General features: G+C 62.7%; 62 protein-coding genes, 2 tRNA genes and 1 pseudogene (2 of these 65 running past the window's edge). 39 read left to right on the forward strand and 26 right to left on the reverse strand.

The window, feature by feature from the left end; all coding sequences use genetic code 11:
- The 16 genes and pseudogenes from ACE3PR_RS17295 to ACE3PR_RS17370 form a co-directional block, all read left to right on the forward strand.
- Positions 1-145: the final stretch of a hypothetical protein gene (locus tag ACE3PR_RS17295; RefSeq protein WP_374374509.1), read on the forward strand. It extends 320 nt beyond the left edge of the window; only the last 145 of its 465 coding nucleotides appear in the window; its start codon lies beyond the left edge, outside the window; the stop codon is at positions 143-145.
- A gap of 9 nt (positions 146-154) precedes the next feature.
- Entirely contained in the window at positions 155-514 is a 360-nt protein-coding gene (locus ACE3PR_RS17300) for a hypothetical protein (protein WP_374374512.1), read from the forward strand.
- An 11-nt stretch (positions 515-525) separates the two neighbouring features.
- Positions 526-870 carry a hypothetical protein gene (locus ACE3PR_RS17305; protein WP_374374515.1) on the forward strand — a complete coding sequence of 115 codons (345 nt, stop codon included), beginning with the start codon at positions 526-528 and terminating at the stop codon, positions 868-870.
- On the forward strand, positions 867-2987 hold the full coding sequence (locus tag ACE3PR_RS17310; protein ID WP_374374517.1) for a tape measure protein: 2121 nt from the start codon (positions 867-869) through the stop codon (positions 2985-2987). Before ACE3PR_RS17305 ends, ACE3PR_RS17310 begins: the two co-directional genes overlap by 4 nt.
- A 4-nt stretch (positions 2988-2991) precedes the next feature.
- Entirely contained in the window at positions 2992-3363 is a 372-nt protein-coding gene (locus ACE3PR_RS17315; RefSeq protein WP_374374519.1) for a hypothetical protein, read from the forward strand.
- Between the two features lie 3 nt (positions 3364-3366).
- The gene (locus ACE3PR_RS17320; RefSeq protein ID WP_374374522.1) at positions 3367-4086 is read left to right on the forward strand and encodes a phage minor tail protein L; all 720 of its coding nucleotides are present in this window, start codon (positions 3367-3369) and stop codon (positions 4084-4086) included.
- A pseudogene (locus tag ACE3PR_RS17325) lies at positions 4086-4352 on the forward strand (Mov34/MPN/PAD-1 family protein); the annotation flags it as partial. The gene ACE3PR_RS17320 and the pseudogene ACE3PR_RS17325, both read left to right, overlap by 1 nt.
- A gap of 596 nt (positions 4353-4948) precedes the next feature.
- Positions 4949-5635 (forward strand): hypothetical protein, encoded by a 687-nt coding sequence (locus tag ACE3PR_RS17330; RefSeq protein ID WP_374374525.1) that lies wholly within the window; start codon positions 4949-4951, stop codon positions 5633-5635.
- The gene (locus ACE3PR_RS17335) at positions 5635-8898 is read left to right on the forward strand and encodes a host specificity protein J (protein ID WP_374374528.1); all 3264 of its coding nucleotides are present in this window, start codon (positions 5635-5637) and stop codon (positions 8896-8898) included. Before ACE3PR_RS17330 ends, ACE3PR_RS17335 begins: the two co-directional genes overlap by 1 nt.
- Positions 8899-8910: 12 nt before the next feature.
- A complete protein-coding gene (locus ACE3PR_RS17340; protein ID WP_374374530.1) occupies positions 8911-9888 on the forward strand; it encodes a phage tail protein in 978 nt (325 codons plus the stop codon).
- An 11-nt stretch (positions 9889-9899) separates the two neighbouring features.
- Positions 9900-10523: a hypothetical protein gene (locus ACE3PR_RS17345; protein WP_374374533.1), complete on the forward strand. Its 624-nt coding sequence runs from the start codon at positions 9900-9902 to the stop codon at positions 10521-10523.
- A gap of 27 nt (positions 10524-10550) precedes the next feature.
- Complete coding sequence (locus tag ACE3PR_RS17350) at positions 10551-10781, forward strand: hypothetical protein (protein ID WP_374374534.1); 231 nt, start codon at positions 10551-10553, stop codon at positions 10779-10781.
- On the forward strand, positions 10778-11296 hold the full coding sequence (locus ACE3PR_RS17355) for a lysozyme (RefSeq protein WP_374374536.1): 519 nt from the start codon (positions 10778-10780) through the stop codon (positions 11294-11296). The genes ACE3PR_RS17350 and ACE3PR_RS17355 overlap by 4 nt, the downstream gene beginning before the upstream one ends.
- 8 nt (positions 11297-11304) lie before the next feature.
- A complete protein-coding gene (locus tag ACE3PR_RS17360; RefSeq protein ID WP_374374537.1) occupies positions 11305-11712 on the forward strand; it encodes a hypothetical protein in 408 nt (135 codons plus the stop codon).
- Between the two features lie 16 nt (positions 11713-11728).
- On the forward strand, positions 11729-11977 hold the full coding sequence (locus ACE3PR_RS17365; protein ID WP_374374539.1) for a hypothetical protein: 249 nt from the start codon (positions 11729-11731) through the stop codon (positions 11975-11977).
- A 157-nt stretch (positions 11978-12134) separates the two neighbouring features.
- On the forward strand, positions 12135-12971 hold the full coding sequence (locus tag ACE3PR_RS17370; RefSeq protein WP_374374540.1) for a DNA adenine methylase: 837 nt from the start codon (positions 12135-12137) through the stop codon (positions 12969-12971).
- A 164-nt stretch (positions 12972-13135) separates the two neighbouring features.
- Here ACE3PR_RS17370 and ACE3PR_RS17375 read toward each other — a convergent pair whose 3' ends face one another.
- From ACE3PR_RS17375 to ACE3PR_RS17385, 3 genes are all read right to left on the reverse strand, one after another.
- Positions 13136-13261, reverse strand: coding sequence for a hypothetical protein (locus tag ACE3PR_RS17375; RefSeq protein ID WP_374374543.1), 126 nt, complete (start codon positions 13259-13261; stop codon positions 13136-13138).
- Between the two features lie 237 nt (positions 13262-13498).
- The gene (locus ACE3PR_RS17380) at positions 13499-13819 is read right to left on the reverse strand and encodes a hypothetical protein (RefSeq protein WP_374374544.1); all 321 of its coding nucleotides are present in this window, start codon (positions 13817-13819) and stop codon (positions 13499-13501) included.
- A 168-nt stretch (positions 13820-13987) separates the two neighbouring features.
- Positions 13988-14062, reverse strand: a tRNA-Thr gene (locus ACE3PR_RS17385).
- A gap of 212 nt (positions 14063-14274) precedes the next feature.
- Here ACE3PR_RS17385 and ACE3PR_RS17390 point away from each other — a divergent pair.
- From ACE3PR_RS17390 to ACE3PR_RS17445, 12 genes are all read left to right on the forward strand, one after another.
- Complete coding sequence (locus tag ACE3PR_RS17390) at positions 14275-14463, forward strand: hypothetical protein (protein WP_374374546.1); 189 nt, start codon at positions 14275-14277, stop codon at positions 14461-14463.
- 141 nt (positions 14464-14604) lie between these two features.
- Positions 14605-15159: a dCTP deaminase gene (dcd, locus tag ACE3PR_RS17395; RefSeq protein WP_320501796.1), complete on the forward strand. Its 555-nt coding sequence runs from the start codon at positions 14605-14607 to the stop codon at positions 15157-15159.
- 19 nt (positions 15160-15178) lie between these two features.
- Positions 15179-16462: a UDP-N-acetylglucosamine 1-carboxyvinyltransferase gene (gene murA / locus ACE3PR_RS17400; protein WP_374374548.1), complete on the forward strand. Its 1284-nt coding sequence runs from the start codon at positions 15179-15181 to the stop codon at positions 16460-16462.
- Positions 16463-16466: 4 nt separating this feature from the next.
- Entirely contained in the window at positions 16467-16979 is a 513-nt protein-coding gene (locus ACE3PR_RS17405; protein WP_374374549.1) for a DUF2948 family protein, read from the forward strand.
- Positions 16976-17626, forward strand: coding sequence for an ATP phosphoribosyltransferase (gene hisG, locus ACE3PR_RS17410; protein WP_374374552.1), 651 nt, complete (start codon positions 16976-16978; stop codon positions 17624-17626). Before ACE3PR_RS17405 ends, hisG begins: the two co-directional genes overlap by 4 nt.
- A gap of 14 nt (positions 17627-17640) precedes the next feature.
- Positions 17641-18141, forward strand: a complete 501-nt coding sequence (locus tag ACE3PR_RS17415; protein WP_374374555.1) for a UPF0262 family protein — start codon at positions 17641-17643, stop codon at positions 18139-18141.
- 6 nt (positions 18142-18147) lie between these two features.
- A complete protein-coding gene (locus ACE3PR_RS17420) occupies positions 18148-18594 on the forward strand; it encodes an arsenate reductase ArsC (RefSeq protein ID WP_374374557.1) in 447 nt (148 codons plus the stop codon).
- A gap of 136 nt (positions 18595-18730) precedes the next feature.
- The gene (gene infA, locus ACE3PR_RS17425) at positions 18731-18949 is read left to right on the forward strand and encodes a translation initiation factor IF-1 (RefSeq protein WP_374374559.1); all 219 of its coding nucleotides are present in this window, start codon (positions 18731-18733) and stop codon (positions 18947-18949) included.
- 60 nt (positions 18950-19009) lie between these two features.
- Entirely contained in the window at positions 19010-19585 is a 576-nt protein-coding gene (locus ACE3PR_RS17430; RefSeq protein WP_374374562.1) for a nucleoside triphosphate pyrophosphatase, read from the forward strand.
- Positions 19582-20544 (forward strand): ribonuclease E/G, encoded by a 963-nt coding sequence (locus ACE3PR_RS17435; protein ID WP_374374563.1) that lies wholly within the window; start codon positions 19582-19584, stop codon positions 20542-20544. Before ACE3PR_RS17430 ends, ACE3PR_RS17435 begins: the two co-directional genes overlap by 4 nt.
- Complete coding sequence (locus tag ACE3PR_RS17440) at positions 20537-20698, forward strand: DNA gyrase inhibitor YacG (protein WP_374374565.1); 162 nt, start codon at positions 20537-20539, stop codon at positions 20696-20698. Before ACE3PR_RS17435 ends, ACE3PR_RS17440 begins: the two co-directional genes overlap by 8 nt.
- Positions 20699-20787: 89 nt before the next feature.
- Positions 20788-20863, forward strand: a tRNA-Phe gene (locus ACE3PR_RS17445).
- Between the two features lie 27 nt (positions 20864-20890).
- Here ACE3PR_RS17445 and rpiB read toward each other — a convergent pair.
- From rpiB to ACE3PR_RS17470, 5 genes are all read right to left on the reverse strand, one after another.
- Positions 20891-21337, reverse strand: a complete 447-nt coding sequence (gene rpiB / locus ACE3PR_RS17450) for a ribose 5-phosphate isomerase B (RefSeq protein WP_374374568.1) — start codon at positions 21335-21337, stop codon at positions 20891-20893.
- A gap of 33 nt (positions 21338-21370) precedes the next feature.
- Positions 21371-22645 carry a TRAP transporter large permease gene (locus ACE3PR_RS17455; protein WP_374374569.1) on the reverse strand — a complete coding sequence of 425 codons (1275 nt, stop codon included), beginning with the start codon at positions 22643-22645 and terminating at the stop codon, positions 21371-21373.
- A 9-nt stretch (positions 22646-22654) separates the two neighbouring features.
- On the reverse strand, positions 22655-23119 hold the full coding sequence (locus ACE3PR_RS17460) for a TRAP transporter small permease (RefSeq protein ID WP_374374571.1): 465 nt from the start codon (positions 23117-23119) through the stop codon (positions 22655-22657).
- Between the two features lie 66 nt (positions 23120-23185).
- The gene (locus ACE3PR_RS17465; RefSeq protein ID WP_374374572.1) at positions 23186-24181 is read right to left on the reverse strand and encodes a TRAP transporter substrate-binding protein; all 996 of its coding nucleotides are present in this window, start codon (positions 24179-24181) and stop codon (positions 23186-23188) included.
- A gap of 16 nt (positions 24182-24197) precedes the next feature.
- Positions 24198-24959, reverse strand: a complete 762-nt coding sequence (locus ACE3PR_RS17470; protein WP_374374574.1) for a FadR/GntR family transcriptional regulator — start codon at positions 24957-24959, stop codon at positions 24198-24200.
- Positions 24960-25195: 236 nt separating this feature from the next.
- On the opposite strand from ACE3PR_RS17470, the gene ACE3PR_RS17475 reads away from it, so the two are divergent.
- Positions 25196-26326 (forward strand): acyltransferase family protein, encoded by a 1131-nt coding sequence (locus ACE3PR_RS17475; RefSeq protein WP_374374576.1) that lies wholly within the window; start codon positions 25196-25198, stop codon positions 26324-26326.
- Positions 26327-26329: 3 nt separating this feature from the next.
- Here ACE3PR_RS17475 and ACE3PR_RS17480 read toward each other — a convergent pair whose 3' ends face one another.
- Both ACE3PR_RS17480 and ACE3PR_RS17485 read right to left on the reverse strand, forming a co-directional pair.
- Positions 26330-26998 carry a ChrR family anti-sigma-E factor gene (locus tag ACE3PR_RS17480; protein ID WP_374374578.1) on the reverse strand — a complete coding sequence of 223 codons (669 nt, stop codon included), beginning with the start codon at positions 26996-26998 and terminating at the stop codon, positions 26330-26332.
- Complete coding sequence (locus tag ACE3PR_RS17485; protein ID WP_374374580.1) at positions 26995-27531, reverse strand: sigma-70 family RNA polymerase sigma factor; 537 nt, start codon at positions 27529-27531, stop codon at positions 26995-26997. The genes ACE3PR_RS17480 and ACE3PR_RS17485 overlap by 4 nt, the downstream gene beginning before the upstream one ends.
- 353 nt (positions 27532-27884) lie before the next feature.
- Between ACE3PR_RS17485 and ACE3PR_RS17490 the strand changes: the two genes are divergently transcribed.
- Genes ACE3PR_RS17490 through ACE3PR_RS17510 form a run of 5 tightly spaced genes read left to right on the forward strand, consistent with a single transcriptional unit; the run spans position 27885 to position 33324 of the window.
- The gene (locus tag ACE3PR_RS17490; RefSeq protein ID WP_374374582.1) at positions 27885-29315 is read left to right on the forward strand and encodes an NAD(P)/FAD-dependent oxidoreductase; all 1431 of its coding nucleotides are present in this window, start codon (positions 27885-27887) and stop codon (positions 29313-29315) included.
- A complete protein-coding gene (locus ACE3PR_RS17495; protein WP_374374584.1) occupies positions 29312-30166 on the forward strand; it encodes a DUF1365 domain-containing protein in 855 nt (284 codons plus the stop codon). Before ACE3PR_RS17490 ends, ACE3PR_RS17495 begins: the two co-directional genes overlap by 4 nt.
- Before the next feature lie 16 nt (positions 30167-30182).
- A complete protein-coding gene (locus tag ACE3PR_RS17500) occupies positions 30183-31370 on the forward strand; it encodes a class I SAM-dependent methyltransferase (RefSeq protein ID WP_374374586.1) in 1188 nt (395 codons plus the stop codon).
- A complete protein-coding gene (locus ACE3PR_RS17505; protein ID WP_374374588.1) occupies positions 31367-32695 on the forward strand; it encodes an MFS transporter in 1329 nt (442 codons plus the stop codon). Before ACE3PR_RS17500 ends, ACE3PR_RS17505 begins: the two co-directional genes overlap by 4 nt.
- 47 nt (positions 32696-32742) lie before the next feature.
- On the forward strand, positions 32743-33324 hold the full coding sequence (locus tag ACE3PR_RS17510) for a DUF3833 domain-containing protein (protein ID WP_374374667.1): 582 nt from the start codon (positions 32743-32745) through the stop codon (positions 33322-33324).
- Here the strand turns inward: ACE3PR_RS17510 and ACE3PR_RS17515 are convergent.
- From ACE3PR_RS17515 to ACE3PR_RS17575, 13 genes are read right to left on the reverse strand one after another with little or no spacing between them, the layout of a single operon-like run.
- Entirely contained in the window at positions 33283-33732 is a 450-nt protein-coding gene (locus ACE3PR_RS17515; RefSeq protein ID WP_374374590.1) for a nuclear transport factor 2 family protein, read from the reverse strand. The genes ACE3PR_RS17510 and ACE3PR_RS17515 overlap by 42 nt on opposite strands.
- Before the next feature lie 2 nt (positions 33733-33734).
- Positions 33735-34475, reverse strand: coding sequence for an SDR family NAD(P)-dependent oxidoreductase (locus ACE3PR_RS17520; protein WP_374374592.1), 741 nt, complete (start codon positions 34473-34475; stop codon positions 33735-33737).
- A 15-nt stretch (positions 34476-34490) separates the two neighbouring features.
- Entirely contained in the window at positions 34491-35177 is a 687-nt protein-coding gene (locus tag ACE3PR_RS17525) for a DUF6134 family protein (protein ID WP_374374594.1), read from the reverse strand.
- Between the two features lie 53 nt (positions 35178-35230).
- Positions 35231-35380 carry a cbb3-type cytochrome oxidase assembly protein CcoS gene (gene ccoS / locus ACE3PR_RS17530; protein WP_374374596.1) on the reverse strand — a complete coding sequence of 50 codons (150 nt, stop codon included), beginning with the start codon at positions 35378-35380 and terminating at the stop codon, positions 35231-35233.
- Positions 35377-37779: a heavy metal translocating P-type ATPase gene (locus ACE3PR_RS17535; protein WP_374374598.1), complete on the reverse strand. Its 2403-nt coding sequence runs from the start codon at positions 37777-37779 to the stop codon at positions 35377-35379. Before ACE3PR_RS17535 ends, ccoS begins: the two co-directional genes overlap by 4 nt.
- Positions 37752-38252: a FixH family protein gene (locus ACE3PR_RS17540; protein WP_374374600.1), complete on the reverse strand. Its 501-nt coding sequence runs from the start codon at positions 38250-38252 to the stop codon at positions 37752-37754. Before ACE3PR_RS17540 ends, ACE3PR_RS17535 begins: the two co-directional genes overlap by 28 nt.
- Positions 38253-38269: 17 nt before the next feature.
- Positions 38270-39691, reverse strand: a complete 1422-nt coding sequence (ccoG, locus tag ACE3PR_RS17545; RefSeq protein ID WP_374374602.1) for a cytochrome c oxidase accessory protein CcoG — start codon at positions 39689-39691, stop codon at positions 38270-38272.
- A 23-nt stretch (positions 39692-39714) separates the two neighbouring features.
- Positions 39715-40584: a cytochrome-c oxidase, cbb3-type subunit III gene (gene ccoP, locus ACE3PR_RS17550; RefSeq protein ID WP_374374603.1), complete on the reverse strand. Its 870-nt coding sequence runs from the start codon at positions 40582-40584 to the stop codon at positions 39715-39717.
- A complete protein-coding gene (locus tag ACE3PR_RS17555) occupies positions 40577-40762 on the reverse strand; it encodes a cbb3-type cytochrome oxidase subunit 3 (protein ID WP_374374605.1) in 186 nt (61 codons plus the stop codon). The genes ccoP and ACE3PR_RS17555 overlap by 8 nt, the downstream gene beginning before the upstream one ends.
- A complete protein-coding gene (gene ccoO, locus ACE3PR_RS17560; RefSeq protein WP_374374607.1) occupies positions 40759-41499 on the reverse strand; it encodes a cytochrome-c oxidase, cbb3-type subunit II in 741 nt (246 codons plus the stop codon). Before ccoO ends, ACE3PR_RS17555 begins: the two co-directional genes overlap by 4 nt.
- A 12-nt stretch (positions 41500-41511) precedes the next feature.
- On the reverse strand, positions 41512-42987 hold the full coding sequence (ccoN, locus tag ACE3PR_RS17565) for a cytochrome-c oxidase, cbb3-type subunit I (protein ID WP_374374609.1): 1476 nt from the start codon (positions 42985-42987) through the stop codon (positions 41512-41514).
- Positions 42984-43172: a hypothetical protein gene (locus ACE3PR_RS17570; protein WP_374374611.1), complete on the reverse strand. Its 189-nt coding sequence runs from the start codon at positions 43170-43172 to the stop codon at positions 42984-42986. The genes ccoN and ACE3PR_RS17570 overlap by 4 nt, the downstream gene beginning before the upstream one ends.
- 33 nt (positions 43173-43205) lie before the next feature.
- Positions 43206-44021 carry a DUF2189 domain-containing protein gene (locus ACE3PR_RS17575; RefSeq protein ID WP_374374614.1) on the reverse strand — a complete coding sequence of 272 codons (816 nt, stop codon included), beginning with the start codon at positions 44019-44021 and terminating at the stop codon, positions 43206-43208.
- 193 nt (positions 44022-44214) lie between these two features.
- Between ACE3PR_RS17575 and ACE3PR_RS17580 the strand changes: the two genes are divergently transcribed.
- Positions 44215-44970: a sulfite exporter TauE/SafE family protein gene (locus ACE3PR_RS17580; protein ID WP_374374616.1), complete on the forward strand. Its 756-nt coding sequence runs from the start codon at positions 44215-44217 to the stop codon at positions 44968-44970.
- 13 nt (positions 44971-44983) lie between these two features.
- Here the strand turns inward: ACE3PR_RS17580 and ACE3PR_RS17585 are convergent, their stop codons facing one another.
- Positions 44984-47104: an ATP-binding protein gene (locus tag ACE3PR_RS17585; protein ID WP_374374618.1), complete on the reverse strand. Its 2121-nt coding sequence runs from the start codon at positions 47102-47104 to the stop codon at positions 44984-44986.
- Between the two features lie 178 nt (positions 47105-47282).
- On the opposite strand from ACE3PR_RS17585, the gene shc reads away from it, so the two are divergent.
- Positions 47283-49262: a squalene--hopene cyclase gene (shc, locus tag ACE3PR_RS17590; RefSeq protein ID WP_374374621.1), complete on the forward strand. Its 1980-nt coding sequence runs from the start codon at positions 47283-47285 to the stop codon at positions 49260-49262.
- A 133-nt stretch (positions 49263-49395) separates the two neighbouring features.
- Entirely contained in the window at positions 49396-50040 is a 645-nt protein-coding gene (locus tag ACE3PR_RS17595) for a hypothetical protein (RefSeq protein WP_374374624.1), read from the forward strand.
- Here the strand turns inward: ACE3PR_RS17595 and hpnH are convergent.
- Positions 50011-51165, reverse strand: a complete 1155-nt coding sequence (gene hpnH / locus ACE3PR_RS17600) for an adenosyl-hopene transferase HpnH (RefSeq protein ID WP_374374626.1) — start codon at positions 51163-51165, stop codon at positions 50011-50013. The two genes, ACE3PR_RS17595 and hpnH, sit on opposite strands and share 30 nt — an antisense overlap.
- Before the next feature lie 68 nt (positions 51166-51233).
- Positions 51234-52175: a 4-hydroxy-3-methylbut-2-enyl diphosphate reductase gene (gene ispH, locus ACE3PR_RS17605; RefSeq protein ID WP_374374628.1), complete on the reverse strand. Its 942-nt coding sequence runs from the start codon at positions 52173-52175 to the stop codon at positions 51234-51236.
- A gap of 414 nt (positions 52176-52589) precedes the next feature.
- Here ispH and dxs point away from each other — a divergent pair, with 414 nt between their 5' ends.
- Entirely contained in the window at positions 52590-54503 is a 1914-nt protein-coding gene (gene dxs, locus ACE3PR_RS17610; protein WP_374374630.1) for a 1-deoxy-D-xylulose-5-phosphate synthase, read from the forward strand.
- A protein-coding gene (locus ACE3PR_RS17615; RefSeq protein WP_374374631.1) for an ABC transporter substrate-binding protein crosses the window boundary here: on the forward strand, positions 54500-54854 show its 5' portion. The gene runs 272 nt beyond the window's last position; the window shows 355 of its 627 coding nt (coding positions 1-355); it begins with the start codon at positions 54500-54502; its stop codon lies off the right edge, out of view. Before dxs ends, ACE3PR_RS17615 begins: the two co-directional genes overlap by 4 nt.

Raw genomic sequence — 54854 nt, forward strand, 5'->3', positions numbered from 1 at the left:
CGTGCTGGCTTTCACCAATTCCGGCGGCGTCGATGCAAAGGTCGATATGTCGCTGACCCTGGCGATCAATGGCGATTTCGAGGGACCATTCGCCAAGACGCCGGAGATCCAGGCGTTGCTCGACATCGTCGATGCCGGGAGCTGATAGCGGCACATGAAAAACGCGCATCTCGGGGTGGCGCCGCTGACGATCGGCGGCGAAACCTATCGTCTTTGCTTCGATTGGGAAGCATTGGCGGCCGTCAAAACCGAACTCGGCAAGAGTATGTCGGAGATCAATGTCGGCACGCTGTCAACGCCGGACATCGCGGTCCTGGTCGAGATCGGTACCCGTCGCTATCACGGCAAGAGCCTGGCGGCAGCGGATGTCATGGAATGGTCGCCGCCGCTGCGGGAGACCACGCAAGCCATCAGCCTAGCCCTGCAATATTCATATTTCGGGCCGGATGGTCCGCCAAGCCTTGCCAAGGAGTTGGCGGATGAGCAGCGCGAGGAAGCCGGCGAGCGCCCTTAGATGCCGATGCGGTGCGTGACGCTTTCGGTCTCGCGCACCGCATCGGCATCGCCTCATCCGATTTCTGGCGCATGACGCCCTGGCAATTGTCGGTCGCCGCCGAGGCGCAAGGCAGTGTGATCAGCGACCGGATGCAGATTCATCTGTTTGCCAGCTGGCATGCCGGTGCCTTTGCTCGTGCCAAGAAGTTGCCGCCACTCGACAAGCTTCTGAAGGACTTTGTCCGGAACGAAAAGCCGGTCGATCCGCAGAACGCGGAAGAGCAGGGGGATGAATTGCTGCTCGCTGCGTTCATGCAAAGCGCCACCCAGACCACAAATCCGCCCAAGGTCAAATTTCGGAGACCGAAGAAATGAGCCGTCCGGTTGCGCGCCTCAGGGCCAATATCCAGGCCGACATCGCGCAGTTCCAGACGAACCTGAATCGCGCCCGTGCGGACCTTGCGCGGACCGTGCGGAGCATGAAGGCAATGCTCGGCAAGATGGATCGGGACTTTACCGGACTGGGCCGGTCGATGCAGCGGGTGGCGGATATCAGCGGTCAATTGCGCGGCGCGCTGGCCACGATCGGAATCGGTCTCGGCCTCAGGGAAGTAGTTGGGGCCCTGGTCGATGCTGGGCTCAAATTCGACCGCCTCAACACGCAGCTTGAGTTTGTCACTGGGAGTGTGACCGCCGCGTCGCAGGAATATGACTACCTGCGCAAGGTGACCAATGAACTCGGCCTGGAGTTCGACAGCACCGCGACGGCCTATGCCAAGTTCGCCGCGGCGGCCAAGGGGACGGCGATTGAGGGCCAGGGCACGCGGGACGTGTTCGAAGCGGTTGCCAAGGCGGCGACGGTTATGCAGCTGTCGGCGGACGACACCAGCGCCATCTTCCTGGCGCTGAGCCAGGCGCTGGCGAAGGGCAAGCTCTCGTCCGAGGAATTCCGGCAGCAGATGGGCGAGCGGCTGCCGATCGCGCTCGGTGTCGCGTCCCGGGCGCTCGGTGTTACCGAAGCTGAATTCACCAAGCTGCTGGAGAGCGGCGGAATTATCACCAGCGAGTTCCTGCCGAAATTCGCGGCACAGATGGAGAAGGAAGTCGGCGATGCCGCGGTGAAAGCCGCGGCGTCTGCCAGCGCAGAAATCAACCGTTTGAAAAATGCCTGGAGCGAGTTGCTGGCGACCGTGTCGTCAAGCGAGGTCACGGGTATCATGGCGCGGGGCCTGTCGCGCTTTACCGAGGATGCCACGGCGGCGTGGCGGGCGCTGGAGAGGCTGACGCTGGGCGTCGATACCGGCAATGTCACGGCCGTGACGGCGGAGATCGGACGGCTCTATGAAGAGCTAGACGGCCTCAACAGCAAGGTCGGCGACCCGTGGCATAACCAGTCGCAGGTGCTGCAGAACATTGAGCTGACGAAACAGAAGCTGGTCGAGCTGATCGAGGTCCGGGCTCGCCTGCAAAGCGATGCTTACAAACCGGAAGGCAATAATGGCCCGCCGCCATCAGGCGGCACCGACAAGGAAGCGGAGAAGGCGGCGGAGCGGGTCGCTGACCGCATCCAGAACCTGCAATTCCAGCTGGCGCAGTTGAGCCGCACCGAGATCGACCAACAAATTGCGAGCAATCTGCAGGGGATCAAGCCGACGCCGGAACAGGCGACGATGATCGCGCAACTGACGCGCGAGATCGAGGCCTTCAAGGCGGTGGCGGCGGCCGACGATGCTGCTCTCGACCGGGCGGTCGCGCTGATGAATGACGGCATCAAGGCCAGTGAAGAGCAGGCAAAGGCCATCGCCGGGATCTATGAAGCGACGCGCACGCCGGCCGAGGCCTACGCGCTGGAGGTCGAGCGGCTCAAGGATCTGCTGGGTGGATCGGCTGAGAATCAGGATCTACTCAACCGGGCACTGGCGCAGGCGAAGACCGAATTCGACAAGGCGAGCGAGGGCAGTACCGAGTTTCGCGATATAGCGCGCGACGCCGCGGGGACGCTGTTCACCGGATTCGGCGAGGCGGTGGTGGAAGCCGAGAACCTCAACGAGGCGTTGGGCGATATCGTCAAGACGCTGGCCAAGATGGTGGTCAACCGCACAGCCGGCTTGGCACTCGACAGCCTCTTCAACTGGATCATGCCGACGAAGGCGACCGGCGGTCCCGGCAGCGGCATGACGCTTGTCGGCGAGCGGGGGCCGGAGTTGGTGAACTTGCCGATGGGCTCCTATGTCAATCCGGCATCGCGGACCAGCGGCATGATGCGGCAGATGGTGGGTGGCGACCAGATCGGCGCGCCGGGGTCGATCGTGATGAACAACACCATCAACATCAACGGTGCCGGCACGAAGCAACAGAACCAAGACATGGCCGAGCAGATGTCGGGCGAGCTCCAACGCCTGGCCAAGCGGGTGATGCGCGAAGAGATCGGCAATCAACAGCGGGTCGGCGGGCTGTCCAATCCGGTGGCCGCCGGTTTCGGTAGGGTGTAGGGCGATGCCATTTCCCGTCTGGACGCCTCTGGCGGTGCCGCAGCTTGGCAGCGATTTTCAACTGGACGAAAAGGTGCTGGAAAATTCCTATGGCGACGGCATCAGCCAGGCGGCGGCGGATGGCCTCAATGCGCAGTTCTGGTCCGGTACGTTGATCTGGCGGCTGATTCAGCCGGTGGCCTATCAAGCGCTGCTCGCCCATTTCGCGACCGTGGGCCGGCATGAGCCGTTCCTTTGGCTGAAGCCGGGCGAGATTGCCCTGCGGCAATGGCGCTTTTCCTCGGCGCTCAGCGAGGCGCAGGTCAAGAAACTGCCCAACGGTCTGCGCTTCTATTCGACCAGCATCGGTATCAAGGAAAGCTTCGAGGTCGGTTGAGACATGCCCCTTGCCGCCGATCTTCAGAGCACGTCGCCGGGGGCGTTCGTGTCGCTCTATCAGCTTGACCTCACCGATCTCGGCGGCACCGTCGTCTATTTCACGCCGATGACGCGGGCGCTGGGCAATGGCGAATATGGACTGGTGGCCTATGGCGGCATTGAATACGTCCCGCTGGCAATCCGCATCAGCGGCATCGAGAAGTCGGCAGACGGGGCGATGGCAAGGCCGCGCATCGAGATTTCGAACATCACCAAGCAGGCCTCGGTGCTGATCCGGGACTATCAGAATTTGAAGCGGGCCAAGGTGACCCGCATCCGCACCATGGCGCAATATCTGGATCACGGCGAAAGCCCCGATCCGGACGATCACTTTCCCGCCGAGCAATGGGTGGTGGCACGCAAGGTCGAGCACAACCGCATTCGGGCTGTCTTTGAGTTGCGGGCGCCGATCGACCTCGAGGGCCAGTTCATCCCCAAGCGCACGGTCTTGCGCATGTGCACGGCGCGCTATCGGCGGCGTGTGGGCCCCAGCTGGGTCTATGACGACAGCGAAATGGCCTGTCCCTATAGCGGCAGCGCGATGTTCAACGAGCGCAACGAGCCGGTGACCAATCCGGCGCTGGATAAGTGCAGCTTCAACCAGGTGGGTTGCGAGCGCCGTTTCGGCGAGAACGCACCGCTGCCGATCTTTGCATTGCTGATGGCCGGTAGGGTGAGGTGATGTTCGATCGCAGCGTGACCGCCGCCGCCCAAGCGCATGGACTTGCCGAATATCCGCGCGAGGCCTGCGGCCTAGTGGTAGACGGCGAGTATCGCCCTTGCGTCAACGCGGCGGCCGATCCTGAAAAGGGCTTCGAGATTGCCGCTGCGGTGATCTCGGCCTATGGCGACAACATCATGGGCGTGATCCACAGCCACCCGCATGACTGGCCGGTGCCGACGGCCAAGGATATGCGGCAGCAGCAGGCAATGGATGTTCCCTGGGGCATCTATGCCATCGATCTGCCGCGCGATGAAGCACGCCAGATCCGGAAGGATGTGAAGGCACCCGATCACCTGTTCGCCACGCCCGTGATTTGGTTCGGGCGGCAGGTGCCAAAAGGCCCGCTCTATACATCGCCGGGGAGGCCCGCGCGCGGGTTCTGTCATGGCCAGACCGATTGCGTGTCGTCGGTTCTGGACTGGCATGCGCTGCAGGGTATCGAAATGCCGGAACCACCGCGCGACTGGGAATGGTGGCTGCCGGATGAGGACGGGAAACGCGCCGATCTCTATCGCGACAATTTCGCGGCATATGGCTTTGAACGCGTCGGCGGGCCGATGATCGGCGGCGTTGCCCTGATGGCGCTGGGTGTCGAGAAGGGTCCCGACGGGCGACGCCGCAAGGTGACGGTGCCGAACCATGCCGGCGTTCTGATCGAGGATGATCTGTTCCTGCACCATCTCACCGGCCGCGATCCGGTTGATCCCGGCCGGCTTTCCGCGCGTGAGCCGTTCGGGTTGTGGCGCGACGCCAGCAATGTGCCGGTGATCTGGGTCCGGCATCGCGATCTGCCCCTGAAGGGCCTGAAGAGGCTGATCTGATGACCAGCATTGCCATCCATCTGCACGGGGCCGCCAGGCGCAAGTTCGGCGGCCCTTTTTCATTGTCAATCCGGACGCCTGAAGAGGCGCTGCGGGCGCTGATGAAGCTGGTGCCGGGTTTCCGCGATTTCATCGGTGGCAGCGACTGGAAGGTCATCAAGGGGCCGATCGGTCATGCGGTCAAACAAGGCCGCGACCTTGACGCAGAGATGCTCGGCATGCTGATGGGCTCCAAGCGCGAGCTGCATCTGGTGCCGGTCGTCGCCGGTGCCAAGCGCGGCGGCATGGGAAAGATTATCGCCGGCGTGGCGATCCTGGCACTGTCCGTGGTGACGGCGGGTGCCGCGGGCGCCTTCGCGGCAGGTGCCGCCGGCATGGCCGCCACAGTCGGCGGTGCCACGGCAGCTGCTGCCGGAAGTTTCGCCATTACCTATGCCAACATCGCGATGATCGGTGTGAGCCTGATCCTGGGTGGCCTCAGCCAACGCTTTGCACCGAGCCCGCGTATCTCCGATCCCAAGCAACGCGAGGATTCCAGCCAGAAGACCCAGAATGGTCATTTTAATGGCCCGGTCAATCTGGGTGAACTCGGGCAGGCGATCCCCATCACGATCAGTGGCCCGATTCATGGCGTGCTGGTTGGAAGTGTCGTCGGCTCCGCCGGCCTTAGCACGGAGCAGCTTTGATGGGCCTCCTTAGGCTATGGGGCGGCCCTGGCGGGTACATCCCCAAATATAACATCGGAGGTGCCAAGGGCGGCGGCAAGTCCGGCGGCAAAAAGGCGAAGGCACCAGTCACCGCGCCGGACACGCTGCGCTCGAACACGATTGCCCGTATCTTCGATATCTATTCGGAAGGCCCCTGCGGCGGGTTGGTCGACGGGTTGAAGTCGGTCTATTTCAAGATCGGCACGACGTTGACCCCAGTGATGAACGAAGATGGCTCGCTCAACATCGAGGGAGTCAGCATCGCCGAACTGTATGGTACTGCCGACCAGGCCTTCATCGCCGGCAGCCCGGCAGTGGAGGGCGAGGAAGTCGTCAGCCTGCAGTTCACGACCGAGTCGCCGGCCGTGGTCGAGATCAGCGACCCCACGCTCGATGCCATCAAGGTCAAGCTGATGTGGCCGCGCATCACCTTTGTCGACAGCAAGGGCAATGTGGTCGGCGCATCGATGGATATCGCGATCGATGTGCAATCCTTCGGTGGCAGCTATATCGAAGTGCGTCGCGACCAGTTCAGCGGCAAAACCGAAACCGCCTATGAGCGGGAATATCTGATCCATCTGCCACCTGGCGGCGCGCCCTGGACCGTGCGCTGCCGTCGCAACGAACCGGATTCGAGCGGCCTTCGCAACTACGATTCCTTCTGGTCGAGCTATACGGCGATCATCTGGGCGAAGCAGACCTATCCCTGGCTGGCAGGCATCCATACCACGGTCGACGCCAAGCAGTTCGGGGAGGATATCGCGGGCCGCGCCTTCCGCGTCTTTGGACGGGAATGGCAGGTGCCAACCAATTACGACCCGGTCACGCGGGAGTACGCAACCGAGGGGCCTGGCACCACAGGCGGCATCTGGGATGGTACCTTCAAGAACGAGGTCTGCGGCAATCCGGCCTGGGTGTTCTACGGCCTTGCGACCAATAAGCGGTTTGGTGCCGGTGATCTCATCGATCCATCAATGGTCGACAAATGGGAGCTCTATCGGGTCGCACAGTATTGCGATGAAATGCTGGACGATGGCAGAGGCGGGTTGGAACCGCGCTTCGAGATCAATACCCAGATCAACAGCCAGGAATCGGCAGCGCGTGTGCTGCAGATGGTGGCGGCCGCGTTCCGAGGCTTTGCCTATTGGGGGGGCGGTGACGCCCCGTTGAAGGTATGCCAGGATAGGCCACGCGATCCCAGCCGGCTGTTCTCTCGGTCGAACATCATCGGCGGTACCGTCAATGGAGAGACCGCCGACGATCTCATCCAGCATTCGGCGGCGGAGGTCAGCTATAACGACCCCGAGAACGGCATGTCGACCGAAATCGCGGTGGTGCAGGGCGATGCCGAGCTGGTGCAGAAACTGGGCTACCGGCCCTTGCAGATCGGTCCGTTCGGTAATACCAGCCACGCGCGCGCGATCCGCTTCGGCCGTTGGGCGCTGAAGGTCGAGGAATTCGACGAAACGAAAAGCTTCGCGGTCGGTATCCGGGATGCTGATACCGAGCCAGGCGAGATCGCGCTGCTGGCGGATCCGCTCGAAATGGATGTGCCCTATGGCGGCGTTGTGACGGCCGCCACTACCACCAGCATCGATCTGCATACCGCCGTCGACCTGCTGTTCGGCGAGGACTATGTGCTGACGGTGGAGATGCCGGACGGCTCGCTGCAGGAACGCGACGTCAACAATTCTTCCGGCATCACCGGCACCATCACCTGGTCCGATCCTTTGCCGGATGTGCCATTGGCCGGCGCGCAATACACCCTCAGCTGCGGCGCGGTACAGCCGCGCACGATCAACATCATGAATGTGGCGGAAGCGGAGGGGAACCGGTTCGAGATCACGGCGCAGATCTATGACCCCGCCATCCATGCCTATGTCGATAGCGGGGTGGATCTGCCACCGCGTACCTACAGCCTGATGCCGACCGGGCCACTGGGCGTGCCGCAGAACCTCAACGTGACCGGCTGGCTGTCGCGCAACGGACCCAGCCCTGTGGTGGGTGCTATCTTCAGCTGGACGCCGGCCCCAGATGCGCGCGTGACCGAATTCGAGATCGAGATCCAGCCGCCAGGCCATCCGGGCTTCACGATCGCCGACCGCATCGATGGGGTAAGCTATAGCCTCACCGACATCGATACAGGGGTGGTCAGTTTCCGCGTGCGCGGCATCGACGGGATCGGCCGCCGGAGCGCCTGGGCATTGTTTAGCGGGGCGGTGGCGCCGTTGGGCGATCGGCCGGCGGATGTTGAGAACTTCACCATCTCGGCACTGGGTAACACAGCAACCGGGCGGTGGGATAAGGGGCTCGATTATGACATCGATCACTGGTGGATCAAATTCCAGCCGGTGACCTCCGGTGCCTCATGGGAATCGGCGATTGACCTTGAACTCGACGCCAGGGTGAGCCCGTTCCAGATGCCGGCCATGGTCGGTACCTATCTCATCAAGGCGGTGGACATTCTGGGGCAGGAAAGCCTCAACGCCACCAGCGTCGTCAATCTTTCCGGCGGCCTCACCTATTTCAACGTCGAAGAACTGCTGGTCGAGGATCCGCTGTTCGATGGCGTCATGGTGGGTATGGAATATGACTACGATCTCGATGCGGTGGCCCTTTCACCCGGCGAGAGCGAAGGCATCTATTACTTCGCCAACCGGGTCGTCCTGGACGGCATCTATACCAGCCGCATTCTGGCGCGGATCGATGCCGGCGCGGTCAACGAAAATCAGAACATCCTCGCGGTCGCGGACATCCTTGGCTTGGAGGACTGGTTCGGCGCAGCGGCCGGGTCGTGGTCGGCGGAGATGCAGTACCGCATCACCATGTCGGACCCCAATGACAGCCCGGCCGATTGGTCCAACTGGCTGCCGGTCTTTGTCGGCGATGTGACCTTCTATGCGATCGAGTTCCGCGTCATCGTCCGGCGCCATGCGGAGGGCATCAAGCCCTATGTCATCGTCCTGCGCGTAAATATCGACATGCCGGATATCGACTATGGCGGGTTGGATGTCGAGGTGCCGGATACCGGGCTGACGGTCGCCTTCCCCTTTGCCTATCGATCGCTGAAGGCCCTCAGCGTGACGCCGCGCGATCTAGCGACCGGTGAGAAGATCGACCTAGTCAGCCAGACAAATACCGATTTCACGCTCTATGTGCGCGATGCCGGCGGCACGCCTGTCGCCGGCCGTCATATCAACTGGGACTCGGCCGGCTGGGGCCGCCTGGTCGTCATCACCTGACAAGAGAGAATCATGAGCCAGGATTACGATATTCCGCTGGTCGGCACGTTCGACGGTGCCGAGTACGCCGCGAAGATCAAAAACACGGTCGACGCTATCCTGTCGTCGCATATCGGCGCCGCCCGGCCGACCTATGCCGAGCAAGGCACTTTCTGGGCGAAGTATGTCAACAGCACGACGATCGAGTTCTATTTCTTCGATGGTACCAGCGACATCCTGGTCGCGATCTTCAATCCGACATCGCATGCGCTCACCACCCTTGCCATCCCGAACAATGGCGTGCCGTTGGGCAAGATCGCCCAGATCAACACGGCACGGCTTCTTGGCCGGGCCACGGCCGGGAGCGGCGACGTTGAAGCACTGACGATGGCGCAGGTGGCGGCACTCCTGCCGGCCTTCGGGGGAGATAGCGGCGCCGGCGGTGTGCAGGGCCTGGTGCCGGCGCCCGGTGCCGGTGATGCGGCGGCGGGATATATCCTGCATGCCGATGGCAGTTGGGGACCGCCGGGGAGCGGCGTGCCCGCGGGTATCGTTGCGTGGACAGGTGCAGCTTCAGCCCCGCTCGGTTGGATTTTTGGTTACGGGCAAGAAATCAGCCGATCCGGCTATGCCGCCCTCTTCGCGGAATACGGTACGACCCACGGCGCCGGCAATGGCACCACGACCTTCCGCGTGCCCGATCTGCGCGGCGTGACCATCGCGGGCAAGGATGACATGGGCGGCGTTGCCGCCGGTCGCCTCACCAATCCTTCAACGACAATTGGCGGGATCGACGGCAGCGTATTGGGCGCCATTGGCGGTGCGGAAACGCATAGCCTGACCGCCAATCAGAACGGTCCACATACCCACCCTGCAGGTGTTGCGACAAGCAACGGTTCGGCTGGCGCCGGACCTGGCGCCACCAATAGCACGACCGGTGTTTCAGGTGCTGGCCACGGCCACAACAACGTGCAGCCGACCATCATCCTCAACGGCATCATCAAAACCTGAAGGGCCTCCGCATGCGCGTCACCATCATTCCGGGCGAGAATTCCGTCGAGATCGACGGCCGCCGGGTTTTCGTCGATCTCAGCCAGCTGCTGGCCAGCACAATGCAGGTGCAGTGGTTCGGCCAGAACGGCATTCACCAGGCGCCGCCGGTGGACGGCGAGGAAGGTCCGGTCGAGCGCCTGACCAGCCTTGCCCCGTATCAACCCTATATCGATGCGGCGCTGACCGAGATCGCACGTCTCGACACGCCGCCCCCGGTAACAATCGAGGCGCTGCGGCATTCGTCGTCGGCGCTGGTCGATGCCGAGGCAGGCAAGGCGCGGTCGCGTTTCATCACGGTCACCGCAGGGCAGGAGATGACCTATCTTGAGAAGGTCACCCAAGCCCGGGCCTTCGGCGCGGATGAGGATCCGGATGTGGAGGATTATCCGCTGCTCGCGGGTGAGGTCGGCATCACCGGCGATAGCCTGACCGAAGTAGCTGGTGTGATCCTCGGCCGATACGCGCAGTGGCAGCAGATCGGTGCCGTCATCGAACAACGTCGCCTTGCGGCCAAGCGCGATATCGCTCTGGCGGAAACGCCGGAAGCAATCGCGGCAATTCTCGCGGCCCTGGCCTGGCCGATGCCTGACTGAGTCGCGGTGCAACTGAAGGGGGCGGGAATGAACAGTCACGAAGAGAATGTGGCGATCGGCAAGATGGCGGTTGCCGCTGGCGGCGCCACGCTCTACGGCCTGACGCTTAATGAATGGGTGGCGATTGTCACCATCATCTACATCGTGGCGCAGGCCATACTGCTCATCCCGAAATACGTGGCAATGTTCCGCGCCTGGCGCAATCGCCGCGCCGGAAAGGTGGTTCTGCCGCTGGCGGACGAAGACCCGCGGCCGTGAATCGCTTCAAGCGCGCTGGCGCGGCATTCGCCTTCCTCATCGCCATCCTGGGCGGGTATGAGGGCCTGCGCCTTACTGGCTATCTCGATATTGCAGGGATCCCAACCTATTGCTATGGCAAGACCGGGCCAGAAGCCGTGGTCGGCAAGATCTATCCGCAGGATCTCTGCGAGAAGCTGCTGACCGATGAGGGCTACAAGGTCTGGGAAGCCGTCGACCGCCGCGTCAAATCGAAGATGACGCCGTGGCAATGGGTCGCTCTCGCTAGTCTGGTCTACAACATCGGCGACGGCGCCTTCGCGAAATCAACCGTGTTGCGCTTGGCCAATGCCGGCGACTGGGTCGGCGCCTGCAATGCCATCCTGGCGTGGAACAAGATCACCGATCCGAGAACAGGCAAAAAGGTGGTGAGCAAGGGTCTCGCCAACCGTCGCGCATCCGAGCGCCTGATCTGCCTCGGCTATGCCTGGGATGCCGATTTCTCGCCAAACCACCGCCCCATCATGAGCCGATAGGAGATTTCATGCTGAAAGCAATCGGCATCGCCATGCTGGCGGGCCTTGTCATCGGTGGCAGCGTCATCTGGTTCGTGCGCGGGCGCGAGATCACCGGCCTCGAGGACAGCCTAACGGCCGCGCATGAGCGCCTCGCCGGTTGGGTGAAGGGAAATGAAGATCTGAGCCGTGCCAATGCGCGCATGAATACCCAGATCGACGCCTTCAGGACCGATTGGCAGAACAGCCGCCAGGAGGCGGAGCAGATTCGCGCGACGCTGGACGGCCTCGCGCGGCAACATCAGCGCGAGATCGCGCGCATTCTGGAAAGGGGCCGAGATGCGAACCTTGATCCTGCTGCCATTGCTCTTGACGGGCTTGGCGAGCTTGAGCGCCTGCGCTGCCAACGAACTTCCGCCACCGCCGCCGCCTGTTGAAACCCGCCTTGTCGAGGTGCCGCTCGACCCCGCCCTCACGGCGGAAGCAGCGCGGCCGGCGACCGAGGAAGCAAAGGCCGCATTGGTGGGCACACTGCCGCAAATGGTCGTCGCGATCCTGCTGAGCTACATCTTCCGGCAGGACATGGTGATCGCCGACTACGAGGCCCGCATGGCCTGCATTCGTGCGCGCCAGGCGGGGAAGGCGTGCAGCGCCCCGGCCATTCCGCCAGCGCAGGAACCGGAACCTGCCTCGCCGCCATAATCGCCTGCACGGCAATGCCCCCGCGCCGGCGGGGGCGAGAGGTGCTTCCAACACCCCTCGCTGCGTGAGCTAACACGCTAAGCCACAGATCGGCCGCCCTGCGGCCTACCCCGCACCCCCGAGGGGCGGGATTGTCTTAGCGTGGAGCGCGACAAAAATGGACTCAAATTCCCATCGTCCGGTTTCGCCGGTCGATCCCATCGCCCCCTGGCTGGGCGGCAAGCGCCACCTGGCGCAGCATATCGCCGGCCTTATCGGCGGCATCCCCCACGTTACTTATGTCGAGCCGTTCATAGGCATGGCCGGCGTGTTCCTACGCCGGCCACATGCTGCTCCGGCCGAGGTCATCAACGACATCAACCGTGATCTGGTGACGCTTTACCGGGTGGCGCAGCGGCATCCTGCGGCACTTGCCGAATGCTTCAATCAATGGATTCTCGCCAGCCGCCTTGCCTTCGATCAGGCGAAGGTAACGCCGCCCGAGATCCTGACCGATGTCGAGCGCGCGGCGCGCTTCCTCTATCTGCAGCGCCTGGGATTCGGCGGGAAGCCACGCAGCCCGACGTTCGGCGTCGATCCTAAGAACGGCAGCCGCCTTCGCCTGCGCCAACTCATCCGGCAGATCGATGTGCTGCATCGCCGCCTCGAGGACGTGACGATCGAATGCCTGCCCTGGTTCGAGGTGATCGCGCGCTATGACCAGCCGGGGACGCTATTCTATCTCGATCCGCCTTATTGGGGCGGCGAGAGCGATTACGGCAAGGACATCTTCGCGCGCCGTGATTTCACGCGTCTGGCGGAGGTTCTGCGCGGCATCGAAGGCCGTTTCATTCTCAGCATCAACGATGTGCCGGAAGTCCGCACGCTCTTCGCCGGGTTTGCGATCGCCGAGCATAGGGTGACATATACGATCGGCCGTCACGCGGCCACGGAATCACCCGAGCTCATCGTAACTGACGGGAAGGGTGCGAGCGCCGGGCCGCTGTTTGGGTAACGCCGCGTGATTCGCCTGCACGCTACGGCGCAGTGGTTGACGTCAAGCAATCTTTAACCTTGATGGAACAGGATGCGCGTGAGAGCGTTGTCCAAAGGAAAACGGCGCCCGGAATCACTTCCGAGCGCCGCTCCACCTACCTACCAAGAAGTGTCGTTGGGGAACTACTTCTTCTTGGTCGGCACCTTGATGGTCTCAACAACCGCACCTTCGCGGTCACGCTGAGCTTCCTTGACCGGGATGAACTGGCCAGTGCCAGCATCGCGACCAATCTTCCGGGTAGAAGCCATGGTATGGCCCTTTCCTTGGAAGAGCGGTAGAAGCCGCTCGCTCCGGTTGCGCCCTTTGCGCCCCGCCGGTTTCAGGGCCTCAAGGGTCTACCGGTCGACTCGGCACCGCAAGGTCAAGTGTGGGGATTTGCATGAATCGAGTCTAGGGGTATTGCGACCCCCGACTTGGGGAGCGACTCACACATCTAGAGCCCCGCTCTGGCCTCGGCCATGGCGGGGCTCTTTTTGCGTTTTTCGCTACCGCTCACGGGCCCGCATCCGCTCGTAGGCGTCATGATGGTGCCTGGCATCGCGCGGTCGCGGCCTCGCACCTTTGAAAAGCCACCCCGGATGCTCGGCATCGACGGCGTTGATGATGGCGATGGTCACGGCGAGAACTTCACCGTCTTTGGCCCCCGGATGCAGCGCACGGTAGGCGATTTTGGCCGCGTCGGAGGCTGCGGAATAGGGCAGTCCATTCTCGGCATGCTCATGGAAAGCCCGTTTGAAGGCCCGCGCCACGGCACGGGCTGTCGGCCGATCGAAGTGGGAAAGAGGCAGGTTGGCACGGTCGGTCATGGCGCCGGATATGGCTGATTTTGATCAGCCCAGCGTAGCGCCGTCGCGGTGAAACATCACCGGAACATTTTCCCCACACGTTCCCCACAAACTCGGCGGTGTTCTGCGTTTGTTGGCGGACATCTTCCGCAATTGCGAAGAGTCGAAGTGCTGATTTTAAAGGGAAAATGGTGCCGCCGAGAGGAATCGAACCTCCGACCCCGTCCTTACCAAGGACGTGCTCTACCCCTGAGCTACGACGGCGCCGTTTAGAGCTTCTGGTGAGGGGGCTTGGGTGAGGCCCGGTGAAGCGGCGCGGAACATGCCAGATGGGACCTGGGATGGCAAGACCCGAATGCCTGCCCTGAGAGGGGGCGGATATGGCCTTGGCCGGGCCCCATTTTGGCCGTAATTAAATGATGTAAATTCAGCGCGTTGCCGCGCTGGATCAGGGTTGGAAACAAGGGCTTCGGGGGATGGACGACAAGGACCGAAAGAGCAGCGGTGAACTGGGTAAAACCGGGCCAAACCCGGTCGAATCCGGCCGCCCGGCCGCGACGGAACGGCAGCAGCGCCAGGCCGCCGCCTTGCGTGCCAATCTCCGGCGCCGCAAGGAGCAGCAGCGGGGACGGCGGGCAGCCGAAGAAGCCGGGGAAGAATCCTGAGCGCCATGCTAGTTCTTGAGGCTCACGAGCCCATCCGATACAAACGGCGCGATTGCCGGGCTGTGGGGGATTCTGCCATCAGCCGGCCAAGCCGGATTTCACCAACCTTGCTTTTCTAGGGTCGAGAGGACCAGCCGCCAAATGTCGATCATGCCAGATACCTGGATCCGCGAAATGTCGCAAAAGCACGGCATGATTGAGCCCTTCGTCGAGAGCCAGAAGCGGGACGGCGTCATCTCCTACGGCGTTTCTTCCTACGGCTATGATGCGCGCGTCTCGCCCGAGTTCAAGATCTTCACCAACGTCGATTCCGCGGTGGTCGATCCGAAGGAGTTCAACCCGAAGAGCTTCGTCGACCGCGAGGCGGATGTCTGCATCATCCCGCCCAATTCCTTCGCGCTGGCGCGCACCGTCGAGTATTTCCGCGTGCCGCGCGACGTGCTGGTGATCTGCCTCGGCAAGTCGACCTATGCGCGCTGCGGCATCATCGTCAACGTGACACCGTTGGAGCCGGAATGGGAAGGCCATGTGACGCTGGAATTCTCGAACACGACGCCGCTGCCGGCCAAGATCTATGCCAATGAAGGCGCCTGCCAGTTCCTGTTCCTGAAGGGGGCCACGCCGTGCGAGACCTCGTACAAGGACCGCGCCGGCAAATATATGGGCCAGCGCGGCGTCACGCTGCCGCGCCTCTGACCGATCGGAAAGCAAGAAGATGGATCGTATCCGCATTCGTGGCGGCCGCCAGCTCAAGGGCGAAATCAGAATCAGCGGCGCCAAGAACGCGGCCCTGCCGCTGATGGCGACCTGCCTGCTGACCGATGACGAGGTGCGCCTCGACAACGTGCCGGATCTCGCCGACATCACGACGATGACCAATCTGCTGGCGCATCTGGGCGTCGAAGTGACCACCAAGCAATCCCTGAAGGAACGCTCGGTGATCCTCTCCGCCAAGGGCCTCAGCGAGACGACGGCGCCCTATGATCTGGTGCGCCGGATGCGGGCGAGCGTGCTGGTCCTGGGTCCCCTGGTGGCGCGCCATGGCGCGGCCAAGGTCTCGCTGCCCGGCGGTTGCGCCATCGGCACGCGGCCGGTCGATCTCCACATCAAGGGCCTGCAGCAATTGGGCGCCGAGATCGAACTCGATTCCGGCTATATCCTGGCCAAGGCGCCGGGTGGCCTCAGGGGCGGCGAAGTCACCTTCCCCAAGGTCTCGGTGGGTGCCACCGAAAACCTGTTGATGGCGGCGACGCTCGCCAAGGGTGAATCGCATCTCATCAACGCCGCGCGCGAACCGGAAATTGCCGATCTCGCACAATGTCTCAACGCCATGGGCGCCAAGATCGAGGGTATCGGCACCGACCATCTCAAGGTGATCGGTGTCGAGCGTCTGCATGGCTGCACGCACCGCGTCGTCGCCGATCGCATCGAAGCCGGCACCTATGCCATGGCCGCGGCGATCACCGGCGGCGAGGTCGAACTGGTGGGGCTGCATCACGATCTGATCGGTGCCGCGGCATCGACCCTGGCCCAGGCCGGCGTGTCGCTGACCGAGACGCCCAACGGCATCCTGATCAAGCGCGCCAATGGCGTGCTGTCCGGCGTCGACGTGATGACCGAGCCGTTCCCCGGTTTTCCGACCGACCTTCAGGCCCAGATGATGGCGTTGATGACCACGGCGGAGGGTGCATCGATGATTACCGAAACGATCTTCGAGAACCGCTTCATGCATGTCCCGGAACTGGCGCGCATGGGCGCCAGCATCAATGTCCACGGATCCTCGGCCATGGTGCGCGGCGTCAAGAAGCTCACGGGCGCGCCGGTGATGGCAACCGATCTTCGTGCCAGTGTCTCGCTGGTACTGGCCGGTCTCGCGGCCGAGGGCGATACTTTCCTCAACCGCGTCTATCATCTCGATCGCGGCTATGAGAAGCTGACGGCGAAACTCTCGAATTGCGGGGCTGAAATCGAGCGCCTGTCGGACGGCGCGGCGGAGTAGGGCGATGACAACCACCACCGTGACCGATTTCCGAGTCATGGCAAAGGATGCCGAGGATCTGGCCATCGTCGCGGCGTGCCTCCAGGACGCGCTCGTGCCGCTGTCCGAGATCCAGTATCTGCCGGACGAGCAGCGCTTCATCATGCTGCTCAACCGTTTCCGCTGGGAGCGTCACCCCGAAGGCCGGTCGGGCAAGGCAACAGCGAAATCGGGCGATGCCAGCTTTCGCGATGCCGACGATTATCACGATACCGAGCAGCGCATTCATTGCGGCCTCTGTGTCGACCGGGTGACCGCGGTGCGGAGCCGCGGCATCGATTTGAAGAAGCGCGGCGCCTTTCTCTCGCTCCTCACGCTGCAGGTGGATGGGCAGCAGCTCAATCTGATGTTCTCCGGCGGTGGCATCATCCAGCTCGGCATTGCGGAGATCAGTGTGTTCCTGCGCGATATGGGCGAAGGCTGGCCGACGCAATGGCGCCCCGAACATCAACTGGATAACGGCCTGGTGCGCAAATGAGCGAGGTGTTCGTTCTCGCTCTTCCCAAGGGGCGCATTCTTAAAGAAGTGCTGCCGGTTCTAAAAAAAGCCGGAATCGAGCCGGAGGCGGAATTCGCTGACGAGAACTCGCGCGCCCTCCGGTTCAAGACCAACGACCCGCGCCTCGAAATCATCCGCGTGCGCAGCTTCGACGTAGCGACCTTCGTCGCCTTCGGTGCCGCGCAATTGGGTGTCGCCGGCAACGACGTTCTCCTGGAATTCGACTATCCGGAGATCTATGCGCCGGTCGATCTCAATATCGGCCATTGCCGCCTGTCGGTCGCGGAGCCGGCCGACCTCTCGGCCACCGACGATCCCAGCCGCTGGTCGCATATCCGCGTTGCCACCAAATATCCCAACATCACCCAGGCGCATTTCGCCGCGCGCGGCGTGCAGGCGGAATGCATCAAGCTGTCCGGCGCCATGGAATTGGCGCCGACATTGGGCCTCTGCCGCCGCATCGTCGATCTGGTCTCGTCTGGCGCTACCCTGCGCGCCAACAATCTGGTCGAGATCGAGAAGATCGCCGAGGTGACCTCGCGCCTCATCGTCAACCGGACGGCCATGAAGACTTTCCCACGCGAGATCGGCGATTGGGTCGAACGCCTGCGCCGCGCCGCGGCCTGACGCGGTGACAGATCATGACGGCGGATAGCGGCGACGACCAGAAGGACAGGACCGGCCGTCTCGTCAGGATCGATCTCGACGAGAATTCCATGGCGCGCCGCTCGGACGAAGTCGACCGCGAGCGCGCCATTGCCATCTTCGACCTGCTGGAAGAGAACGAGTTCAAGCCGGCGATCGAGCATGTCGGTCCCTATCACCTGCATCTTGCCATCGAGGAAAACCGGCTGGTCTTCGACATCAAGGACGTAACGGACCAGCCGCTCTACAAATTCATCCTGTCGCTGTCGCCGTTCCGCCGCATCGTCAAAGAATATTTCGACATCTGCGAAAGCTACTACCAGGCGATCAAATCGGCTTCGCCCTCGCAGATCGAGGCAATCGATATGGGCCGGCGCGGCCTGCACGACGAAGGGTCGGAGATCCTGCGCGAACGCCTGGATGGCAAGGTCGAGGTCGATTTTAATACCGCGCGTCGGCTTTTCACGCTGATCTGCGCCCTTCACGTCAAGATGTGAGGCCGCATGCCGCAGGGCTTTCCCAGCAGCGTGCTCTTCTGTTGTACCTTCAATTCCGTGCGTTCGCCGATGGCGGAGGCAATTCTGAAATATCTCCACGGCAGCCAGATCTTCGTCGATTCCGTGGGTGTCCGGGCCGAGGAACTGGACGGCTTCGTGGTGGCGGTGATGGATGAGATCGGTATCGACGTCACCAAGCATCGGCCCAAAACCTTCGACGATCTGGAGGACGAATCCTTCGATCTCATCATCTCGTTGTCGCCGGAAGCGCAGCACAAGGCCGTCGACATGACCCGGACCATGGCCTGTGATGTCGAGTTCTGGAACACGCTCGACCCCACCATCGTCGAGGGAACGCGGGAGGAGAGGCTGGAAGCCTATCGCGGCGTCCGCGACGGCCTGATGCGCCGAATCCGTGAGCGCTTCCCCCTTCACGCTGCCCCGCAGATCTAAAAATCTGTTGTATATCAACGTATTGCAGCCGAATTGACCCGGCAATTGTGGTTTCCGCCGATTTGAGTATGATCCGCGCAAATTGGGCCGGCGGATGAACCGAATCCGGCCGGCTTGGCCATGAACGAGGAGTTGAATGGCAAAAGAGGATTTGATCGAGTTTCCTGGCACAGTGCTTGAACTGCTGCCCAACGCCATGTTTCGGGTGAAGCTCGAAAACGACCATGAAGTTTTGGCGCACACCTCCGGCAAGATGCGCAAGAACCGCATCCGCGTGCTGGCGGGCGACAAGGTGAATGTCGAAATGACGCCCTATGATCTGACCAAGGGTCGCATCACCTTCCGTTTCAAGTAAGCATCGTCGGACGTTCGAAAACTGATCGGCGTCCGCGTTTAGACGAAAGGCGATTCCCCCATGGCACGTTTTGTCCTGGCGTCGGCTTCGCCCCGTCGGCTCGATCTCTTGCGACAGATTGATATCGTCCCCGATTCCGTCGACGCACCTGACATCGACGAGAGCGAGGCGCGTGGGGAATTGCCCGCCGCCTATGCCAGACGCGTGGCGCTGGCCAAGCTCAAGGCCGTGGCGCCGCGTCACCCGGATGCCTTCGTGCTCGCGGCCGATACCGTGGTCGCCTGCGGCCGGCGGATTCTGCCGAAGGCCGAGGACGCAGCAACCGCCAGGGATTGCCTTGAATTGCTGTCCGGGCGGCGGCACAGGGTGCTGGGGGCGATCGCGCTCAAGGGGCCTGATGGACGCGAAGCCATGCGCGTGGTGACGACGCAGGTGAGCTTCAAACGCCTCAGCGCCGATGAGATCAAACGCTATATCGACAGCGGTGAATGGCATGGCAAGGCCGGCGGCTATGCCGTCCAGGGCCGTGCCGCGGCTTTCATTCCGGCGATCGCCGGTTCCTACAGCAATGTCGTGGGGCTCAGCCTTTCGGATACTTATGCCATGCTGACCGGCCTCGGCTATCGGTGGGCATGATGGGCGATCAGGTATTCCTCAGCCTCAATGACGAACGCAGCGAGTTCTATCGCTGGTCGGGCGATCATCTGGCGCAGGTAGCGATCGAGCGCAAGGGCGAGGGCTCGCCTTTGGGTGCCATCTATCTCGGCCGCGTCCTGCGCATCGAACCCAGCCTCAATGCGGCCTTTGTCGAGATCGGTCTCGATCGGCCGGGCCTGCTGCCGATCAAGAAACAGGGCGCGCAACCCAGCGAAGGCGATGCCGTGATCGTCCAGGTGCGGCGCGAGGGGCGGGAAGAGAAGGGCGTCCGCCTGTCCGCGAGCCTGCGCACGCTGGTCGACACCACCGCGCTTGCCAAGGGCAAGCAGGCGCCGGCCTTATTGGTACCGGCCCCCGCGCTCTGGCAATCCGCGCTGGAAAAGCTGGCGCCCGAGCAGATCGAGAGCATCACCTGCGACCGTCGCGTCGACGTGGCGCCGATTACGGATTGGTGCCGGCGGCATCGGCCCGGCATGGAAGGCAAGGTCGCCTTCCTGGCCGAGCGCGATTGGGTGCCGTCCCGGGCCGACATCAACGATGCGGTGGCCGAGGCGCTGGAGGAAACCGTCCTGCTGCCGGGTGGCGGCCAACTTCTGATCGAGCCGGTGCGCACACTGACGGCGATCGACGTCAATTCGGCTTCGGCCACGGCGGAGAAGGGGATCGAGCGCACGGCGCTTGCCGTCAATCTCGCCGCCGCGCGCGAGATTCCGCGGCAATTGGCGCTCCGCAATCTCGGCGGCATCATCGTCATCGATTTCATCGATCTCGAAAACCGCAACAAGCGCGAGCAGGTGCTGAGCACACTCCGCGAAGCGGTGGGCATCGACCCGGCGATCGAATGGGTCGGCAACATGTCGCGGCTCGGCCTGGTGGAGCTGTTGCGGCGGCGTACCGGCCCGACGCTTCAGGAAATGTGGCAGGCGCGCCATGGCTAAATGCCCCGTCTGCAGCAAGCCCTCCGTTCCGGAATACCGCCCGTTCTGCTCGGCGCGGTGCAAGCAGGTCGACCTCAACCGGTGGCTGAGCGAGGTCTACCGCGTGCCGGCCGATGCCGCGCCCGCCGATGAAGACGACAAGTCAAGCGATTGATCGGGCTCGCTAAATTTGTTTCCAGGCCACCTCATTTGCGGCTGGACAAGGTCCGTTAAAGCCATTAAATATCGGCCCCACTATCGGTCGCCCAGGTAGCTCAGTTGGTAGAGCAGCGGATTGAAAATCCGCGTGTCGGCGGTTCAACTCCGTCCCTGGGCACCATTTTCCTCCCCCCTCATACTCCGATCCCTAACGCGCATCGTCCATGTCGGCGAGTTTTGCGACGCGGCGGCGGAAATCTTCGTCGGTCGAGAATTCCGCGGCGAGGTAGGACGCGACCAGATCCTTGGCGAGCCAGGGCCCCACGATCTGCGCGCCGATGCACATGACGTTGACGTCGTCATGCTCGACCGATTGATGAGCCGAATGTACGTCGTGGCAGACCGCCGCGCGGATGCCCTTGACCTTGTTGGCCGCGATCGAGGCGCCGACGCCGGTGCCGCAGACCATGAGCCCGCGCTCGGCCTTGCCGGCGCGGATCCGGTCCGTGAGGGCCCGGGCGATGTCCGGGAAATCCACCGGATTGGGATCGTGCGAGCCAACATCCTCGACCTCGTGGCCGAGCGATTTCACGAAATCGACGATGGTGGATTTCAGCATGTAGCCGGCGTGATCCGAACCGATAACGATGCGCATGAGTCTTGTTCCTCGTGAGATCTAGGGTGGATGCTAACGCAACAGGCTGGGCAGCCACAGCACCAGACCGTCGGCGAAAGTGATGATGGCAAGTGTCGCCAGGAGCGGAAGGTAGAACGGCAACAAGGCGCGCATCAGCGAGCGCAGCGAAATGTCGGCGATGCTCGACAGCAGGAACAGCGACAGTCCCATGGGTGGCGTCAGCAGGCCGATCATCAGGTTGAAGATGACCACGATGCCCAGATGCACCGGATCGATTCCAGCCATTACCATGGGCGGCGCGATCACCGGTACCACCAGCAGGGTCGCGGTGGTCGAATCGAGGAACATCCCGGCGATGAAGAAAATGAGATTGACGATCAGGAGCAGCACGATGGGGTCGGTGCTGAAACCCAGGATCCATTGCGAAAAATCCTGAGGCACCTGCTCGACCGCCAGAATCCAGCCGAAGAGCGCCGCCGCAGCGACAATGATCAGAATGGCGCTGGTGCCGCGGACGGTCATCATCGTGGCGGTCCAGAAATGCGCCCAGGTGAGCTCGCGAAAGAAAATCGCACTGACCAGGATGACATAGACTGCTGTCACCGCCGCAGCCTCGGTCGGCGTGAAAAGGCCGATGAGCATGCCGGCGATCATCAGGACCGGCGCCAGGAGCGCGGGCAAAGCAGGCAGCAGATCGCGCATGATCTCGCGGATTGTCGGCCAGCGTTCCTCGCGCGGGAATTTGTAGATGATGGTGAGAATGCCCACCGTGATCATGAGGAAGACCACGCAAATGAGCGCCGGCACGATGCCCGCGATCAAAAGCTGAACGATGGAAACGGTCGTCACCGAGCCATAGACGATAAGCGGGATACTGGGCGGGAAGATCGGTCCCACCACTGCGGTGGCGCCCGTCAGGGCCGCAGCGAAAGGTACCGGAAAGCCATGCTTGCGCATCGCATTGATTTCGATCCGGCCAAGCCCCGCCACGTCGGCGAGTGCCGCTCCCGACATGCCGGAGAAAATCAGACTGGAGAAGATGTTGACCTGGGCCAATCCGCCGGGAATGCGACCCACCAGCGTATGGGCGAAGCGGAAGATGCGATCGGTGATCCCGGCCGAGTTCATCAGGTTGCCGACGAAGATGAAAAGCGGCACGGCAACCAGCGGGAATGAATCGAGCGCATAGGTTATGCGCTGGGCGAGGAGGCCATAGGGCAGCCCTTCGAACAGCACATAGGCGATCGAGGGAATGAGAATGGCATAGACGACCGGGAATCCGGCGATGAAGAGCACCATGAAAGCCGCGATGACGAGAAGTCCCATATGCCCGCCTCAGATAACGTGTGTTTCTTCCTGCGGCGGGCGCCGCAGGTCGAGGAAATGCTGCAAGGCCGCGATGGCAAAGCCGCAGAATGTCGCGCCGAGGAACAGCCAGAAGGGGATCTTCAGAGTCGGCGTCGCATTCTTGAGATTGGCGAAGATCGTGGTCCAGGCGACATAGGCGATGAAGCCCGCCGTCAGGAAGGCGGCGAAGGCAATGAAGAACGCGACCATCCGGCGTGGGCTGGCCGGCAGCATCTCGCGGAATTCCGACATCTGGATGTTCTCGCGTTCCATGACGACCAGCGGAAAGGCGAGGAATACCAGGATGATCAGCAGGAACCGGGTAAGCTCCTCGGCGCCGACGATGGGTGCGTTGAAGATGTAGCGCATGATGATCTGGCTGAACGGCACGAATACCAGCGCGATCAAGACCAGGCCGCTAAGCGCGGCGATCAACTTCTTCAGAATTGTCATCGTCAGCTCCAAACTGGCTGGGTGGAGGCGGACAGCCCTCCGCCTCCACAGCCCTGCCCAAGGCAGCTATTGCACAGCCGCGATCTGCTCGATGTAGGTGGCGTAATCGGGGAAATCGGCCAGGATCTGCTTCTGCACCGCGCTCCGGAAGGCGGCGACATCCAGGCCGTCGGCCTCGCCAATCACCGTCATGCCGTGACCTTTAAGTTCGTCGATCAGGGCCGCCTCGGATTCCGTCGCCCATTGCAGCGATTCCTTGGCCTTGTCGTCGAGAACCTTGGTCACCGCCTGGCGCTGCTCTTCCGGCAGGCCCTGCCAGACCTGCTCGTTGACGAAGACGGCGAGGACGGCCTGCATATGGCCCGTGAGCGCGATATGCGATTGCACCTCGTAAAGCTTGTTGGCGCTGATCATGGTCAGCGGATTTTCCTGGCCGACGACCAGGCCGGTCATCAGCGCCGTCGGCAATTCCGCGACTTCGACCGGTGTCGGCGTGGCGCCAAAGCCCTTCACCATCGAGACCCATAGATCGAGCGGCACGGCCCGGAAGGGCTTGCCGGCGAGATCGGCCGGCGATTTCACCGGGAAGTTCGAGGAGATGTGGCGGGCGCCACGATAGATGCGGCCGATGATGCGCACGCCACCTTCGGCGACGAGCTTTTCATTGATTGCCTGCAAAGCAGGGGAGGTGGCGGGATCCGTCGCTGCCAGGGCATGGGCGCCATCGCGGTAGATGAAGGGCGCATTGAACACGGCGACTTCCGGGACAATGCGCGCAAGCGACGCGAAATCGTGATGGCCCATGCTGATCGAGCCCATGCGGACGCCATCGACCATTTCCGCAACGCCGCCTAATTGGCTGGCCGGATAGACCTGGATGGTCAGGGCGCCGCCGGTGGCCTCGGCAACGGCCTTGGCCGCCTCATCGGCATAGCGGGTCTGGATGTCGCCTTCTGCGCCGACATGGGCATAACGCAGTTCCTCGGCACTCGCCGTATTGGCCGCAAAAAGGCCAAGCGCCACCGTGGCGCACGCAAGGGTGCGCAAATTCAGCATCTTCATGGGTTCCTCTCCCTAATTACCTTTTTTGGTCTTCTCTTCTGACCGCAGCCTTGGCATAGGCGGCGATGAAGCTCTTGCGGCGAAACTCGTCGCCGATGGCGAAATGCTCGCGTAGCCGTGTTTCGGCCAAATCCGGATTGCGGTCGACGATCGACAGGAAGACATCGCGGTGCGCATCGACGAGGTAATCGCGGATGCCGGGCACGGCGACGGTCAGATGTCGCCGCTCGACATGGGAGCGGCGCAACAGATCCGAGATCGCCTGATAGAGCGTGAGGAGTGCCGGGCTGCGCGCGGCTTCGACGATGGCAAGGTGAAAGGCAAAATCGGCGTCGCCACCCGCCTGCGGGTCATGGAGCGTGTCCATGAGTTCCGTGAGATGGCCGCCGATCCGCGAGAGATCGCTGTCGCCGGCGCGTTCGCAGGCGAGGCGGATGGCCTGGCATTCTATGGCAATCCGCGCCTGCATGACGTCATCGAGAATGTCGGGCTGCTGTGCGAGGCAGAAGGTGAAGAAATCCGCGAGCACCGAAATATCGGCGGTTCTCACGAAGGCGCCCTTGCCGTGACGGATGTCAAGGAAACCCAGCATCGCCAGAGAGCGCAGAGCCTCGCGCAGGACAGGCCGCGAAATCCCCAGAGAGAGTGAGAGCTCTCGTTCGCCCATCAGCTTGTCGCCCGGCTTCAGCTTCCGGGACAGCAATTGCTCGCGGAAATAGGCAAATACCCGTTCCGCGCCCAACAGATCGTCCGAGGCTTCCAGTATCGCCAGCGACATAGTTTCTGCCTTCAAGTGGTATGACCACTATTTTCCGCGAATCCACGTGAGTCAACGAAGAATCAATTCAGCTTCGTATTTTACAGGATAAATATGATTAATTAGTGGTTTGACCACTATACATCACGCCTCTTTACTTGTCCGCCAGAGCGCCGCCGTTCCTGAGGGAATTGCGAGATGCCGCCGTTGGGGATCGCCTCTATGCTGGCAGCAGCATTTTCAGGGGATGGAAATTGATGCCGCGCGATTCAACGGATGTGCAGGCTCATCGTTTCGTCTCGGCCGACGTCGCGCGGTGTCTCGGGATCTTCCTGGTCTATCACGGCCATATCGTCGAGCGGATGATGTATCTGGGGCAGGATGCCGCCGCGCATCAATACAAGTTCATCTATTCGTTCCACATGCCGCTCTTCTTCGTGCTCGCGGGCTGTATCGCCAAGGATCTCGGCGCCGATCATACGCTCTGGCGCTTTCTGCGCTCGCGTGTGGTGACGCGCGTGCTTCCGCTGGTCTTCTTCAACCTGCTTCTGGCGCTGACCAGCCTTGTGATCCCGCGCGACTTTCCGCCGATCCCGCTGGAAAGTGTGGCCGATTACGGCAACGCCTTGGTGATGAGCCTGACCTGGCTCACCGTGTTCAACGTGCCGACCTGGTTCCTGATGTGTCTGGTGACCGTCGAGGTCGTGCACTTTGTGCTGTTCCGGTTCGTGCGCCAATCGACCCTGGCGATTGCGCTGTTGGCAGCAGGCTGTCTGGTACTCGGCCTGTGGTTCAACCGCGATCTGGCTTTCTTTCCGGGGCAGAATTGGTGGTTCTGGAACGAGGCGCCCGTTGCCTACGCCTTCTATCTTTTCGGAATCGTGATGCGCCGCATCGGGCTGTTCGATCGGAACTGGCCGCGCGAGATCGCGGCCTTGGGCGCAGTGCTGGCCTTTGCCGGTGTCTATTTCAGCTATGACCTCAACCAGGGGCCGTTCCGGCTGGATATCAAGGCGGTGGTCATCCTCGCCTCCGGTCATGGCGATTTGATCTGGTTTACCGTGACGTCTGTCCTCGGCATCTGCGGCACGATTGCGCTCGCGCAAGCGTTTGGACGTCATCTCGGCTGGATGAGCTATGTCGGCCGCAACGCCCTCATCATCTTTTGCCTTAACGGCATCTTCTATCACCACGTCAATGGGCCGGTCGCGGCGTCGTATGTCGGCGCAGCACCCCAGGATGGCTGGACATTGGCGATCTTCGCGGGGGCAGCCAGTATCGTGTCGATCGCGCTGACGATCCCCGTCGTCATCCTGTTCAACCGATGGGTCCCGCAATTGGTCGGGCAGCCGCAACGTGAGGGGCCGCTGCTGCCGCGCCTCGGCTGACCGTTAGATCCCGATGAAGGGCTGCATGAGGCGACCGAGCCAATTGCCGAAGCGCAACGGCGCATCGGTCACCGCCAGGCAAACGCAGACATCCTCGCTGCCGGCCACCGGGCGATGGTTGATTTCGGCATCCGCCATTTCGAGATCGCCACGGGCATAACGATCGCCGCCGGCGGTATAGCTGCCGCGCAGGACCAGGGTGAGTTCATTGCCCTGATGGCTATGCTCGAACACGGCCTGGCCCGGCGCGATGCGCAGCAAGCGCGCGGTCACGCCGTCGGTCGAGATCAGCGGCATGTGCTGGATGCCGGGACCGAGGGTCTTCCATTTCGCCGCGTCGAGATCGCCGCCGACATAGAATTGCAGGGGCATGGGAAACAGAGGCGCTTGCCCTGATTTCGCCACCGGGGATTTCACCGCCGGGCGCCGTTCCGCGACAATCGTGGTATCCGACCGTGCCCGGCCCAGCGTCGCCAACAGGGCATCCGCTTTCATGGGCGCCAGTTCCATTTCCTCCACCATGGTGCCGCCCAATGCTTCGAAGCCGGCATAGGCATGACGGCATTGCGGGCACAGGGTGAGATGCGTTGCCAAGGCAAGAGAGTTTGCCTCATCAAGGCTGCCGGCGGCATAGGCGGCGATCAGATCGTCGCTGGGGTGATGGATGATCATGATTCAGGCTCTCCTAGGGCCTTGCGGAAACGCTGGAAGGCAAGACGCATACGCGATTTTACGGTGCCGAGGGGGATGCCGAGCTGTTCGGCGATCACGGCATGGGGTTTGTCTTCGAAGAAGGACAGATGCACGATCCTGGCCTGCTCGGCGGGGAGGGTCGCCATGGCGGCACGCACGGCCTGGGCCTGCTGGCCGACATCCATCTGCGCCTCGGGCGAGGCCGGCGATTCCGGCACCAGGGCCGGATCGTCGATCAGGAATTCCGGGCGCTTCTGTCGCCGGAATGCATCGATGCGCAGATTGCGGGCGATGGAGAAGATCCAGGTCGATGCCCCGGCGCGCTCGGCATCGAAGAGATGTGCCTTGCGCCAGACCATGGCCATCGCTTCCTGGGCCAGTTCCTCGGCCACATCCTCGGCGGCCCCCAATTTGCGCATATAGGATTTCAGCCGCGGCGCGAAATAGCGGAACAATTCCGCGAAGACAATCTCGTCCGGCCGTTCTTTCATTTGACCGAGCAAGGCTGTCATGCGCTGCGCGTTTTGGTCTGGCGTCGGTTCAGCGGTCACCTGGTCACCCGCTGCCTGGCTGATTGTGGCACATGCCCTATTCTTATTCTGTCTTGATGTGCCTTGCCCAGACGCCATTTTCCCTTCGGCAATGCGGCCTGGCCGCAGGAATGCCGGCAAAGCAGGGGTCGATTGATCGATCGCGGCGGCTGTCATGGTATTCATGACAGTTCTTACGGGCCGGTTTCCGTCTTGGATTGGTCCCCACGTAAAACGATAACGGCATGCCCGGTGATCCGCGCGCATGCGCTTGGCGTAAAGGCCTAGGAACGGATAACGCAGCGGGCTGCGCCGAAATCATTGAAGAAATATCCATGGCACCGAACGATCAGGCCCGTTTTCCTATTGAAATCAACGCCAACAATGCCGCCTCGGATGGGCCGGGCCAGCGCATCGCCGTGATCGGTTCGGGGATCTCCGGCCTCTCGGCGGCCTGGGCTTTGGCCGAACGGCATCATGTAACCCTGTTCGAACGCGATTCCCGCCCTGGCGGCCACAGCAACACGATCGATCTCCCTCTGGCGGACGGGCCGGTGCCTGTCGATACCGGATTCATCGTCTTCAACGAGCGGACCTATCCCAACCTCACCGCCTTGTTCGCGCATCTGGGTGTGGCGACGCAGGCCACCGAAATGTCCTTCGCGGCATCGCTCGATGACGGTCGCTTTGAATATTCGGGCTCTAATCTGCGCGGCCTCTTTGCCCAGAAGCGCAATCTGATGCGGCCCCGCATGTGGCGGATGCTGTCGGATACCCTGCGCTTCTACCGCGAAGCCGGCGCCGCCGTCGCCGCCGGGGCTGACGACATGACGCTGGGGGATTATCTCGGCCAATCCGGCTATGGCAATGCGTTCGTCCGCGATCATCTGCTGCCGATGGGCGGGGCGATCTGGTCGATCTCGACCGAGCAGATGCTGCGCCATCCGCTGCGCGCCTTTGTCCGTTTCTGCGACAATCACGGGCTGATGCAATTGCGCGATCGGCCACAATGGCGCACGGTTATCGGCGGCAGCCGCAATTATGTGCGGCGGTTGCTGGACGACCGTTTCATCGATCTCCGTTGCGATGCGCGCATTGCCCGGGTCGAACGGCGCAACGAAGGCCCGGTGATTGTTATGGAAGACGGTCGCTGGCAGGCCTTTGACGGGATCGTCCTGGCAACCCATGCCGACCAGGCGTTGAAGCTTCTGGCGGCACCGACCGGCGAGGAGGAAAGTTTGCTGGGTGCCTTGCCCTATCAGCGGAATCTGGCGGTGGTGCATGGCGATCCAACCCTCATGCCGCGCCGCCGTGCCGCCTGGTCCAGTTGGAACGTGATCGGGAATAATGGCGGGGCCGATGACCTCATTTGCGTCACCTATTGGATGAACCTCCTGCAGCACTTGCCGACGCGCGAGCCGGTCTTGGTGACCCTCAATCCGAACCGGCCGGTGGATCCCGCCAAGGTCTATGCCAGTTTTGACTATGCCCATCCGCTGTTTGATATTGCCGCCATGTCGGCACAGCGCGACCTATGGCGATTGCAGGGAATCGGTGGAATCTGGTTCTGCGGTGCTTATTTCGGGGCCGGCTTCCATGAGGACGGCCTGCAATCCGGCCTTGCCGTGGCCGAGGCCCTGGGCGGCGTCCGCCGGCCGTGGGTTGTGCCCGGCGAATCCGACCGCATCCCGGCGCCAATGCCGCAACATCAGCCCGGCCTCGTGCCGCAGATGCCGATCCCCGTGGCGGCGAGTGCGGCTATATGAAGACGGCGCTCACATCCGCCATCTATCGCGGCTCCGTGATGCATCGCCGGCTGCGGCCGAAAGCGCATTACCTCCGTTATTCGATCTTCTATCTGCTGCTCGATCTCGACGAATTGCCGCTCATCGCGAAGCGCTCTCGGCTGCTGGGAATCGAGAAGGCCGCGCCGCTCTCCTTCCGCGCCAAGGATCATGGTGATGGCAGCGGCGATCTCAAGCATTGGGTGGGCCGGCAGCTTGAGGTGGCCGGGTTGCGTTTTGAACCTGGGCCTATTCGGCTGCTCACCCTGCCGCGCCTCTTCGGCTACGCCTTTAATCCGATCTCGATCTATTACTGCCATGACCGGGAGCAGGTCCTGCGCGCCACCATCTATCAGGTCAGCAACACCTTCGGCGGTCGACATTCCTATGTTCTGCCGGTCACATCGGATGGCACTATCCGGCAGAGCTGCAAGAAGGCGCTCTATGTATCGCCTTTCAACGATGTCTCCGGCTTCTATCGCTTCTCGGTAGTGCCGCCTGGCGACAAGGTGGCGCTTGCCATCGACCAGCATGACGATAGGGGCCGGCTGCTGCAGGCGGCTTTTGTCGGACGGCGAAGCGAACTCACCGACGGTATTTTGCTGCGCCTGCTCATTCTCTATCCCTTCATGACATTGAAGGTGGTGGCCGGAATCCATTGGGAGGCGCTGAAATTGTGGCTGAAGGGCGTTCCGCTTCACAAACGCCCGGCTTCGACCGATAATCCACCGCGGGGAGAAACGCCGCCGGGGAGCCCGGCGCAGGTGGTTTGGGGGCGCAGGGATGCAGAACTCGAAGCCGGGGCGGGATTCCGCTCCAACGCGGCCGAATGACGAGGCCGCTCCGTTGATGTCAAATCCATCCTTTGCCGGCTTGTGGGAGAGCGTGTTTCAGCGTGCGCTCACACATCTCCATGTCGGCAGCCTGCGGGTTCATTTTCCCGATGGCCGCCGACAGGCGATCTCGGGCCGGGAGCCAGGCCCTGAGGCCGAGCTCGAAATCCGCGATCCGCGCGGCATCCAGCGGCTCATTCGCGGCGGGGATATGGGCTTTGCCGAGGCCTATATGGCCGGCGAGGTCGACAGCCCGGATCTGACCGATCTCATCGAACTCGCCGCCCGGAATGAAAGCGCGCTGGCGGCGGCGCTCGCGGGCAACAAATGGGTGCGGGCGATCAATCGCCTGCGGCATCTGATGCGTGCCAATACCAAGCGTGGGTCGCGGCGCAACATCGCCTATCACTACGATCTCGGGAACGATTTCTACCGCGAATGGCTCGACCCGAGCATGACCTATTCCTCGGCCTATTTCGGCAAGGGTGCCAACGATCTCAGCCACGCCCAGACCGACAAGTACCGGCGCATGGCGGAACTGGCCGAATTGGCGCCCGGCAAGCATGTGCTCGAAATCGGCTGTGGCTGGGGCGGCTTTGCCGAAGTGGCAGCGCGCGATTTCGGATGCCGCGTAACGGGTCTGACCTTGTCGACCGAACAGCTTGCCTTTGCCCGCGCGCGCATGGAGCGCCAGGGCCTTGCCGACCGCGTTGAATTGCGCCTGCAGGATTACCGCGATTGCGAGGGCAAGTTCGACAGCATCGTCTCCATCGAGATGTTCGAGGCGGTGGGCGAGGCGCATTGGCGGAAGTATTTTGAGGTGTTGCGCGACCGGTTGCATCAGGGCGGCACGGCGGCCTTGCAGATCATCACCATCGCCGAGGAACGTTTCGAGAGCTATCGCCGCAACGCGGATTTCATCCAGCGTTATATCTTCCCGGGCGGCATGCTGCCGACCATCTCCGCCTTGCGCCAATTGGGGCGCGAGACCGACCTCACCGTGGCCGGCGAGGAAGGCTTCGCCGCTTCCTATGCGCGGACCTTGCGGGAATGGCGCGAGACCTTCCTGCAGGCCTGGCCGCGCATCCAGCCGCTCGGCTTCGACGAACGGTTCCGGCGCATGTGGACCTATTACCTCGCCTATTGCGAGGCCGGCTTCCGCGCCGGGTCGATCGACGTCGTGCATCTGAAGCTGCAAAGGTGAAGGGGCGCGCCGGTTACCTTCTTTATGGTCTTCCGGCGCTGGCGCTCGCGGTTCCTACGTTGCCGGCCCATGTGCTGGTCCCGACTTTCTATGCGCAATCCCTGGGGCTCGGCCTGACTGCCACGGGTGTTGCGATCTTTGCCGCGCGCGTGGTCGATGTACTGACCGATCCGCTGGTCGGCCATGCCAGCGACCGCTCCGGCCGGCGCAAGCCGTTTATCGCCGCGGGAGCAGTTCTGGCAGCCATTGCGCTCCTTGCCGTCTTCAACCCGCCGATAGGTGTGGGTGCCCTCTATCTCGGCCTCTGGTATGGGCTGCTCTATGTCGGCTGGTCCCTGATGATGGTGCCCTACACGGCCTGGGGCGCGGAATTGTCAGCGGATTACAACGAGCGCTCGCGCATCACCTCCTGGCGGGAAGGTCTCGGCCTTGTCGGTATCGCCATCGCGGCCAGCCTGCCGGCTGTGCTCCAGGGTGTCGGCCTGTCCCTGGCCGAGGCGATGCTGGGGACCGCTCTTGCAGCCATCGTGCTGGGCGCGCCGGCCCTGTTCCTGCTGCTGCGCTTCGTGCCCGAAGTGCCCCGCCGCACCCTTCCGGACCAGCATTCCTGGCGCCAGGCCTGGCAGGCGATCGGCGGCAATCCACCGTTCCGCCGCCTGTTGGGTGCCTGGTTCATCAATGGTGTTGCGAACGGTCTGCCGGCCGGGCTGTTCCCGCTCTTCATCGCGATCCGGCTGGGGGCCGATGACCGCGCCCTGGGGATCATCCTGCTGATCTATTTCGCGGCGGCCCTGGTCAGCCTGCCGCTGTGGCTGTTCCTGCTGCGGCGGATCGACAAGCACCGGCTGTGGTGCGTTGCCATGATCGCGGCAATCCTTGCCTTCCTCTTCGTGCCATTTCTGCCGCTGGGGGCGCTGCCGGCCTTCGCGGCAATCTGCATCGTCACCGGGTTTGCGCTGGGGGCTGATCTTGCCTTGCCGCCCGCACTTCAGGCGGATGTGGTGGATCTCGACCGGCTGCGGCACGGGGCCGAGCGGGCGGGGCTTTTCTTCGCCCTTTCCAGCATGTCGGCGAAGCTTTCCGCCGCACTCGCCATCGGTATTGCGTTCCCCATCCTGGCGCTGTTCGGGCTCAGCCTCGATTCCGCCGGCGGCGCCCAGCCGGATGGGGCCGGCGCCTTTGTCCTTGCGGTGATCTATGCCTGGGTTCCCTGCGTATTCAAACTGATAGCAGTGGGCATGATGTGGCGTTTTCCGCTCGACCGGAAACGCCACGCAGGCATCGCCCGGGAACTGCAAATGCGGGAACTGAACCCGGTCGCCTGATGGGCGCAAGGATGGGCTGAGACATGTTGCAGGGAAAGCTCCGCGCCATGGGCCTTGGAATCTTATTGGCGGCGGCCGTGTTCGTGAGTGGATGTGACACGATGAAGATTGAAGATTTTGCCAACCGGCAACCGATCCTGAAGCCCGAGGAATATTTCCTCGGCCAGTCGCGTGCCTGGGGCATGTTCCATGACCGGTTCGGCAATCTGCGCCGGCAATTCACCGTCGATCTGCGTGGCGAGATGGAGGAGGGCGCCCTCACCCTCACCGAGGATTTCGTCTATGACGACGGTGAAACACAGCAGCGCGTCTGGCGCATCACCCCTCTGGGAAATGGCAGATATGAAGGCCAAGCCGGCGATGTGATCGGCACCGCGCAGGGTGTGGCGGCGGGCAATGCACTGAACTGGACTTATCAGATGAATCTCAAGGTCGGGGACGGCACCTGGCGGGTCGGCTTTGACGACTGGATGTTCCTGCAGCCGGACGGCGTTCTGCTGAACCATGCCACGGTCACGCGCTGGGGCATCGAGATTGGCGTCGTCACCATCGCCTTCCAGAAGGGTCCGGCCGCGAACGCGCAGGCCTCAGTGTTCGAGACGCAATCGCTGGCGCAGGCGGCGGAATAGCCAGCCGATCAGCGGGAAGTGCTCGAAGAGGCCGCCCGCGAGATCCCAATAATCTTCATGCGAGGTAATGAGACCGTCGGGCGACAGCCGGATGTCGCTCATGCCGGTGACCGACCAGCCCCTGAGGTTGAGCCGCAGGATCGTGCCGCCATAGCACCATTTGACGAAAGCGCGCTGGTCGTCGGCCCAGGCGATCGCGTCGATCACGACATTCGCATCCGCCACCGTCCGGCTGCTGTCGGCGAAGATACGCTTAAGCATGTCGCGACCATGGATTTCCTGAATGGGGTCCTTGAAGCGCACCTCCGTCAGGGTCAAGGCATCGAGCCGGCCGAGATCGCGGTTGGGCGATGGATCCGTCCAGAGCGCGAGATAAGCGGCGAGCGTTTCCTGTCCCCGGGACGGCATCGTCAAAGCATCCGTTTCGTCAGTGCAAAATAGAGGCGGTACGGCAGCAGCCGCGCCAGTTTCAGCAGCATGACGAAGGTCCAGGGGAAAGCAATCTCGAATCTGTTGCCGTGGGTCCCCGCCATGATGCGCGCTGCCGCTTTCTCCGGCGTGAGGAGGAAAGGCATGGGAAAACGATTGACGGCGGTCATCGGTGTCTCGACGAAGCCTGGATTGACGATCTGCAGGGTAATGCCCGCGGCTTCGGCGCTGGGGCGCAGGGCTTCGGCCAAATTGATCAGCGCCGCTTTGGTGGGGCCATAGGCAGCGGCCTTGGGCAGGCCGCGATAGCCGGCCACCGAGGCGACGATCACGATCCGGCCTGAGCCACGCGCCTGCATGCGGAGGAGGAGCGGCTGCAGGCAATTCACAACACCCATGACATTGGTTTCATGGAGGCGGCGGATCACATCGCGGTCGAAATCCGGTGTGTCCATCTGCTGGTAAAGGGCGGCGTTGAGCACAGCGACGTCAATTGGACCGGTCAACCGTTCGATGGTGTCGATTGCCGCATCCACGGCAGCCGGATCGGTCACATCCAGCGGCTGTACCGCCATGGCCGCATGATCATCCGCTGTCTCGATCAGCGCATCACGGCGCCGGCCGCTGATGGTCACGCGATCGCCCTCAGATACGGCCAGGCGTGCCAGTTCTCGTCCGATGCCGCTGCCGGCCCCCGTGATCCACCAATGCCGCTTGTTCAAGACGGGCGTGCCATGTCAGGGCAGATCCGCTACATCCGCCCGGCAGGTGCGGCAGCGATATTCGATGATCGAGGAATCCTGCGCGGCAAAACGCATGCCGAGCCAGCGCCCGGCCTCGTCGTACCAGGTCTCCAGCTTGATATCGCCGTCTACCTGAAACCGCTCGGCCTGGGCGATGCCATTGGCCATCGGCACGAAGGCTTCGCCCAAGGGGCGAATCTCGATGTCGTTGACCTTGCCAGTGATGGTATTGAGTTGGCGACCGCCATCGATGAAGCGCCGCGACCAATGTTCGGAGAGCGGCAGGTCGGCAGGAATGGCGATGTCGCCGGACGGGCCTTCGATCCGCATTCGATCATCCGCGCGCTCGCCCATCAGGCTGGATTGCTCACCATCGTCATTGGTCTGGGCTTCAAGGCGAATGAGCGTGCCATTATTCCATATCGTCCGTGCCCGATACTCGAATGCGTATCCCGTCAGGAACAGGAAAGGCACTTCGATCTGGGAGCGACTCTCGACCATCAACGCGTCGCCCTGACGCGAGAAGTCGATCCGGTGCTCGCCGACCACTTCGCCGTTGCGGAGGATCTCATAGGTGGCTGCGGGCCCATAGAGGGCCAGCGGATCCGGCTCTGCGGAAACCGCGATACTCGCCGGCAACAGACCGGCGGCCAGGCATGAAACGACAAATATCGAACGCATCCCAAATCCTCCCAGCGCTTTTTACGGCAGCCGGCGAGATTTGGATCAGGGGGTCAGGAACGATCCGGGTCGTCGAACAGGATGCGGCGGGCGGCCCCTTCGAGATCGTCATACTGGCCGGATTTCAGCGACCAGAGAAACGCCGCGAGCCCGAGTCCGCCCAGAATGAGGGCGATGGGAATGAGAATGAGGAGGACGGTCATGGGACGGGGCGCTCCACCTTGCCGGCGCGGGCGAGGCGCAGGCTGTTCAGAATCACCAGGATCGACGAACTCGACATGGCGATGGCGGCCACCAGCGGGGTGACGAGACCCATGACGGCCAAGGGTACCGCGGCCAGATTATAGACCAGGGCCAAGGCCAAATTCTGCCACATCAGCCGATGCGCGTCCCGGGCAATCCGCAGCGCGATCAGGATGGCCGAGAGGCGTTCCCCCTGGAACACGATATCGGCGGCGGATTGGCTGATATCGGCGGCCGAAGCGGGCGCCAGGGAGACATGGGCCGCGGCCAGCGCCGCGGCATCGTTGAGACCGTCGCCGACCATCAGGACATGGCGGCCCTCGGCCACCAATTTCTGCAGATGGTGAACCTTCGCGGCGGGCGTCATCTCGGCATGCGCGGCCTCGATCCCCAGCACAGCCTTGAGTGCCGTCACGGGTGCCGGTCGATCGCCGGAACATATCTCGACGCTGAGGCCCCTGGCCCTCAAGGCGGCGATGGTCGCGATGGCGTCCGGGCGCAATTGATCGGCCAGCACGAATTTCTGACATTCATCGGCGGGGCCGATGAGCCACAGCACCGCCTGGTTTTCGCCGCCATCGGCTTGGCCGGTGAACTTGGCCGAGCCCAAGCGCCATTCGCCATCGGCGGCACGCCAGACCAGGCCCTCGCCGGGACACTCGGTGACGTTCTCGAGCACCGGTGCCGCCGCGACCGCCTGGGCGATGGCGCGGGCCAGGGGGTGCTTGGAATTTGCCGCCATGCCGGCGGCGATCCGGAGCAGGCGCGGGGCGGGATCGTTGACCAAAGCGAGGCGGCCGAGGGTGAGGGTGCCGGTCTTGTCGAAGACGACGTGATCGACCGCCTGCAACCGTTCCAGCGCATCGCCCGATTTCAAGAGAATGCTGCTGCGCATCAGGCGCTGGCTGGCGATAACCTGAACCACCGGCACGGCCAAGGCGAGGGCGCAGGGGCAGGTGATGATGAGAACCGCAACCGAGATCATCAAGGCCGGTTGCCAGGCCATGCCGCCGATCAGGGTCCAGCCGAGAAAGGCGGCGAGGGCGGTCGCATGCACCACCGGCGCATAGTGCCGGGCGACGCGGTCGGCGATCTGTACGAAGCGACCGCGCCTTGTCTCGGCTGCTTCCATCAACCGGATGATGTCGGCCAGCAGCGTGGCATCGCCCGACGCGGAGACGCGCAGGCGGAGTGGCGCGGCGAGGTTCAGCGTCCCGGCATAGACTTGTTCGCCCGGCGCGATCTCGCGCGGCAGGGCCTCGCCGGTCACCGTGCTGGTATCGATGTTGCTTTCACCGGCAATGACGATTCCGTCCGCCGGTATGCGCTGCCCCGCGCCCACCAACACCATCATGCCGGGCCGCAAAGCCGTCGGCGGCACGTCGCGCCTTGTGCCGTCCGGTTCCAGGATCGTGGCGGCGACCGCGTTCAGGGCCAGCAATTGCTCGGCCAGGGCACGCGCGCGGTAGCGGGCGCGATGATCGAGATAGCGGCCGATCAGCAGGAAGAACAGCAAGGTGACCGCACTGTCGAAATAGGCATGCGGGCCGGATTGGAAGGTTTCGTAGAGGCTGACGCCGGGGGCCAGAATGATGGCGAGCGAGATCGGCACATCCATGTTGGTGCGCCGTGCACTCAAAGCACCCCAGGCCGAACGGAAGAAGGGCCGGCCGGCATAGGCAATGGCCGGAATGGCGATAAGGGCAGAGATCCAATGCAGGAAGTCCCGTGTGCCCAGGGCCATGTCGCTGGCCGCACCCGACCAGACCGAAACGGAGAGCAGCATGATGTTGCCGGCGGCAAAGCCGGCGACCGCGAGGCAGCGCAGCAATTCCCGCGCCTGCTGCTGGTCGCTGGTGGCGAGCCGCGCCGGATCGCAGGGCAGGAGGCGATAGCCCAGACGCTGCACCAGACGGGCAAGAGCGCTGGGATCGGCTTCGCCGGCTCGCCAGACGATGTTGAGGCGCCGCGTCGCCAGAGAGACGCGGGCATGCGTGACGCCCGGCTGTTTCAACAGCGTCTGTTCGATCAGCCAGACGCAGGCGCCGCAGCTGAGGCCATCCACCATCAGGGTTAGGCTGAGGCAGCCATCCTTGGCCGGCCGGATCCAGGCGGAAAGATCGCCTTGCGCGCCGAATTCCTCGGGCCGCAGGCGCGAGAAATCGGTGTCACCCTCCAGGCAGCGTTTGGCGTAATAGCTGTCGAGCCCGAGTTCGCCCACCAATTGATAGGCACCGTGGCAACCGGAACAGCAAAACTCTTCGCCGGCCGGCGCTTCCTGACCACAATGACGGCAGGTCTGGAATTGGCCGTCCGGTTGCGGCGTCAGGTTCACGGCACCATGATCCGGTCGTTCCATTGCCAGACGACGCCGGTGGCGGTAACGGTGCCGGCGACCCGCAACTCCCACAGCCCATTGGCCGGAAGATCGAGTGCCGCCAGATAGAGGCCGGGCTGACCCGTTGCCGGCGTGAAGGCAATAGCCCGGTCCATCGAGGTGGTCGCCGTCCGCACCATCTGGCCGCGGAGATCCATGCCGGTTACCGGCTGCCCCTCAGCGTTCTGCAGCGAAAGCACCAGATCGCCGCCTTCGGCGATCTCGGCTTTTGCCTGCCAGCCCAGGGCTTCGCTGGCGGCGGCTTCCTTCAGTGTTTCATTATAGGCGAGGCCCTGGACATAGGCCTTGTCCGTATCGAGCCCCGGGAAGGTCGAGGTGGCGAAGAAGACCATCACGATGTTGACCGCGATCACCAGCAGCATGGCACCGACGAAGACAGCCGGGATCCAGTAGGCCTGCCGCTGGGTCGTGGTCTGCGCGCGATTGGGCATCATCTCTCTCCAGGCGGTCTTTAGTGCGCCGGCGCATTGAAGATCGCGTCATGAACGCTTTCTTCGCCGGTGGTCAGGTTTTTGACGGTGACGGCGATCGAGGACGATCCGGCCGGTGCCGCCCCTTTGGGCGCCTGCAGCAGCAGGCGGAAGGTGCCGACATCGTCCGGCTCGACCGCGATATGATCCAGTGTCGACCCGATCAGTCGGACATTCAACCCGTCGATACCGCTGACCGCGAGGTTGAACTGGCTGGGCTCGCGCTGCATGTTGAGGATCTTCAGAGTATAGCCGTTCTGGATGCCGCCATCCTTCAGCCGCACGAAAAGCGGCGAGCGGTCGCCCAGCAGCGAGATGTCGAGCCGGCTGCGCTGGGTGAGGGTGGCCAGCATGCCGGCGGCGACCAGCAGGATGACCAGCGCATAGATCACGGTCCGGGGGCGCACCAGCCGGCGCTTGGGCGGGCGGCCCGCCGCGCGGTCCGCCTGTGCCGAGAGCGCGTCATAGGTGATGAGTTCCTGCGGCCGGTTGATCTTCAGCATCACCGAATTGCAGGCATCGATGCAGAGGCCGCAGCCGATGCAGGCCAATTGCTGGCCGTTGCGGATATCGATGCCGGTCGGGCAGACGCGGACGCAGAGGCCGCAATCGATGCAATCGCCGCGACCCTCGAAACCCTGGTCTTTCTTCAGATGACCGCGGGGCTCCCCGCGCCAGGTTTCATAGGTGACCAGCAGAGAATGTTCGTCGAACATGGCAGCCTGGAAACGCGGCCAGGGGCACATGTAAATGCAGACCTGTTCCCGCGCCCAGCCGGCAAGGACATAGGTGGTGGCGGTGAAGAGCGCCACGAAGACATATTGCAGCTGGCTCGCCTCGCCGGTGAAGAAGTGGCGCAGCAAGGTGGGCGCGTCGTCGAAATACATCGCCCAGGCGCCGCCTGTGGCCAGCGAGATCGCCAGCCAGACGGCGTGTTTGGCTACCTTGCGGGCGGCCTTGCCGGTGCTGACATTTTCACCGTCCAGCTTGATGCGGGCATTGCGGTCGCCCTCGATCCAGCGTTCGACCTGCATGAAGAGGTCGGTCCAGACCGTCTGCGGGCAGGTGAAGCCGCACCAGACACGCCCCAGCAGCGATGTCGCAAAGAAGAGGCCGAAGGCGCCGAGGATCAGCAGGCCGGTGAGATAATAGACTTCCTGCGGCCAGATCTCGATCCAGAAAAAATAGGCACGGCGCCCCGCCATGTCGATGAGCACAGCCTGATCCGGCGCATCCGGGCCGCGGTCCCAGCGGATCCACGGCACCAGATAGTAGATTGCCAGCAATGCTGCCAGGACCGCCCATTTGATCTTCCGGAAGCGACCCCAGATCCGTTGCGGATAGACTTTGACGTGGTCTGCATAGAGCTTGCTTTTGCCAAACAGACTGGCGCCCAACGACATGATCGAGCCTGACTATACGGTGCTTACTCGCCACCGCCCAAAGAGTGCACATAGACCGCCAGCATCTTGATCTTGGCGGCATCGAGACGGCCGCTCCAGGCCGGCATGACACCCATCTTGGGGTCATGGATCTGTGCCAGGAGCTGCGGCTTCTCGCCGCCATAGAGCCAGATTTCATCGGCGAGGTTCGGGGCGCCGAATTCGCGCAGGCCCAGGCCCGCGGGGCCATGACAGGCGGCGCAATTGTCGGTGAAGATCTGCCGCCCGCTTTCGGCCACGACCGGATCGGTGGCGCGCCCCGAGAGCGAAAGCACGAATTCCGTCACGCTGTTGATCTGATCGCGATCCAGGATTTCGTCGGCGCCGAAGCGCGGCATGTCGGTAACCCGTGTCTCGGCATCATCCACATTGCGGATGCCGTGCTGCAGGGTTTGGGAAATGTCGGCCAGGGTGCCGCCCCAGATCCAATCGTCATCAGCCAGCACCGGGAAGCCCGGACGACCGGCGCCGCCGACCGCGTGGCAGGGGGCGCAATTCTCGTTGAACGTCGCGCGACCGCCGGCCATGGCGAAGTTCAGCAATTCGGGATCGCCTTCGATCGCCTCGACCGGGCTGTCGGCAATGGCGGTCAGCCATTGGCCCTGCGCGGCGGTGGCGGCCGTCATTTCCTGGGCGAATTCGGCCCGGCTGTTATAGTTGATGACGCCCTTGGTGTAGTTGGTGAGGCTCGGCCAGGCGGGATAGACGACCCAATAGCCGATCGACCAGACGATGCAGGCATAAAGAACCATCAGCCACCATTTCGGCAGCGGTGTGTTGAGCTCGCGAATACCGTCCCATTCGTGGCCGGTGGTTTCCTTGCCGGTTACGTCGTCGCGATAAAGGTCAGTCATGGCGGCGTGGCTCCTCGCCATCGGCTTTGAAGGGGATATTGGCGCATTCGTCAAAATGGCGCCGGTTCTTGGGACGGAAGGCGTAGAAGGCGATGCTGACGAAGATCAGCATCAGCCACAAAGGCCAGATCTGGCGCGCGAAATGCGCGAGCTCGGCCAAGGTGAATCCATCGCTCATTGGCTTTCTCCCGCGGCCCCGTTGGCGTATTCGGGCCGGTAGGTGGTGAAATCGACCATGCGGCCCAGCACCTGCAGATAGGCGATGAGCGCGTCCATCTCCGTCACCCGCGTCTTGTCGCCGTCGAAATCGCCGGTAGCGGCTTTCGGATAGCGCTGCATCAGGCCTTCGACATCGGCATCGGGCGTCGCCTGGGCCATGAGGTCGGCCGCGGCGCTGGCCACCATTTCCTCGGAATAGGGGACGCCGACGATGGTCAGGGTCTTCAGGTGCTCGGCGATGTCCGGCATCCTGATTTCCTTGCGCGCAAGATGCGGATAGGTCGGCATGACTGATTCCGGCACCACGGCGCGCGGATCCATCAGATGGGCGACGTGCCAGTCGTTGGAATACTTGCCACCGAGACGCGCCAAATCCGGGCCGGTGCGCTTCGATCCCCATTGGAAGGGGTGATCGTAAATGCTCTCGGCCGCGAGGCTGTAGGGACCATAACGCTCGATCTCGTCGCGGAACGGCCGCACCTGCTGGCTGTGGCAAAGATAACAGCCCTCGCGGATGTAGATGTTGCGGCCCTGCAGTTCCAGCGGCGAATAGGGACGCACGCCCTCGACCTGCTCGATCGTCTCGCCGATGGTGAAGAGCGGAACGATCTCCACCAGACCGCCGATGGCGACGGTGACGATGATGCCGCCAAGGAGGATGATCGAGTTCTTCTCGAAGATTTCGTGTTTGATCATGGAAAGTGCTCCTTACGCCCGAGCCGTGCCGGGGACGGCTGTGGCACCGCCGATGGCGGATTCCTGGCGGATGTCACCGCGGATGGTGCGGACGAGGTTGTAGACCATGATCAGCGAGCCGAGCAGGAACAGCACCCCGCCCAGGGCACGGATCACGTAATAGGGATGCATGGCGGCGACCGTCTCGGCAAAGCTGAACTGCAGGAAGCCGAGGCTGTCATAGGCGCGCCACATCAGGCCCTGCATGATGCCGCTGATCCACATCGAGGTGATGTAGAGCACGATGCCGAAGGTGGCGGTCCAGAAATGCCACTCGACCAGACGCAGGGAATAGAGGCGCGACCGCTTCCACAACACCGGCACCAGGAAGTAGACGGCGCCGAAGCTGACGAAGGCGACCCAGCCCAGGGCACCGGAATGCACATGGCCGATAGTCCAGTCGGTATAGTGGCTGAGCGAGTTCACGGCCTTGATCGACATGACCGGGCCTTCGAAGGTCGACATGCCGTAGAACCCGACCGAGGTCACCAGGAAGCGCAGCACCGGATCGGTCCGGAGCTTGTCCCAGGCGCCCGAGAGGGTCATGACGCCGTTGATCATGCCGCCCCAGGAGGGCATCCACAGCATGACCGAGAAGGTCATGCCGAGAGTCTGCGTCCAGTCGGGCAGCGAGGTGTAGTGAAGGTGATGCGGACCCGCCCAGATGTAGAGGAAGATCAGCGACCAGAAATGCACGATCGAGAGGCGATAGGAATAGACCGGGCGATTGGCCTGCTTCGGCACGAAGTAATACATGATGCCGAGGAAGCCGGCGGTGAGGAAGAAGCCGACCGCGTTATGGCCATACCACCATTGCAACATCGCATCCTGGACGCCGGAGAACACCGAATAGCTCTTGGCGCCGAAGATCGAGACCGGGATCGACAGGTTGTTGCCGATGTGAAGGATCGCGATGGTGACGATGAAGGCGAGATAGAACCAGTTGGCGACATAGATATGCGGTTCCTGGCGCTTCATCAGGGTGCCGAGGAAGATCAGCAGATAGATCACCCAGACCAGCGTCAGCCACAGATCGACATACCATTCCGGCTCGGCATATTCGCGGCCCTCGGTGATACCGAGGACATAGCCAGAGGCGGCCAGCACGATGAAGAGCTGGTAGCCCCAGAACAGGAATTCGGCGAGCGCGTCGCCGCCCCAGAGCCGGGCGCGGCAGGTGCGCTGCACGACATAAAGCGAGGTGCCGAGGAGGGCGCTGCCGCCGAAGGCGAAGATGGCGGCCGAGGTGTGGACCGGCCGCAAGCGGCCGAACGTGGTCCATTCGAGGCCGAAATTCAGTACCGGAAAGGCCAACTGGAAGGCGATGAGCGTGCCGACCGTAAACGCGATCACGCCCCAGAAAACCGTGGCGAGCGTGAAGAGTTTTACGACGCGCTCGTTATAGGGTTCGATCGGCATTGCGCCGGCAGCGGTAACGGCGCCGCTCATGACAGTTTCTCCTCATGTCCGAAAGCATTGGTGATCAAGCGGAAGACCATCAGGATGCCGAAGAACAGCAATCCGCCGCCAAACAGGGCCATGGCGTCGTCGCCGGCGCGCGACCAAAGGACCAGCCCCAGTAAGGCGATGGCCGCCAGCAAGACGGTCGCGATCCAGTTTCCAAGCCCGTACATGATGAACCTCCGATAGAAATGATGCGGCGCGGGTCAGCGCGGCGCTGCCACGATGTCGCGATAGGCATGCCAGGAGGCATGACCAAGAAGTGGCATGGTGATGATGAGGCCGAGGCAGAAAGTGGCGATGCCGGCGGCGCTGAAAAGGACGATGAGTGCACCCCAGCCGATCAGCACGCGCCAATTGACGATGCTGGCGGCGAGCGAGGTGGCAATGGCTTGCGGTACCCCGATATCGCGATCGAGCAGCAGGGGGAATGAGACCACCGAGACGGCGAAGGAGATGCCGGCAAGAATCGCCCCGACGCCGAAACCGACGATCCAGAAGGGCAGGTTCTTTGGCGAGAGCAGCGTATCCAGCACGAAGCTGCTCCAGGAAACGGGCTGGGCACCGAAAAACAGGGCATAGATCAGGATGGCGAGATAGATCCAGACCACCTGAATCAACATGAGAATGAGGCCGAGGGTGAAGATCGGGCCGGGGCGCTGGCGCCAGGAGAGCGCAATGTCGACCAGATTGATCGGCAGGCCTTGTTCCAGGCGCCGGCTGGTTTCGTAAAAGCAGATGCCGAGCAGGGGGGCAAGGAACATGAAGCCGGCGGCGAGCGGCCAGACATAGGGCCAGAGGTCGGCCTGCCAGGCCATGGCGAGGATGAGGAATGAAATCGCGGCGATGCCGATCCCGAAGCAGAGATCGACCGCACGAGCGCGGCGGAAATCCTGCCAGCCGCGGCTCAGCCACATCCAGGTGGCGTCGACCTCGATCCGGTTGATCGGCAGGACGATACCGCGGAACTCGCCCGTGAGTTCGATATCGGCACGCTGCATCGGTTGTTGTTCCTGGGCCATCCCGCCCTCCCATCGACATGGTCCGCCCGGCGTCGGCGAATCCATGGCAGAAAGTTAAAACCGGGGGGCCTCAACCACATTGATCTAGATCAATGCCGGGGGCTGGGATCCGGGTGGAGATAGCGGCACAATGACGCTGCCGTGCGGATTCCCTCGTTCGGCGGCTGGAGAAGTACGTCCATGAAGTGCCTCTATGTCCGACGGATTTGATGTCCTTGCCGCTTTTGCGGCCCATTGCCAGACAGTCACGGTGGCAAATGGCCCTATTTTCCTAGCCTTGTTTCTGGCTGGGTTGGTGGGGTCGGCCAGCCATTGCGTCGGCATGTGCGGGCCCTTCGTTGTGGCGCAGACGGCTGGCCGCATGTCGGCCTTGCCGCTCGAGGGCGGCCCCTTGCGTCACGAGATCCGGCGGCTCGAAGCCAGCCTTGCCTTGCCCTATCAATTGGGGCGCGGCACGACCTATATATTGACCGGGGCCGTTCTGGCGGCACCTTTCAGTGCCGCCGGACAGATCAGCGGCTGGGCCTACCTGGCGCCATCCCTGCTGGCCTTCGCGGCGATCGTCTTTGCGTGGCAGGCCTGGCATGGTTTCGGCCTCCATGCGCCGACGCTCTGGAGCAGCCGCCTCTCATCTATGGCCGGGCCTCTGCTGAAAGCGCCCTTTGGCTGGCGCGGCTATCTTTTGGGTTTGCTGCTGGGTTTTCTCCCCTGCGGCCTGCTTTATGGTGCCTTCGCGGCGGCGGCGGCGACCGCCGATCCGGTCGCGGCGGCGATCGGCATGGCGGGCTTTGTGCTGGGCACCGTTCCGGCGCTCTGGGTCGTTGGCTATCTCGGCGGTCGCGCCGCCGAACGCTGGCGCCCCCTGGCGCGGCGTGCGATGCCTTATGTGGCTGGCTTCAACGCGCTGATCCTGTTCGCGATGGCGGTACGGACGACCTTGCAGGCGTGAGGGTGGAAGGCGCTCATTGCGCGGCGGCGGCGGCGATGACCTGCGTGGCCGGCAGGTCGGCCGCTTTCTTGGTCCGCGATGCCGGGAAGACCAGGCGCATGCAGGTGCCCTGACCGAGCTTGGTATCGAGCTCTATCTCGCCACCATGCAGGCGGATGAGGCCTTGCGTGATCGAGAGGCCGAGGCCGGTGCCGCCGCTATGGCCGGCTCCCGCGATATGCGCCGAGCGCACGCCGAAGGGCGAGAAAAGGTGCGGCAGCAATTGCTCGGGGATGCCGGTGCCGGTGTCGCGCACCGCGATGACCAGTGAATCATCCGCGCGCCAGTCGATCTCGACGGCGACGCTGCCGCCGCTGGGCGTATGCCGCACCGCGTTGCTGACAAGATTGATGAGCATCTGGCTGACGGCGCGGCGGTCACAATTGAGCACGGTCGCATCACCTGGCGGTGGCGCGATCAAGTCGACGCCGCGATCATTTGCGGCCGGGCGGACCATGTTGAGCGCGTCATCGATGAGTGCGCGGATGTCCTGAAACGAGAAGGTCAGTTCCAGCTTCTCGGCCTCGATCTTCGAGAGATCGAGCACATCGCTGATGAGTTCGAGAAGATGATGGCCGCTGCGGTGGATATGCCCCACATATTCCAGGTACCGCTTGTCGCCGATGGCACCATAAATCTCCAATTTCAGGACTTCGGAAAAGCCCAGGATCGCGTTGAGCGGTGTGCGCAATTCATGGCTCATATTGGCAAGAAAGTTCGATTTGACGCGATTGGCGCGCTGCAATTCGATGTTGCGGTTGCGCAATTCGGTCTGGGTCGCCTCCAGCTTGCGCTGCGAGATGCCGATGCGCGAGGCCATCGAATTGAAGGCGGCGGCGAGACTGCCGATCTCGTCCTGGCTGCGCACCATGGCGCGGCTGTCGAATTCGCCGCTTTCAAAGCGCTGCACGGAGGCGGAGAGGGCGCGCAGCGGGCCGATCACGCGCCGCTGCAAAAGCATGTGAATCGTCAATGCGACGATCACAAAAGCGATGAGCGTGATGATGGCCGAGCCGATGAAGGTCTGCGAGATGCGGCCGGCGACACTCGCTACCGGCACCAGATGGATGAGACGCCAATCCGGTCCGCGGATCGAGTTCGAAACGGCAAGGTAGGGCTGGCCCAGAAAATCGGTGACGACGATCCTGCCGTGGCCTGTCTTCCCATCCTCCAGGGCGACCCTGACGTCCGCCAGAGCGGCATCGATCTCGGCCTTGTCGATCTCGGCATAGGCGGCGCTTTCGATATGGTTCTGCCATTGGCCGGCCAGCATGTAATCGCCATGGCGGTCGATCAGAAAATCCTGGGCTTGGGCGAAGGCGGGGTTGACGCTGAGCCGCTCGAAGAGGCCAGCGAGAAAAAAATCATGTCCGACCGTGCCGACCCACTCTCCGGCAATGTCCAGCGGCCGCACGGCGCTGACCATCCAGGACCGGGACACCGGGTCATAGGTCGGCTCGGTCCAATACATCCGTCGGTCCGGATTGACGGCGGGATCGGCGCCCGTGATCCATTCCGTCTTGTTGTAATCATCCTGCGGCGTGGCATCGAAAACATAACGAGGCACCCGCGGCATCATCACGATCATCGAATGCCAGCGTGTCAGCAGCCAGAGGGTATCGAAGCGCGGTAATTGTGCTGCGCCATAGAGCTCGATCACTGGCGCCAGGCGGGCGTGGAAGGCGCGGGTGAAAGGGGTGCGGGGAGTATTCGGGTCGATATAAGTGCCGGCCTGGGTTCGGCCGTCGAAGTGCTTGGGATCCGACCTTATCGACCCATCCGGCTGGGGCACGAAGCTGAGGGCGAAATTGGTGTCGTCTTCCAGCGAAGTCGGCTCGGCCATCTCCCTGGTAATGAAGGTGGACAGCTTCTCGAGGCTGGTTTCAGCCTGCGCCAGATCGGCTTCGATTTCCCTGATTTTGCTGTCCTGAAGGGCGCCGATGACGCGCTTGGCATCTTCGATGGCCGAACGCTCGCTTAGATGGTGCAGCAACAGCGCCGAGGGTACGCCGACCACGAACACGCTGATCGTCAGCGCAGCCATGATCTGGCGCGAGAGCCGCCCCGATACCCAGCGCGTCACGCGTGCTTGCATGTATCCCCCAGCAATGCAGCTATTACTCTTGCGCATGTAGCTTAATAAACCATTGATTTTGCAACACATGACATGGCACGTGATAAAACCGGAAACGGACCTTAACGGGTTGAAAAAAGAGGAAAACTCACGCATTCTCCGCCCTCGAATCGCAGAAAAAAATGAAGTGAATCAAGGAATGAGCAGTCGCAACCTCGCTGCCCAGGCTGATTTGGCCGTGGCCGATACGGCTCCCGCAGGAACCGCCGATCGGGTGGCCGCCAGTTTGAATCTGGGGGTCAATCGCGCCGCCGAGGCCCTCCTCGGCCAGCAGCGTCCGGATGGGCATTGGGCCTTCGAACTGGAAGCCGACGCCACGATTCCGGCCGAATACGTGTTGCTGAAGCACTTCCTCGATGAAATCGACCCGGCGGTCGAAGCCAAGATCGTCCGCTACCTGAAGAATATCCAGGGTGATCACGGCGGCTGGCCGCTCTATCACGGCGGCGCCTTCAACATCTCGGCCTCGGTCAAAGCCTATTACGCCCTGAAATGCTGCGGCGAGGATATCGACAGCCCGCATATGAGCCGCGCCCGCGAGGCGATCCTGGCCTATGGCGGCGCCGTGCGCAGCAATGTCTTCACGCTGATCCAATTGGCGCTGTTCGGTCAGGTGCCGTGGCATGCGGTGCCCAAGATGCCGGTCGAGATCATGCATCTGCCGCGCTGGTTTCCGTTCCATCTCGACAAGGTCAGCTATTGGTCGCGCACGGTGATCGTGCCGCTCCTCGTGCTGATGTCGAAGCAGCCCCAGGCGCGCAACCCGAAGCGGGTGGATGTGCGTGAGCTGTTCCTGGTGCCGCCGGAGCAGGTGACGAATTGGTACAACATGGACCGCAAGGGTGGCTGGGCCGTGTTCTTCCGGGTACTCGACCGCATCCTGCAGCGGACCGATTGGCTGTTCCCCAGGGGCCATCGCCAGAAGGCGATCGACAAGGCGGTCGCCTGGGTGACCGAGCGGCTCAATGGTGAAGACGGCCTCGGCGCCATCTATCCCGCCATGGCCAATTCGGTGATGATGTTCGACATCCTCGGCTATGCCAAGGACCAGCCGGATTACGCCATCGCCCGCGCCTCGATCGAAAAGCTGATGGTGTTCAAGGATGACGAGGCCTATTGCCAGCCTTGCCTCTCACCGGTCTGGGATACCGGCCTCGCGGCGCATGCGCTGCTGGAGGCGGGGGTCGACAAGGCGCGCGTCGCGGCGGCGGCCGATTGGCTCAAGGACCGTCAGATCCTCGATGTCGCCGGCGATTGGGCGGTGCGCTGCCCGGGCGTGCGGCCGGGCGGCTGGGCCTTCCAGTACAACAACGATCACTATCCGGATGTCGACGATACCGCCGTCGTGGTGATGGCGATGGATCGCCTCGATCACGCCCGCTACAAGGACTCGATCGACCGCGCGGTCGAATGGATCCTCGGCCTCCAGAGCAAGAATGGCGGCTGGGGTGCCTTCGACGCCGACAACGAATATTACTACCTCAACCATATTCCCTTCGCCGATCACGGCGCACTGCTGGACCCGCCGACCGCCGACGTTTCAGCGCGCTGCATCTCCATGCTGGCGCAGCTCGGTTATACAATCGAGCATCCCAAGGTGAAGGCGGGCGTCGATTATCTCTTCCGTGAGCAGGAGGCGGACGGCGCCTGGTTCGGCCGCTGGGGCACCAATTACATCTACGGCACCTGGTCGGTGATGTGCGCGCTCAATGCCATCGGCATTCCCGGCGATCACCCGGCGATGCGCAATGCGGTGGCATTCCTGGAGAGCAAGCAGCGCGCAGATGGCGGCTGGGGCGAAAGCGGCGACAGCTATTGGGCCGACAAGCCGCGCGGCGAAGGCCCGGAATCGACGCCGTCGCAAACCGCCTGGGCGGTGCTCGGCCTGATGGCGGCGGGCGATGTCGACAGCGATGTCGTGAAGCGCGGCATCGATTACCTCAACACGACGCAGAAGCCCGACGGCACCTGGGACGAGCAGGAATATACGGCCGTCGGCTTCCCGCGCGTCTTCTATCTGCGCTATCACGGCTACAAGGCCTTCTTCCCGCTCTGGGCGACGGCGCGCTATCGCAATCTGAAACAGGGCAACGCCCAGCACGTCATGTTCGGCATGTGATGTGTGCGGCCGCCCGCATCTCTTTGTTGTCATCCCCCGCGAAGGCGGGGGATCCACGAATTACTTCATTCAGTTGCCCGCAAACTCGTGGATGGCCCGCCTTCGCGGGCCATGACAAAGAAACGTGGCTGTGATGAAACTTGGTGTCGTCACCGGCATGCTGGCGGAAGCAAAGCTGCTGGACGGCTTGGGCCATGATGTCGTCTCTGGCGGCGGCGATCCGGCATCGACCGCTGCCAAAATCGAGCAATTGGTACAAGGCGGCGCCACCCATCTCGTGAGCTTTGGTATAGCGGGCGCCCTTGATCCCGCGTTGAAACCCGGCGATCTGCTGCTGGGTCCCGTCGTCGTGATGCCGGACGGCTCGCGCCTGGAAGCCGATGCGGAATGGCTGGCACGTGCCGGCCATGCTCTGCCACAGGCGCGGGCATTGCCGATTGCCGCTGCGTCGACAGCCATCGCTACCGTCGCGGCAAAGGCAGCACTTCATCAATCCAGCAAAGCCGCGGCGATCGATATGGAAAGCCATCATGTGGCGCTGGCGGCGCGGAAATACGGCCTGCCGTTTCTGGTCCTGCGCGCCATCGCCGATACGGCAGCGGATGATCTGCCGCCGGCGGCTCTGGTGGGACTCAATAAAGAAGGACGGCCCGCGATCGGTGCCGTCCTTCTGTCGCTTCTCAAAAATCCAGGCCAGTTGCCGGCCCTGATCCGCGTCGCCTCGCGCTCGCGCGTGGCGCTGAAGGCCTTACTCGGCGGCCGCGCGGGATTGCTTTAGGCGTTCCTTCTCGGCGTGGATATCCGCCATCGCCTTTTCGACATGGCTTGAGAACACGTATTCGGCCGGGCGCTGATTATCGAGCGAGATGTCGGGCACCATCGGCTTTTCCGTCTCGATGCCCTTGAGCACGACCTTGAGCGCCTTCAGCGGGCTGCGGATCGTGTCCTTCACCGCGCTGCCCTCGAAGCCGGAATGGACCATGCAATCGGCACATTTTTCGTAATTGCCGACGCCGTATTTATCCCACTCGGTGGTTTCCATGAGCTCGGTGAAGGTCTTGGCATAGCCTTCGCCAAGCAGGTAGCAGGGACGCTGCCAGCCGAACACGTTGCGGGTCGGGTTGGCCCAGGGCGTGCAGTGATAGCTCTGGTTGCCGGCCAGGAAATCGAGGAACAGGGTCGATTGGCTGAAGCGCCAGCGCTTGCCGTTCTCGCCGCGGCGGAAGATGTCGCGGAACAGATCCTTGGTCTTCTTGCGGTTGAGGAAATGCTGCTGGTCGGGTGCGCGCTCATAGGCATAGCCCGGCGAGACGGTGATGCCGTTGACGCCCATCGCCATCACGTCGTCGAAGAACTTCGCCGCGCGCTCGGCATCGGTGCCGTCGAAGAAGGTGCAATTGATGTTGACGTTGAAGCCGGCGGCTTTCGCCTTCTTGATGGCGGCGACGGCGGCTTCATAGACGCCGGTCTGACAGACCGATTTGTCGTGCTCGTCCTTCGAGCCGTCTAGATGCACCGACCAGGTGAAATAGGGCGACGGCTTGTAGAGATGCATCTTCTTCTCGAGGAGAAGCGCATTGGTGCACAGATAGATCGAGCGCTTCTGCTCGTTGATCAGGCGGTCGACGATCTCCGGCAATTCCTTGTGCAGCAGCGGTTCGCCGCCGGCGATCGAGACGACCGGCGCGCCGCATTCCTGCGCGGCTGCAAGCGCGTCATCGACCGAGATGCGCTTGTTGAGGATCTCTGCCGGGTAATCGATCTTGCCGCAGCCGGCGCAAGCGAGGTTGCAGCGGAACAACGGTTCCAGCATGAGCACGAGCGGATAGCGCTTGCGGCCAAGGAGATGCTGCTTCACCACATAGGCGCCGACACGGATGGCCTGGCGAATGGGAACGGACACGGTGGCGATCTCCTTTTACTTAACCGAATTCTAAACGTCGTCTGGTATCGATGGGGACTAGTTCGCGCTTACTGCGCGGCGGCTGGCGTATCGGCCAGTTCCGGCGGCAGGCGGAAACGGACATTCTCTTCGACGCCGGCCAGCAATTCCAGCCGCACGTCGCGCAATTCCTTCAATTTGGCCACCAGATCCTGGACCAGGATATCCGGGGCCGAGGCGCCCGCGGTCACGCCGACCGCCTGGACGCCATTCAGCCATTCATCGCGCAATTGCGTGGCGTCTTCGATCAGATAGCTGCGCACGCCGAGCTCTTCGGCCAATTCCTTGAGTCGATTCGAGTTCGAGGAATTGGGCGCGCCCACGACCAGAATGACGTCGACTTCGGTCGCGAGCTTGCGCACCGCCGTCTGCCGGTTCTGCGTGGCGTAGCAGATGTCCTTGGTATCGGGGCCGACGATGGTCGGGAAACGCGCACGCAACGCCTCAATGACGCTCCGGGTGTCGTCGACCGACAAGGTGGTCTGGGTGACGAAGGCCAGCTTGTCCGGGTCCTCGACCTCAAGCGTCTCGACATCTTTCGCAGTCGAGATCAGCAGCACGCCGCCGGGAATCTGGCCCATCGTGCCTTCGACTTCCGGATGGCCGGCATGGCCGATCAGGATCACCTGGCGGTCCTGATTGGCATAACGGGTACCCTCGTTATGGACCTTGGAAACCAGCGGGCAGGTGGCGTCGATCACGTTGAGGCCGCGGTCATGAGCCGATTGCACCACGGCCTTGGAGACGCCATGCGCGCTGAAGATGGCAAAGCGGCCTTCCGGAATTTCGTCCAGCTCTTCAACGAAGACGGCACCCTTGGCGCGCAGGCCTTCGACCACGTGCCGGTTGTGCACGATCTCGTGCCGCACATAGACCGGTGGGCCAAATCGCTCGATCGCGCGCTCGACGATCTCAATAGCGCGTTCCACGCCTGCACAGAAGCCGCGCGGCTGAGCCAGAACTACCCGCATTCCTAAAAACCCGTCTGTTCCACTAAACGACAATAACCCAGTGTGGCGCTTGGTCTTTGCGCCTTTCCGCATGGACAACGCATATGCAGCGAAAACAAGGGCTAGGGGTCTGTTTACACAGAATCGCCATGTTTGCCTACTAGAAAGCGGGCATGGCTCAGGTGCGCTACACAGGGGTGGCGGTTGCTGCGCAATAATCTAATAAATTCGTCAACCATTTGGGTGATTATGGATCTTTTAGGCTCTGTCCCGAGTTGGAAAGGGGTGGCACTTGAGCGGGGTTTTGCCTATAAGCACCCGGATTCGAATGACCTTGAATAGTCACAGCGGCCGGTAGGATGGCTTCCGTCATACTCCCGGTTTGTGGCGCTTCGGAGTCCGATTAACAGATTATTTTGGTAAAAGGCCTATCCCTTGACCAGTAAGACCCCTTTGCTCGACCGCGTGGCCACGCCAGCGCAATTGCGCCAGCTGGACCCCTCCGATCTGCGCCAATTGGCCGACGAACTGCGTCAGGAAACCATCGATGCCGTCTCCGTGACAGGCGGGCATCTGGGCGCCGGGCTCGGCGTGGTCGAACTGACCGTGGCGATTCATTACGTCTTCGATACCCCCTATGACCGCCTGATCTGGGATGTCGGGCACCAGGCCTATCCGCACAAGATTCTGACCGGCCGCCGCGACCGGATTCGCACCCTCCGGCAGGGCGGCGGTCTTTCCGGATTCGTGAAGCGCTCGGAATCGGAATACGACCCCTTCGGCACGGCCCATTCCTCTACCTCGATCTCCGCAGCACTTGGCATGGCCGTGGCCAGCGAGCTGCAGGGCCGCAAGCGCGCCGCCATCGCGGTCATCGGCGACGGTTCGATGTCGGCCGGCATGGCCTATGAGGCGATGAACAATGCCGGCTCGCGCGACACCAAGCTGATCGTCATCCTCAACGACAACAACATGTCGATCGCGCCGCCTGTTGGGGCATTGTCTGCGTACCTTTCCCGATCATTGTCCTCGACCTCGTTCCGTTCGCTGCGCCATTTTGCCAAGGACGTCTCGCGCATCCTGCCCGATCGCCTGCAGAAGATGGCGGCGCGGGCTGAGGAATATGCCCGCGGCATCATCTCCGGCGGCGGCACGCTGTTCGAAGAGCTCGGCTTCTATTACGTGGGCCCCATCGACGGCCATAACATCGACCATCTGCTCCCCGTCCTGCAGAACCTCGCGAAGTCGGACGAGCCGGGTCCGGTTCTTGTCCATGTGGTGACGCAGAAGGGCAAGGGCTATGCCCCGGCCGAGAACTCGGCCGACCGCTATCACGGTGTGGTGAAGTTCGACGTCGAAACCGGCGTGCAGCAGAAATCGGCCCCGAAGGCGCCCAGCTATACCGGCGTCTTCGCCAAGGCGTTGATTGCCGAGGCCCGCGCCGATGACCGCATCGTCGCGGTGACGGCGGCCATGCCGGGCGGGACCGGCCTCGACGCCTTCGGCAAGGAATTCCCCGACCGCACCTTCGATGTCGGCATCGCCGAGCAGCATGCAGTCACCTTCTGCGCCGGCATGGCGACCGAGGGCATGAAGCCGTTCTCGACCATCTATTCGACCTTCCTGCAGCGCGGCTATGACCAGGTGGTCCATGACGTCGCCATTCAGAGCCTGCCGGTCCGCTTTGCCATCGACCGCGCTGGCCTGGTCGGCGCCGACGGACAGACCCATGCCGGCAATTACGACGTCACCTATCTCGGCTGTCTGCCGAATTTCGTGCTGATGGCGCCTTCGGACGAGGTCGAGTTGATGCATATGGTGGCGACTGCCGCCGCCATCGACGACCGTCCCAGCGCCTTCCGCTATCCGCGTGGCGAGGGCATCGGTCTCGAATTGCCGGCTCGTGGCGAGGTCCTGCCGCTCGGCAAGGGTCGCATCGTGCGCGAAGGCTCGAAGATCGCGATTCTTTCCTACGGCACGCGCCTTACCGAAGCATTGAAGGCCGCGGACGAATTGGGCGCCAAGGGGTTGAGCTGCACGGTCGCCGATGCCCGTTTCTGCAAGCCGCTCGACGAGGACCTCATCAAGCGGCTGGCTCGCGAACACGAAGTCTTGATCACGATCGAGGAAGGTGCCATTGGCGGATTCGGTGCGCACGTCCTACATTTCATGGCGAAGGCGGGGATCCTGGACAGAGGATTGAAAGTCAGACCCATGGTAATTCCGGATATCTGCATCGACCACGATGCGCCGCAGAAGCAATATGACGTGGCCTGCCTCAATGCACGCCACATTGTCAGCGAAGTTCTGGCGGCCCTGGGTGTTGCCGAGGCGAGTATCCGCGCATGATCTCGCGGCGTCATCTGCTCGGCACCGCGCTCATCCTCGGTGCCGGGGCCGCGCTCTTGCCGCGCGCTTCGTCGGCTGCTGCCGGCGACGAGCCGGTCGTCCTGATCCAGCGCTTCTACGACACGCTGCTCGAATGCATGAAGCGCGGGCCGGAGCTCGGCTTCGATGGCCGTTTTGCCCTGGTGCAGCCGGTTCTCAACGATGTCTTTGACGTTGCTACCATGTGCCGGATCGCGGTCGGACCCGACTGGACGCTGATGCCGGGCGACAAGAAGGGCGAATTGCTGCAGACCTTCGATCGCTACATCATCACCACCTATGCCGGGCGTTTCCGCAGTTTCAACAATCAGA

It is taken from the genome of Dongia sp. (assembly GCF_041909655.1).
Taxonomy (GTDB): domain Bacteria; phylum Pseudomonadota; class Alphaproteobacteria; order Dongiales; family Dongiaceae; genus Dongia.

Bases quoted from the DNA above. Each gene is read 5' to 3' on its own strand.
- murA (WP_374374548.1), top strand. From the start codon at position 15,179: ATGGATCGTATCCGCATTCGTGGCGGCCGCCAGCTCAAGGGCGAAATC.
- ACE3PR_RS17420 (WP_374374557.1), top strand. From the start codon at position 18,148: ATGCCGCAGGGCTTTCCCAGCAGCGTGCTCTTCTGTTGTACCTTCAAT.
- ACE3PR_RS17310 (WP_374374517.1), top strand. From the start codon at position 867: ATGAGCCGTCCGGTTGCGCGCCTCAGGGCCAATATCCAGGCCGACATC.
- ACE3PR_RS17495 (WP_374374584.1), top strand. From the start codon at position 29,312: ATGAAGACGGCGCTCACATCCGCCATCTATCGCGGCTCCGTGATGCAT.
- ACE3PR_RS17430 (WP_374374562.1), top strand. From the start codon at position 19,010: ATGGCACGTTTTGTCCTGGCGTCGGCTTCGCCCCGTCGGCTCGATCTC.
- ACE3PR_RS17300 (WP_374374512.1), top strand. From the start codon at position 155: ATGAAAAACGCGCATCTCGGGGTGGCGCCGCTGACGATCGGCGGCGAA.
- infA (WP_374374559.1), top strand. From the start codon at position 18,731: ATGGCAAAAGAGGATTTGATCGAGTTTCCTGGCACAGTGCTTGAACTG.
- ACE3PR_RS17345 (WP_374374533.1), top strand. From the start codon at position 9,900: ATGCGCGTCACCATCATTCCGGGCGAGAATTCCGTCGAGATCGACGGC.
- ACE3PR_RS17375 (WP_374374543.1), bottom strand. From the start codon at position 13,261: ATGGCTTCTACCCGGAAGATTGGTCGCGATGCTGGCACTGGCCAGTTC.
- shc (WP_374374621.1), top strand. From the start codon at position 47,283: ATGAGCAGTCGCAACCTCGCTGCCCAGGCTGATTTGGCCGTGGCCGAT.
- ACE3PR_RS17350 (WP_374374534.1), top strand. From the start codon at position 10,551: ATGAACAGTCACGAAGAGAATGTGGCGATCGGCAAGATGGCGGTTGCC.
- dcd (WP_320501796.1), top strand. From the start codon at position 14,605: ATGTCGATCATGCCAGATACCTGGATCCGCGAAATGTCGCAAAAGCAC.
- ACE3PR_RS17380 (WP_374374544.1), bottom strand. From the start codon at position 13,819: ATGACCGACCGTGCCAACCTGCCTCTTTCCCACTTCGATCGGCCGACA.
- ACE3PR_RS17405 (WP_374374549.1), top strand. From the start codon at position 16,467: ATGACAACCACCACCGTGACCGATTTCCGAGTCATGGCAAAGGATGCC.
- ACE3PR_RS17440 (WP_374374565.1), top strand. From the start codon at position 20,537: ATGGCTAAATGCCCCGTCTGCAGCAAGCCCTCCGTTCCGGAATACCGC.
- ACE3PR_RS17475 (WP_374374576.1), top strand. From the start codon at position 25,196: ATGCCGCGCGATTCAACGGATGTGCAGGCTCATCGTTTCGTCTCGGCC.
- ACE3PR_RS17455 (WP_374374569.1), bottom strand. From the start codon at position 22,645: ATGGGACTTCTCGTCATCGCGGCTTTCATGGTGCTCTTCATCGCCGGA.
- ACE3PR_RS17555 (WP_374374605.1), bottom strand. From the start codon at position 40,762: ATGAGCGATGGATTCACCTTGGCCGAGCTCGCGCATTTCGCGCGCCAG.
- ccoP (WP_374374603.1), bottom strand. From the start codon at position 40,584: ATGACTGACCTTTATCGCGACGACGTAACCGGCAAGGAAACCACCGGC.
- ACE3PR_RS17480 (WP_374374578.1), bottom strand. From the start codon at position 26,998: ATGATCATCCATCACCCCAGCGACGATCTGATCGCCGCCTATGCCGCC.
- ACE3PR_RS17390 (WP_374374546.1), top strand. From the start codon at position 14,275: ATGGACGACAAGGACCGAAAGAGCAGCGGTGAACTGGGTAAAACCGGG.
- ACE3PR_RS17415 (WP_374374555.1), top strand. From the start codon at position 17,641: ATGACGGCGGATAGCGGCGACGACCAGAAGGACAGGACCGGCCGTCTC.
- rpiB (WP_374374568.1), bottom strand. From the start codon at position 21,337: ATGCGCATCGTTATCGGTTCGGATCACGCCGGCTACATGCTGAAATCC.
- ACE3PR_RS17460 (WP_374374571.1), bottom strand. From the start codon at position 23,119: ATGACAATTCTGAAGAAGTTGATCGCCGCGCTTAGCGGCCTGGTCTTG.
- ccoO (WP_374374607.1), bottom strand. From the start codon at position 41,499: ATGATCAAACACGAAATCTTCGAGAAGAACTCGATCATCCTCCTTGGC.
- ACE3PR_RS17485 (WP_374374580.1), bottom strand. From the start codon at position 27,531: ATGACAGCCTTGCTCGGTCAAATGAAAGAACGGCCGGACGAGATTGTC.
- ACE3PR_RS17585 (WP_374374618.1), bottom strand. From the start codon at position 47,104: ATGCAAGCACGCGTGACGCGCTGGGTATCGGGGCGGCTCTCGCGCCAG.
- ACE3PR_RS17360 (WP_374374537.1), top strand. From the start codon at position 11,305: ATGCTGAAAGCAATCGGCATCGCCATGCTGGCGGGCCTTGTCATCGGT.
- ACE3PR_RS17465 (WP_374374572.1), bottom strand. From the start codon at position 24,181: ATGAAGATGCTGAATTTGCGCACCCTTGCGTGCGCCACGGTGGCGCTT.
- ACE3PR_RS17540 (WP_374374600.1), bottom strand. From the start codon at position 38,252: ATGATGCCCAATCGCGCGCAGACCACGACCCAGCGGCAGGCCTACTGG.
- ACE3PR_RS17580 (WP_374374616.1), top strand. From the start codon at position 44,215: ATGTCCGACGGATTTGATGTCCTTGCCGCTTTTGCGGCCCATTGCCAG.
- ACE3PR_RS17320 (WP_374374522.1), top strand. From the start codon at position 3,367: ATGCCCCTTGCCGCCGATCTTCAGAGCACGTCGCCGGGGGCGTTCGTG.
- ACE3PR_RS17535 (WP_374374598.1), bottom strand. From the start codon at position 37,779: ATGGAACGACCGGATCATGGTGCCGTGAACCTGACGCCGCAACCGGAC.
- ispH (WP_374374628.1), bottom strand. From the start codon at position 52,175: ATGCGGGTAGTTCTGGCTCAGCCGCGCGGCTTCTGTGCAGGCGTGGAA.
- ACE3PR_RS17340 (WP_374374530.1), top strand. From the start codon at position 8,911: ATGAGCCAGGATTACGATATTCCGCTGGTCGGCACGTTCGACGGTGCC.
- ACE3PR_RS17435 (WP_374374563.1), top strand. From the start codon at position 19,582: ATGATGGGCGATCAGGTATTCCTCAGCCTCAATGACGAACGCAGCGAG.
- ACE3PR_RS17330 (WP_374374525.1), top strand. From the start codon at position 4,949: ATGACCAGCATTGCCATCCATCTGCACGGGGCCGCCAGGCGCAAGTTC.
- ccoN (WP_374374609.1), bottom strand. From the start codon at position 42,987: ATGAGCGGCGCCGTTACCGCTGCCGGCGCAATGCCGATCGAACCCTAT.
- ACE3PR_RS17525 (WP_374374594.1), bottom strand. From the start codon at position 35,177: ATGCGTTCGATATTTGTCGTTTCATGCCTGGCCGCCGGTCTGTTGCCG.
- ACE3PR_RS17515 (WP_374374590.1), bottom strand. From the start codon at position 33,732: ATGCCGTCCCGGGGACAGGAAACGCTCGCCGCTTATCTCGCGCTCTGG.
- hisG (WP_374374552.1), top strand. From the start codon at position 16,976: ATGAGCGAGGTGTTCGTTCTCGCTCTTCCCAAGGGGCGCATTCTTAAA.
- ccoG (WP_374374602.1), bottom strand. From the start codon at position 39,691: ATGTCGTTGGGCGCCAGTCTGTTTGGCAAAAGCAAGCTCTATGCAGAC.
- ccoS (WP_374374596.1), bottom strand. From the start codon at position 35,380: ATGACCGTCCTCCTCATTCTCATTCCCATCGCCCTCATTCTGGGCGGA.
- ACE3PR_RS17490 (WP_374374582.1), top strand. From the start codon at position 27,885: ATGGCACCGAACGATCAGGCCCGTTTTCCTATTGAAATCAACGCCAAC.
- ACE3PR_RS17500 (WP_374374586.1), top strand. From the start codon at position 30,183: ATGTCAAATCCATCCTTTGCCGGCTTGTGGGAGAGCGTGTTTCAGCGT.
- ACE3PR_RS17370 (WP_374374540.1), top strand. From the start codon at position 12,135: ATGGACTCAAATTCCCATCGTCCGGTTTCGCCGGTCGATCCCATCGCC.
- ACE3PR_RS17595 (WP_374374624.1), top strand. From the start codon at position 49,396: ATGAAACTTGGTGTCGTCACCGGCATGCTGGCGGAAGCAAAGCTGCTG.
- ACE3PR_RS17470 (WP_374374574.1), bottom strand. From the start codon at position 24,959: ATGTCGCTGGCGATACTGGAAGCCTCGGACGATCTGTTGGGCGCGGAA.
- ACE3PR_RS17575 (WP_374374614.1), bottom strand. From the start codon at position 44,021: ATGGCCCAGGAACAACAACCGATGCAGCGTGCCGATATCGAACTCACG.
- ACE3PR_RS17335 (WP_374374528.1), top strand. From the start codon at position 5,635: ATGGGCCTCCTTAGGCTATGGGGCGGCCCTGGCGGGTACATCCCCAAA.
- ACE3PR_RS17510 (WP_374374667.1), top strand. From the start codon at position 32,743: ATGGGCCTTGGAATCTTATTGGCGGCGGCCGTGTTCGTGAGTGGATGT.
- ACE3PR_RS17570 (WP_374374611.1), bottom strand. From the start codon at position 43,172: ATGTACGGGCTTGGAAACTGGATCGCGACCGTCTTGCTGGCGGCCATC.
- ACE3PR_RS17315 (WP_374374519.1), top strand. From the start codon at position 2,992: ATGCCATTTCCCGTCTGGACGCCTCTGGCGGTGCCGCAGCTTGGCAGC.